This is a genomic window from Streptomyces sp. NBC_00576, assembly GCF_036345175.1.
Taxonomy (GTDB): domain Bacteria; phylum Actinomycetota; class Actinomycetes; order Streptomycetales; family Streptomycetaceae; genus Streptomyces.
In genome coordinates this window covers 8447482-8505152 of sequence record NZ_CP107780.1, presented here as the reverse complement: position 1 = coordinate 8505152, position 57671 = coordinate 8447482, and the positions used below count along the sequence as shown (strand labels likewise).

At 69.7% G+C, this 57671-nt stretch carries 44 protein-coding genes, 1 tRNA gene and 1 pseudogene (1 of these 46 running past the window's edge); 22 read left to right on the top strand and 24 right to left on the bottom strand.

Translation table 11 applies throughout. From position 1 onward, the window contains the following. Positions 1 to 2445: the 5' portion of a DNA polymerase I gene (gene polA / locus OG734_RS36985; protein ID WP_330291781.1), read on the bottom strand. 282 nt of this gene lie to the left of the window's left edge; the window shows 2445 of its 2727 coding nt (coding positions 1-2445); its start codon is at positions 2443 to 2445; its stop codon lies beyond the left edge, outside the window. Positions 2446 to 2631: 186 nt separating this feature from the next. Here polA and OG734_RS36980 point away from each other — a divergent pair, with 186 nt between their 5' ends. From OG734_RS36980 to OG734_RS36945, 8 genes are all read left to right on the top strand, one after another. Further along, positions 2632 to 4911: an FdhF/YdeP family oxidoreductase gene (locus OG734_RS36980; RefSeq protein WP_330291780.1), complete on the top strand. Its 2280-nt coding sequence runs from the start codon at positions 2632 to 2634 to the stop codon at positions 4909 to 4911. A 69-nt stretch (positions 4912 to 4980) separates the two neighbouring features. After that, positions 4981 to 5445, top strand: coding sequence for a PaaI family thioesterase (locus OG734_RS36975; protein WP_330291779.1), 465 nt, complete (start codon positions 4981 to 4983; stop codon positions 5443 to 5445). A gap of 182 nt (positions 5446 to 5627) precedes the next feature. After that, entirely contained in the window at positions 5628 to 6314 is a 687-nt protein-coding gene (locus OG734_RS36970; RefSeq protein WP_330291778.1) for a hypothetical protein, read from the top strand. A 236-nt stretch (positions 6315 to 6550) separates the two neighbouring features. Continuing rightward, positions 6551 to 7768, top strand: coding sequence for a branched-chain amino acid ABC transporter substrate-binding protein (locus OG734_RS36965; RefSeq protein ID WP_330291777.1), 1218 nt, complete (start codon positions 6551 to 6553; stop codon positions 7766 to 7768). 111 nt (positions 7769 to 7879) lie between these two features. After that, complete coding sequence (locus OG734_RS36960) at positions 7880 to 8812, top strand: branched-chain amino acid ABC transporter permease (RefSeq protein WP_330291776.1); 933 nt, start codon at positions 7880 to 7882, stop codon at positions 8810 to 8812. A 5-nt stretch (positions 8813 to 8817) separates the two neighbouring features. Continuing rightward, positions 8818 to 10590 carry a branched-chain amino acid ABC transporter permease gene (locus OG734_RS36955; RefSeq protein WP_330291775.1) on the top strand — a complete coding sequence of 591 codons (1773 nt, stop codon included), beginning with the start codon at positions 8818 to 8820 and terminating at the stop codon, positions 10588 to 10590. Beyond that, entirely contained in the window at positions 10587 to 11468 is an 882-nt protein-coding gene (locus tag OG734_RS36950; RefSeq protein WP_330291774.1) for an ABC transporter ATP-binding protein, read from the top strand. Before OG734_RS36955 ends, OG734_RS36950 begins: the two co-directional genes overlap by 4 nt. Next, a complete protein-coding gene (locus OG734_RS36945) occupies positions 11465 to 12181 on the top strand; it encodes an ABC transporter ATP-binding protein (RefSeq protein WP_330291773.1) in 717 nt (238 codons plus the stop codon). Before OG734_RS36950 ends, OG734_RS36945 begins: the two co-directional genes overlap by 4 nt. 100 nt (positions 12182 to 12281) lie before the next feature. Here the strand turns inward: OG734_RS36945 and OG734_RS36940 are convergent, their stop codons facing one another. Then, positions 12282 to 12938 (bottom strand): ANTAR domain-containing response regulator, encoded by a 657-nt coding sequence (locus OG734_RS36940; RefSeq protein ID WP_330291772.1) that lies wholly within the window; start codon positions 12936 to 12938, stop codon positions 12282 to 12284. A 99-nt stretch (positions 12939 to 13037) separates the two neighbouring features. On the opposite strand from OG734_RS36940, the gene OG734_RS36935 reads away from it, so the two are divergent. Further along, a tRNA-Leu gene (locus tag OG734_RS36935) sits at positions 13038 to 13112 on the top strand. 106 nt (positions 13113 to 13218) lie between these two features. Beyond that, positions 13219 to 13983 carry a transcriptional regulator gene (locus OG734_RS36930; RefSeq protein WP_330291771.1) on the top strand — a complete coding sequence of 255 codons (765 nt, stop codon included), beginning with the start codon at positions 13219 to 13221 and terminating at the stop codon, positions 13981 to 13983. A gap of 26 nt (positions 13984 to 14009) precedes the next feature. Here OG734_RS36930 and pyk read toward each other — a convergent pair whose 3' ends face one another. Then, positions 14010 to 15446, bottom strand: a complete 1437-nt coding sequence (gene pyk / locus OG734_RS36925; RefSeq protein WP_330291770.1) for a pyruvate kinase — start codon at positions 15444 to 15446, stop codon at positions 14010 to 14012. Between the two features lie 143 nt (positions 15447 to 15589). Continuing rightward, complete coding sequence (locus OG734_RS36920) at positions 15590 to 16306, bottom strand: SIMPL domain-containing protein (protein WP_330291769.1); 717 nt, start codon at positions 16304 to 16306, stop codon at positions 15590 to 15592. Positions 16307 to 16456: 150 nt separating this feature from the next. On the opposite strand from OG734_RS36920, the gene OG734_RS36915 reads away from it, so the two are divergent. Then, entirely contained in the window at positions 16457 to 18262 is a 1806-nt protein-coding gene (locus OG734_RS36915; RefSeq protein WP_330291768.1) for a bifunctional metallophosphatase/5'-nucleotidase, read from the top strand. A gap of 30 nt (positions 18263 to 18292) precedes the next feature. On the opposite strand, the gene OG734_RS36910 is transcribed toward OG734_RS36915, so the two are convergent. From OG734_RS36910 to OG734_RS36885, 6 genes and pseudogenes are all read right to left on the bottom strand, one after another. Further along, positions 18293 to 19777: a lysine N(6)-hydroxylase/L-ornithine N(5)-oxygenase family protein gene (locus OG734_RS36910; RefSeq protein ID WP_330291767.1), complete on the bottom strand. Its 1485-nt coding sequence runs from the start codon at positions 19775 to 19777 to the stop codon at positions 18293 to 18295. Further along, positions 19777 to 21138, bottom strand: a complete 1362-nt coding sequence (locus OG734_RS36905; RefSeq protein WP_330291766.1) for a pyridoxal phosphate-dependent decarboxylase family protein — start codon at positions 21136 to 21138, stop codon at positions 19777 to 19779. The genes OG734_RS36910 and OG734_RS36905 overlap by 1 nt, the downstream gene beginning before the upstream one ends. Before the next feature lie 158 nt (positions 21139 to 21296). Then, complete coding sequence (pepN, locus tag OG734_RS36900; protein ID WP_330291765.1) at positions 21297 to 23813, bottom strand: aminopeptidase N; 2517 nt, start codon at positions 23811 to 23813, stop codon at positions 21297 to 21299. Between the two features lie 165 nt (positions 23814 to 23978). Then, positions 23979 to 24416, bottom strand: a pseudogene (locus OG734_RS36895) (response regulator); the annotation flags it as partial. 141 nt (positions 24417 to 24557) lie between these two features. Then, complete coding sequence (locus OG734_RS36890) at positions 24558 to 24902, bottom strand: chorismate mutase (RefSeq protein WP_330291763.1); 345 nt, start codon at positions 24900 to 24902, stop codon at positions 24558 to 24560. Positions 24903 to 24989: 87 nt separating this feature from the next. Then, complete coding sequence (locus tag OG734_RS36885) at positions 24990 to 25880, bottom strand: helix-turn-helix transcriptional regulator (RefSeq protein WP_330291762.1); 891 nt, start codon at positions 25878 to 25880, stop codon at positions 24990 to 24992. Between the two features lie 129 nt (positions 25881 to 26009). On the opposite strand from OG734_RS36885, the gene OG734_RS36880 reads away from it, so the two are divergent. Continuing rightward, complete coding sequence (locus OG734_RS36880; protein WP_330291761.1) at positions 26010 to 27779, top strand: glycoside hydrolase family 35 protein; 1770 nt, start codon at positions 26010 to 26012, stop codon at positions 27777 to 27779. Between the two features lie 83 nt (positions 27780 to 27862). On the opposite strand, the gene OG734_RS36875 is transcribed toward OG734_RS36880, so the two are convergent. Beyond that, positions 27863 to 28657, bottom strand: coding sequence for a S1 family peptidase (locus tag OG734_RS36875; protein ID WP_330291760.1), 795 nt, complete (start codon positions 28655 to 28657; stop codon positions 27863 to 27865). Positions 28658 to 28843: 186 nt separating this feature from the next. Here OG734_RS36875 and OG734_RS36870 point away from each other — a divergent pair, with 186 nt between their 5' ends. Beyond that, positions 28844 to 29773, top strand: a complete 930-nt coding sequence (locus tag OG734_RS36870) for a hypothetical protein (RefSeq protein ID WP_330293927.1) — start codon at positions 28844 to 28846, stop codon at positions 29771 to 29773. 75 nt (positions 29774 to 29848) lie between these two features. After that, entirely contained in the window at positions 29849 to 30586 is a 738-nt protein-coding gene (locus tag OG734_RS36865) for an ankyrin repeat domain-containing protein (RefSeq protein ID WP_330291759.1), read from the top strand. Between the two features lie 285 nt (positions 30587 to 30871). Here OG734_RS36865 and OG734_RS36860 read toward each other — a convergent pair whose 3' ends face one another. From OG734_RS36860 to OG734_RS36835, 6 genes are all read right to left on the bottom strand, one after another. Continuing rightward, positions 30872 to 31690: an SDR family oxidoreductase gene (locus tag OG734_RS36860; RefSeq protein WP_443064985.1), complete on the bottom strand. Its 819-nt coding sequence runs from the start codon at positions 31688 to 31690 to the stop codon at positions 30872 to 30874. Beyond that, positions 31687 to 32844, bottom strand: coding sequence for an acetyl-CoA C-acetyltransferase (locus OG734_RS36855; RefSeq protein ID WP_330291758.1), 1158 nt, complete (start codon positions 32842 to 32844; stop codon positions 31687 to 31689). Before OG734_RS36855 ends, OG734_RS36860 begins: the two co-directional genes overlap by 4 nt. A gap of 41 nt (positions 32845 to 32885) precedes the next feature. After that, complete coding sequence (locus OG734_RS36850) at positions 32886 to 33500, bottom strand: TetR/AcrR family transcriptional regulator (protein ID WP_330291757.1); 615 nt, start codon at positions 33498 to 33500, stop codon at positions 32886 to 32888. Positions 33501 to 33531: 31 nt separating this feature from the next. Further along, a complete protein-coding gene (locus OG734_RS36845) occupies positions 33532 to 34317 on the bottom strand; it encodes an SDR family oxidoreductase (RefSeq protein ID WP_330291756.1) in 786 nt (261 codons plus the stop codon). Positions 34318 to 34370: 53 nt separating this feature from the next. Beyond that, positions 34371 to 36047: a cytochrome bc1 complex cytochrome b subunit gene (gene qcrB / locus OG734_RS36840; RefSeq protein ID WP_330291755.1), complete on the bottom strand. Its 1677-nt coding sequence runs from the start codon at positions 36045 to 36047 to the stop codon at positions 34371 to 34373. Positions 36048 to 36122: 75 nt separating this feature from the next. Further along, entirely contained in the window at positions 36123 to 36842 is a 720-nt protein-coding gene (locus tag OG734_RS36835; protein WP_330291754.1) for a vWA domain-containing protein, read from the bottom strand. Between the two features lie 91 nt (positions 36843 to 36933). On the opposite strand from OG734_RS36835, the gene OG734_RS36830 reads away from it, so the two are divergent. Beyond that, on the top strand, positions 36934 to 37773 hold the full coding sequence (locus tag OG734_RS36830; protein WP_330291753.1) for a chitosanase: 840 nt from the start codon (positions 36934 to 36936) through the stop codon (positions 37771 to 37773). 127 nt (positions 37774 to 37900) lie between these two features. On the opposite strand, the gene OG734_RS36825 is transcribed toward OG734_RS36830, so the two are convergent. The 3 genes from OG734_RS36825 to OG734_RS36815 form a co-directional block, all read right to left on the bottom strand. Continuing rightward, positions 37901 to 39361 (bottom strand): glutamate synthase subunit beta, encoded by a 1461-nt coding sequence (locus OG734_RS36825; protein WP_330291752.1) that lies wholly within the window; start codon positions 39359 to 39361, stop codon positions 37901 to 37903. Beyond that, a complete protein-coding gene (gltB, locus tag OG734_RS36820) occupies positions 39354 to 43976 on the bottom strand; it encodes a glutamate synthase large subunit (RefSeq protein ID WP_330291751.1) in 4623 nt (1540 codons plus the stop codon). The genes OG734_RS36825 and gltB overlap by 8 nt, the downstream gene beginning before the upstream one ends. A 363-nt stretch (positions 43977 to 44339) precedes the next feature. Then, positions 44340 to 45071, bottom strand: coding sequence for a VIT1/CCC1 transporter family protein (locus OG734_RS36815; protein WP_330291750.1), 732 nt, complete (start codon positions 45069 to 45071; stop codon positions 44340 to 44342). A 324-nt stretch (positions 45072 to 45395) separates the two neighbouring features. Between OG734_RS36815 and OG734_RS36810 the strand changes: the two genes are divergently transcribed. From OG734_RS36810 to OG734_RS36780, 7 genes are read left to right on the top strand one after another with little or no spacing between them, the layout of a single operon-like run. Further along, positions 45396 to 46502, top strand: a complete 1107-nt coding sequence (locus tag OG734_RS36810; RefSeq protein ID WP_330291749.1) for an ADP-ribosylglycohydrolase family protein — start codon at positions 45396 to 45398, stop codon at positions 46500 to 46502. Beyond that, the gene (locus OG734_RS36805) at positions 46423 to 47769 is read left to right on the top strand and encodes an ADP-ribosylglycohydrolase family protein (protein WP_443064984.1); all 1347 of its coding nucleotides are present in this window, start codon (positions 46423 to 46425) and stop codon (positions 47767 to 47769) included. Before OG734_RS36810 ends, OG734_RS36805 begins: the two co-directional genes overlap by 80 nt. An 8-nt stretch (positions 47770 to 47777) precedes the next feature. Further along, positions 47778 to 48965, top strand: coding sequence for an ADP-ribosylglycohydrolase family protein (locus OG734_RS36800; protein ID WP_330291747.1), 1188 nt, complete (start codon positions 47778 to 47780; stop codon positions 48963 to 48965). Beyond that, complete coding sequence (locus OG734_RS36795) at positions 48953 to 50341, top strand: ADP-ribosylglycohydrolase family protein (protein WP_330291746.1); 1389 nt, start codon at positions 48953 to 48955, stop codon at positions 50339 to 50341. Before OG734_RS36800 ends, OG734_RS36795 begins: the two co-directional genes overlap by 13 nt. Then, on the top strand, positions 50338 to 51234 hold the full coding sequence (gene rbsK, locus OG734_RS36790) for a ribokinase (protein ID WP_330291745.1): 897 nt from the start codon (positions 50338 to 50340) through the stop codon (positions 51232 to 51234). The genes OG734_RS36795 and rbsK overlap by 4 nt, the downstream gene beginning before the upstream one ends. Then, on the top strand, positions 51231 to 52466 hold the full coding sequence (locus tag OG734_RS36785) for a CaiB/BaiF CoA transferase family protein (protein WP_330291744.1): 1236 nt from the start codon (positions 51231 to 51233) through the stop codon (positions 52464 to 52466). Before rbsK ends, OG734_RS36785 begins: the two co-directional genes overlap by 4 nt. Beyond that, positions 52463 to 53290, top strand: a complete 828-nt coding sequence (locus tag OG734_RS36780) for an HpcH/HpaI aldolase/citrate lyase family protein (RefSeq protein ID WP_330291743.1) — start codon at positions 52463 to 52465, stop codon at positions 53288 to 53290. Before OG734_RS36785 ends, OG734_RS36780 begins: the two co-directional genes overlap by 4 nt. Before the next feature lie 62 nt (positions 53291 to 53352). Here the strand turns inward: OG734_RS36780 and lgt are convergent, their stop codons facing one another. The 4 genes from lgt to trpB form a co-directional block, all read right to left on the bottom strand. After that, entirely contained in the window at positions 53353 to 54342 is a 990-nt protein-coding gene (gene lgt / locus OG734_RS36775; protein WP_330291742.1) for a prolipoprotein diacylglyceryl transferase, read from the bottom strand. Between the two features lie 136 nt (positions 54343 to 54478). Then, positions 54479 to 55255, bottom strand: coding sequence for a DsbA family protein (locus tag OG734_RS36770; protein WP_330291741.1), 777 nt, complete (start codon positions 55253 to 55255; stop codon positions 54479 to 54481). Between the two features lie 88 nt (positions 55256 to 55343). Next, positions 55344 to 56162: a tryptophan synthase subunit alpha gene (trpA, locus tag OG734_RS36765; protein ID WP_330291740.1), complete on the bottom strand. Its 819-nt coding sequence runs from the start codon at positions 56160 to 56162 to the stop codon at positions 55344 to 55346. Further along, positions 56159 to 57445, bottom strand: a complete 1287-nt coding sequence (gene trpB / locus OG734_RS36760) for a tryptophan synthase subunit beta (RefSeq protein ID WP_330291739.1) — start codon at positions 57443 to 57445, stop codon at positions 56159 to 56161. The genes trpA and trpB overlap by 4 nt, the downstream gene beginning before the upstream one ends. Between the last annotated feature and the right edge of the window lie 226 nt (positions 57446 to 57671).

The window sequence follows — 57671 nt, the reverse complement described above, 5'->3', positions numbered from 1 at the left end:
ACGGCGCTGGCGGTTGTCGCTGTTCAGGTCGGGGAGGTAGCGGCGGCGGCCGAAGAGTGTCTCCGTGTAGCCCGTCGCCCGCGCCTCGTCGACAGCCCGCCGCAGATAGTCCCGTACGCCGCCGAAGCGTTCGAAGTACGTGTCCATCAGGCCGCGTGCCTCGCCCGCGTCGATGTTCAGCTGCCCGGACAGACCGAAGGCCGACAGGCCGTACGCCAGGCCGTACGACATTGCCTTGATCTTGCGGCGCATCTCCGCGTCCACCGCGGAGCGGTCGACCGCGAACACCTGGGAAGCGACCGTGGTGTGCAGGTCCTCACCCGACGTGAACGCCTCCACCAGGCCCTCGTCCTCCGAGAGATGGGCCATCACCCGGAGTTCGATCTGGCTGTAGTCCGCGGTCATCAGTGACTCGAAGCCCTCGCCGACCACGAACCCGCGACGGATGGCACGGCCCTCGTCCGTACGGACCGGGATGTTCTGGAGGTTGGGGTCCGTGGAGGACAGCCGGCCTGTCGCCGCCACCGTCTGGTTGAACGTCGTGTGGATACGGCCGTCAGCCGCGATCGTCTTGATCAGGCCCTCAACGGTGACGCGCAGCTTCGCCTGCTCGCGATGGCGGAGCATGACGACCGGCAGTTCGTTGTCCGTCTGGTTCGCCAGCCACGCCAGAGCGTCCGCGTCCGTCGTGTAGCCCGTCTTGGTCTTCTTCGTCTTCGGCAGGCCCAGCTCCCCGAAGAGGACCTCCTGGAGCTGCTTGGGCGAGCCGAGGTTGAACTCGTGACCGACCGCCGCGTGCGCCTCCTTCACCGCCTGCTGCACCGCACCCGCGAACATCTGCTCCATGGCCTCCAGGTGGGCCCGGTCCGCCGCGATGCCGTGCCGCTCCATGCGGGCCAGCAGCGCCGACGTCGGCAGTTCCATGTCCCGCAGCAGCTCCGCCGCGCCGACTTCCTGGAGGCGCTCGCCGAACGCCTCGCCCAGGTCGACGATCGTGCGGGCCTGCACCATCAGGGAGTCGGCCTCCGCGCCCTCGTCCGTACCGAAGGCCAGCTGGCCGTCCGCCGTCGCCGCGGGCGCCAGTTCACGGCCGAGGTACTCCAGGGACAGCGCGTCCAGGTCGAAGGAACGCCGGCCCGGCTTGACCAGGTACGCGGCCAGCGCCGTGTCCATGCTCACCCCGGCCACGGTCCAGCCGTGCTCCGCGAAGACCCGCATCGCGCCCTTGGCACCGTGGAACACCTTGGGCCGGTCCGCGTCTGCCAGCCAGGCCGCGAACGCGTTCTCGTCGGCCTCGTCCAGCTCCGCCGGGTCGAACCAGGCCGCCGCTCCCCCGGGCGCGGCGAGCGCGATCTCGGCGACCGAGCCACTGCCCAGCGCCCAGGTGTCGACCGTCGCGACGCCGAGGACAGTCGTGCCGTGCTCGGTGAGCCAGGGCGCCAGCTCCCCCGCGCCGAGCACCGTCCCGTCCACCTCGACACCGCCCTCGGGCACCGGTCCGGCCTCGGCCACCTCGGCGCCCGGGTCGACGGCCAGCAGCCGCTCGCGCAGCGAGGGGTTGCGGATCTCCAGGGTGTCGAGGACCACCGCCACCGCCGTACGGTCGTACGCCGCCCGCTCCAAGTCCATGACCGTCTTCGGGAGTTCGACGTCCCGGACCATCTCCGTGAGCCGGCGGTTGAGCTTGACGGCGTCCAGATGGTCGCGCAGGTTCTGCCCGACCTTGCCCTTGACCTCCTCGACCCGCTCGACCAGGTCCGCGAACGAGCCGAACTGGTTGATCCACTTCGCCGCCGTCTTCTCACCGACCCCCGGAATGCCCGGGAGGTTGTCGGACGGGTCGCCGCGCAGCGCCGCGAAGTCCGGGTACTGGGCCGGCGTCAACCCGTACTTCTCGAAGACCTTCTCCGGGGTGAACCGGGTCAGCTCGGAGACGCCCTTCGTCGGATACAGCACCGTCGTGTTCTCGGTGACCAGCTGGAAGGAGTCCCGGTCGCCGGTGACGATCAGCACCTCGAAGCCCTCGGCCTCGGCCTGCGTGGTCAGCGTGGCGATGACGTCGTCGGCCTCGAAACCGTCGACCGCGAACCGCTCCGCATGCATCGCGTCGAGCAACTCGCCGATCAGCTCGACCTGCCCCTTGAACTCGTCCGGCGTCTTCGACCGGTTCGCCTTGTATTCCGTGAACTCCTCGGAACGCCAGGTCTTGCGGGACACGTCGAACGCCACCGCGAAGTGCGTGGGCGCCTCGTCGCGCAGCGTGTTGGCGAGCATCGACGCGAAGCCGTAGATCGCGTTCGTCGGCTGACCCGTCGCGGTCGTGAAGTTCTCCGCGGGCAGCGCGAAGAACGCGCGGTACGCCAGCGAATGCCCGTCCATGAGCATCAGCCGGGGGCGGCCCGTGCCGGAGGTCTTCTCGGTCTTCTTCGCTGCTGTTTCTGCCACGACCCCGATCCTGCCACGTGCCACTGACAACGCGGTCCGCCCGGGCCATCCAGCCGCCCCAGGACCCAGTACACCGTTGTCCCTACCCCGTGCGAGGATCGAACAGGTGGTACACGCGCAGGGTGGACCATGCGCGCACCCACCACGCGCAAGCGGAGAGACACGTGCAAGCGAAGGGGCTCAGCCATGGCCAGCAAGCCGCCGAAGAGTGATCCGGTCCAGGACGCGCCGCAGGTCGCCGACCCCAAGCATGCCGCGGCCGGCCTGCCCGCCATCGGCCACACCCTGCGCATCGCCCAGCAGCAGATGGGCGTCCGCCGCACCGCACTCACCCTCCTGCGCGTCAACCAGAAGGACGGCTTCGACTGTCCGGGCTGCGCCTGGCCCGAGCCCGAGCACCGGCACGCAGCGGAGTTCTGCGAGAACGGCGCAAAAGCGGTTGCCGAGGAAGCCACCCTGCGCCGCGTCACCCCGGAGTTCTTCACCGCGCACACCGTGACCGACCTGGCCGGCCGCAGCGGCTACTGGCTGGGCCAGCAGGGCCGTCTCACCCACCCCATGTATCTGCCCGAGGGCGCCGACCGCTACGAACCGGTCTCCTGGGACCGCGCCTTCGACATCGTCGCCGAGGAGATCAAGGCCCTCGGCTCGCCGGACGAGGCCCTCTTCTACACCTCGGGCCGCACCAGCAACGAGGCGGCCTTCCTCTACCAGCTGTTCGCCCGCGAACTGGGCACGAACAACCTCCCCGACTGTTCCAACATGTGCCACGAGTCGTCGGGTTCCGCGCTCTCCGAGACCATCGGCATCGGCAAGGGCAGCGTCCTCCTGGAGGACCTCTACAAGGCCGATCTGATCATCGTCGCCGGCCAGAACCCCGGCACCAACCACCCTCGGATGCTCTCCGCCCTCGAGAAGGCGAAGGCGAACGGCGCGCGGATCATCAGCGTCAACCCGCTGCCCGAGGCCGGCCTCGAACGCTTCAAGAACCCGCAGACCCCCCAGGGCATGCTCAAGGGCGCCGCCCTCACCGACCTGTTCCTGCAGATCCGCATCGGTGGCGACCAGGCCCTCTTCCGTCTCCTCAACAAGCTCATCCTGGACACCCAGGGCGCGGTCGACGAGTCCTTCGTCCGCGAACACACCCACGGCTACGAGGAATTCGTCGAGGCGGCCCGCGCCGCCGACTGGGACGAGACCCTCACCGCGACGGGCCTCACGCGCGCGGAGATCGAAAAAGCCCTCGGCATGGTCCTGGCCTCCGAGCGCACCATCGTGTGCTGGGCGATGGGGCTGACCCAGCACAAGCACTCCGTGCCCACCATCCGCGAAGTGGTCAACTTCCTTCTCCTGCGCGGAAACATAGGCCGCCCCGGCGCCGGCGTCTGCCCGGTGCGCGGCCACTCGAACGTGCAGGGCGACCGCACCATGGGCATCTTCGAACGCCCCGCACCCGCCTTCCTGGACGCCCTGGAGAAGGAGTTCGGCTTCGCCCCGCCGCGCGAACACGGCTACGACGTCGTACGGGCCATCCGTGCCCTGCGCGACGGCGAGGCGAAGGTCTTCTTCGCCATGGGCGGCAACTTCGTCTCCGCCTCCCCCGACACCGAGGTCACCGAGGCGGCCATGCGCCGCGCCCGCCTCACCGTGCACGTGTCGACGAAGCTGAACCGCTCGCACGCCGTCACGGGCGCGCGTGCCCTCATCCTGCCGACACTCGGCCGCACCGAGCGCGACCTCCAGGGCAGCGGCGAGCAGTTCGTGACGGTCGAGGACTCCATGGGCATGGTGCACGCCTCCCGGGGCCGCCTGGACCCGGCGAGCACACATCTCCTCTCCGAGCCGGCCATCGTCTGCCGACTGGCCCGGCGCGTGCTGGGCGAGGACTCCCGCACCCCCTGGGAGGACTTCGAGAAGGACTACGCCACGGTCCGCGACCGCATCGCACGCGTGATCCCGGGCTTCGAGAACTTCAACGCGCGCGTCGCCGACCCGGCCGGCTTCACCCTCCCGCACGCCCCGCGCGACGAGCGCCGCTTCCCGACGGCCACCGGCAAGGCGAACTTCACCGCGGCGCCCGTCGAGTTCCCGAAGCTCCCCGAAGGCCGCCTGCTGCTGCAGACCCTGCGCTCGCACGACCAGTACAACACCACGATCTACGGTCTGGACGACCGCTACCGGGGCATCAAGAACGGCCGCCGCGTCGTGCTGGTGAACCCGGAGGACGCGCGGACCCTCGGGCTCGCCGACGGGTCGTACGTCGACCTCGTGAGCGAGTGGAAGGACGGCGTCGAGCGCCGGGCGCCCGGGTTCCGGATCGTTTTCTACCCGACGGCCCGGGGATGCGCGGCGGCCTACTACCCGGAGACCAACGTCCTGGTCCCGCTGGACGCCACCGCCGACACCAGTAACACCCCGGCCAGCAAATCCGTGGTCGTGCGTCTGGAACAATCGGCTACCGACTGAGCGTTTGCTCAGTGGATGGACGTAGGCGTGCGGACGCTGTAGCGATCACGACGAACGGAGCCGGGCCCCATGGGTGAGCAGCAGCATGTGAAGTTCCCGCAAGAGGTCATAGACGAGTACACGGCACTGGGTATCGACGTGATGGCCATGTTCTCCGCGGGACACCTGGGGAACCGGATGGGCGTCCAGATCGTCGAGGCGTCGGCCGACCGCGTCGTCGGCACGATGCCCGTCGAGGGCAACACACAGCCGTACGGGCTGCTGCACGGGGGCGCGTCCGCGGTGCTGGCCGAGACGCTCGGGTCGGTCGGGGCCATGCTGCACGGAGGCAGCTCGAAGATCGCCGTGGGTGTGGACCTGAACTGCACCCACCATCGCGGGGCCCGCTCCGGCCTGGTCACCGGCGTGGCCACGCCGGTGCACCGGGGGCGGTCGACGGCGACGTACGAGGTCGTGATCACGGACGAGGCCGACAAGCGCGTGTGCACGGCACGGCTGACGTGCCTGCTGCGGGACGCGCCTGCGGCGGGCTGAGGGCGTTCCCCTCGCCCCCGCCGCCCCTACCCGCCCCATCTCGTCCCTGGGGGCTGCGCCCCCAGACCCCCGCTCCGGCCCTGAACGGGTTGTCCTCAACACCGGACGGGCCGGACGGGAGGTCGGCGCCCCGTTGTCCGCCCCTCACCCCCCCACTACCGTTCCCCCATGAGGCTGCGACCATGACCGGCATCGGCCCCGTCGAGCCCGTCAACTCGTCGGATGCGCAAGACACTTACGAAGTCATCGGTGCCGACACACCACGCTTCACGGACCGCTGGCAGGCCCTGCCGACACGCGTTCGCAGAGCCGTTCTCGGCACCGCCGCGCTCGCCGCCGCGACAGCCGCAGTCATCGCCCTCCTGCCCCCGAACCCCTCCTCCCCCACCAACACCACCCTCACCCCCATGCCCTGGCCCGCGAACGTCACCACGTTCCGGTACACAGGACTCGCCGCGACCTTCGACTCCACGCCCGCCAACGGCCTGTTCCGGTTCGCGGTGACCGTGCACAGCGGGCCACCCGTCACCCTGCGCGTCACCGGCACCGGCTTCGACGGTCTCACCGCCCGCATCTCTCCCGCGCAGACCTCCACAATCAACGCCGGGACCACCCGCCGGATCACCGTCCAGATATCCGTGGTCGACTGCGCGGACCTCCCCCTTGACGCGGATCTCCCGTTTCTTGACGTAACGCTGCGTAACACACGCGCAATACAACATCAGAGTTTCACATTCGGCGGCGCCTACCCCGACGACCTCACACAGCTCCTCCACGCGGCCTGCCACCCCTTGCCCCCGCGGCCAAGCACAAGGCCACAGGCAGAGGCAACCGGACACGCAGATTCTCAAAATATGGACAGAAAGTAATTCCGGCCAAACTGGCCGAGATCAACCTTCGCCAAGGATCACCAACCGGCACGTCATAACAAGAAAGTCACAAGCAAGCCCTCCCATATGCTCCCACCCACCGAGGGGCTTAGAGTCACGGCCAGTCACCGCGCCGCCGGGCGCGTCTACAGCACGACCTGCCCCACCCCCCAGTACGGCCCGGCGAGACACACGGCAGCCCAGCAGGGCCGCTGCGCCAGGGAGAGGATTTAATCGTGCGTCAGCGTTCTTTGGTCGTACTCACCTCCATGCTCACCACCGGAGCACTCGCACTGACCGCCTGCGGTTCGCGCGACGAGAGCGGAGGCGACAGCGACAAGAAGACCGAGATCATCATCGGCGTCGACGCCCCGCTGACCGGCGCGAACTCCGCCACGGGCCTCGGCATCCAGGGTGGCGTGCAGATCGCCGTCGACGACGCCAACAAGAACAACACCGTTCCCGGCGTGACCTTCAAGGTCCAGGCGCTCGACGACAAGGCCATCCCGGCCCAGGGCCAGTCGAACGCCACCGCGCTCGTCAGCAACGACAAGGTCCTCGGCGTCGTCGGCCCGCTGAACTCCGGCGTCGCCACCCAGATGCAGCAGGTCTTCGCCACCGCCAACCTGGTCGAGATCTCGCCCTCCAACACTGCGCCCGAGCTCACCCAGGGCAAGAACTGGCAGACGGCGAAGTCGCGCCCCTTCAAGACGTACTTCCGCACCGCCACCACCGACGCCCTCCAGGGCGGCTTCGCCGCCGACTACGCGTACACCACGCTCAAGAAGCGCAACGTCTTCGTCGTCGACGACAAGCAGACCTACGGCGCGGGCCTGGCCAAGCTCTTCAAGGCCGGCTTCACCGGATCCGGCGGCAAGGTGGCCGGCGAGGACCACGTCAACACCGGCGACACGGACTTCTCGGCCCTCGTCACCAAGATCAAGAACTCCAAGGCCGACCTCGTCTACTACGGCGGCCAGTACGACGAGTCCGAGAAGCTCACCAAGCAGCTCAAGGACGGCGGCGCCAAGATCCCGCTCTTCGGCGGTGACGGTATGTTCACCCCGACCTACATCGAGTCCGCCGGCAAGACCTCCGAGGGTGACCTCGTCACCTCCGTCGGCGCACCCGTCGACTCCCTGCCCGCCGCCGCGGACTTCATCAAGAAGTACAAGGCCTCCGGCCTCAAGGGCGACTACGGCACCTACGGTGGCTACTCCTACGACGCCGCGACCGCCATCATCAAGGCGATCGGCAACGTCGTGAAGGACGGCAAGGTCCCGGACGACGCCCGCGCCCAGATCGTCGCCGAGGTACAGAAGACCAAGTTCGACGGCATCGCCGGCCCCGTGGCCTTCGACGAGTACGGTGACACCACCAACAAGCAGCTCACCGTCTACCAGGTCGTCTCCGGCGCATGGAAGGCCGTCAAGAGCGGCACGTTCAACGGCTGATCTCCACCGCCGCTAGCACCACCCACGGGCCGCGCGGCCACGACCACACGTCACCGCGCGGCCCGCTTCACGCCCTGCTCCACTCCCCACCACCCACATGGAGGCCATGCGGTGAACACTCTGCCGCAGCAGCTGGCCAACGGGCTGTTCCTCGGCTCGATGTACGGGCTGATCGCCATCGGATACACGATGGTGTACGGCATCGTCCAGCTCATCAACTTCGCCCATGGCGAGATCTTCATGACCGGCGGCTTCGGCGCACTCACGGTCTATCTCTTCGTCCTGCCCGACGACACATCCATGTGGCTAGCCCTACCAGCCATGCTCATCGGCGGCGGACTCGTCTCCGTCCTCATCGCGGTCGGCGCCGAACGCTTCGCCTACCGACCACTACGCGGAGCGCCACGCCTCGCACCACTCATCACCGCCATCGGCCTCTCCCTCGCCCTCCAGCAGGCCGTCTTCAACTGGTACCCCGACGCCAAGACCGACCGTAACTTCCCCCAGCTGGACTTCGGCCCCTGGCACCTCGGCTCCATCAGCGTCAGCAGCGGCTCCGTATTCGTCATAGTCGCCGCCCCCCTGTGCATGGCAGCCCTCGCCCTCTTCGTCAACCTCTCCCGCACCGGCCGCGCCATGCAGGCCACCGCGCAGGACCCCGACACCGCCCAGCTCATGGGCATCGACACCAACCGCATCATCGTGATCGCCTTCGCCATCGGCGGGTTCTTCGCCGCAGTCGCCGCAGTCGCCTACGGCCTGCGCTACGGCTCGGTCAAGTACGACATGGGCTTCCAGATGGGACTCAAGGCCTTCACCGCCGCCGTCCTCGGCGGCATCGGCAACATCTACGGCGCCATGATCGGCGGCCTCGTACTCGGCCTCGCCGAAACCATGGCCACCTCCTACATCGACGGCATCCCCGGCATGCAGCAGCTCGGAGGTGGCGGCTGGGCATCCGTCTGGGCCTTCGTCCTCCTCATCCTCGTACTGCTGTTCAGGCCACAAGGCCTGGTCGGCGAACGCGTCGCGGACAGGGCGTGAGAACCATGGCAACCACCGACAAGACCACGGCCACGCCCCGCGGCCTCATCGCACTCCCCCAGAGCACCGCCCGCGCTCTCATCGCCATCGGCGCCGTCGGCACCATCGCCAGCACCTTCATGTCGTGGACCTACACGTCCGAATTCCCCGGGGACCTCACCTACTACGGCTCCCCGGCCGGACTCCAGATCCTCGCCCTCGTCGCCGGCATCCTCACCCTCCTGTACGCGCTCACCTGCTGGAACGTACGCGGCCTCAACTGGCTCAACCCGGCAGGCGCCACCGCGCCCGTCGCCCTCGCCGCCGCCTCCGCCTTCGCCGTCAGCTGGTTCACCACCATTGCGATCGCCGTCGACCTCAAGGGCCTCGTAGCCCTCGACCCCGGCGCCTACGTCGCCGCGATCTCCTCACTGGTGGCCCTGCTCGGCGCCCTCGCGCTCCCCCGGCCCGGCGACACGTTCAAGAGCTACCTCACCAAGCCCGAGAACATCCCCGCGGCGAGCAGCCTCCCCGGCTGGGTCGAACGCCTCGTGATCTCCGCCGCCACCGCCCTCGCGCTGGTCGTCTTCGCCTACGGCATCGGCGTCGACCCGGAGGCCAGCGAAACGTTCCTCGGCTACCTGCTGCTGGTCGTCTTCGGCGCCTGGGCACTGCTCACCGCCGGCCTCTTCGACCGCATCTCGGAACTCAACGCCCGCCACAAGGGATTCGCCACCTCCATGGCATTCCTCGCCGCGGCGCTCTTCCCCTTCGTCGAGAACGACGAGCACAACGCCAACATCGGCGTGAACATCCTCGTCGTCGCCACCGTCGCCCTCGGCCTCAACATCGTCGTCGGCCTCACCGGACTTCTCGACCTCGGATACGTCGCCTTCCTCGGCGTCGGCGCCTACGCCGCGGCCCTGGTCTCCGGCTCCGAGTTCTCCCGGTTCTCCGGCGTCCAGTTCCCCTTCTGGGCCGCCATGCTCACCGGCATGCTCGCCTCACTCGTCTTCGGCGTCCTCATCGGCGCCCCCACCCTGCGACTGCGCGGCGACTACCTCGCGATCGTCACCCTGGGCTTCGGAGAAATCTTCCGCATCACCGTCAACAACCTCGACGGCACCTCCGGCCCGAACGTCACCAACGGCCCCAACGGCATCTCGATGATCCCCGACCTGGAGATCTTCGGCTTCAACTTCGGGACCTCACACGACATCGGCTCGATCACCCTCGGCCGGTTCGCGAACTACTTCCTGCTGATGCTGATCATCACCGCGATCGTCGTGGTCGTCTTCAACAGGGCAGCGGACTCCCGCATCGGCCGCTCCTGGATCGCCATCCGCGAAGACGAGACCGCCGCCACCGCCATGGGCATCAACGGCTTCCGCGTCAAGCTCATCGCCTTCGCACTCGGCGCGTCCCTCGCCGGCCTCGCCGGCACGGTCAGCGCCCACGTCGGCTACAGCGTCAACCCCGCCCCCTACCAGTTCGCCGGCTCCGTCCCGCCGAACTCCGCCTTCCTGCTCGCCGCAGTAGTCCTCGGCGGCATGGGCACCGTCAACGGCCCCATCCTCGGCGCCACACTCCTCTACCTCCTCCCCGAGAAGCTCGGCTTCCTCAAGGAGTACCAGCTCTTCGCCTTCGGCATCGCACTCGTGGTCCTCATGCGCTTCCGGCCCGAAGGCATCATCGCCAACCGGCGCCGCCAGCTCGAATTCCACGAGACAGACCAACTCGACACCCCAGAAACCGGCCTCCCCGACACCACCGTCGGCGTCACCAAGGCAGGGGCGTGACCCGCATGACCACCACCACGGCCACCAGCCCCGTCCTCGAAGCCACCGGCGTCACCATGCGCTTCGGCGGCCTCACCGCCGTACGCAACGTCGACCTCACCGTCAACAGCGGCGAGATCGTCGGCCTCATCGGCCCCAACGGCGCAGGCAAGACCACCTTCTTCAACTGCCTGACAGGCCTGTACGTCCCCACCGAAGGCAAGGTCTCCTACAAGGGCACGGTCCTCCCGCCCAAGCCCCACCTCGTGACCAGCGCCGGCATCGCCCGCACCTTCCAGAACATCAGGCTCTTCGCCAACATGACCGTCCTGGAAAACGTCCTCGTAGGCCGCCACACCAGAACCAAGGAAGGCCTCTGGTCGGCCATCCTCCGCGGCCCCGGCTTCCGCAAAGCCGAAGCCACCTCCCGCGAACGCGCCATGGAACTCCTCGAGTTCATCGGCCTCGCCCACAAGGCCGACCACCTCTCCCGCAACCTCCCCTACGGCGAACAGCGCAAGCTCGAAATCGCCCGGGCCATGGCAAGCGAACCCGGCCTCCTCCTCCTGGACGAGCCCACCGCCGGCATGAACCCCCAGGAGACACGGGCCACCGAAGACCTCGTCTTCGCCATCCGCGACCGAGGCATGGCCGTCCTCGTCATCGAGCACGACATGCGCTTCATCTTCAACCTGAGCGACCGCGTCGCCTGTCTCGTCCAAGGTGAAAAGATCGTCGAAGGCACCTCGGAAGTCGTCCAGAACGACGACCGCGTCATCGCCGCCTACCTCGGCACACCCTTCGAAGGCGCCCCCGGCGCCGAAGAGATCGCCGAAGTCGAAGCGGCCGAAGCCGCCGGAGCGCCGAGCAACACCAGCACGGAAGGACCCGCCAAGTGACCGCGCTGCTAGAGGTCGAAGACCTCAAGGTCGCCTACGGCAAGATCGAAGCCGTCAAGGGCATCTCCTTCACCGTCGAAGCCGGCCAGATCGTCACCCTCATCGGTACCAACGGCGCCGGCAAGACCACCACCCTGCGCACCCTCTCCGGGCTCCTCAAGCCCAGCAGCGGCCGCGTCCTCTTCGACGGCAAGCCGATCACCGGCGTCCCCGCCCACAAGATCGTCGCCCTCGGCCTCGCCCACTCACCCGAGGGACGCCACATCTTCCCCCGGCTGACGATCACCGAAAACCTCCAGCTCGGAGCGTTCCTACGCACCGACAAGGCAGGCATCGAGAAGGACATCCAGCGCGCCTACGACCTCTTCCCCATCCTCGGGGAACGCAGGAAGCAGGCCGCGGGAACCCTCTCCGGCGGCGAACAGCAGATGCTCGCCATGGGGCGCGCCCTGATGTCCCAGCCCAAACTGCTCATGCTCGACGAGCCCTCCATGGGTCTCTCCCCGATCATGATGCAGAAGATCATGGCCACCATCGCCGAACTCAAGGCATCCGGCACGACCATCCTCCTCGTCGAGCAGAACGCCCAGGCGGCGCTCTCCCTCGCCGACCAGGGACACGTCATGGAAGTCGGCAACATCGTGCTCTCCGGCACCGGCCAGCACCTGCTGCACGACGACTCGGTCAGAAAGGCGTACCTCGGCGAGGACTGAGTCCTTCGACGACGGTATGCACGAGGAGGCCCGCACCCCCTGTTCTCAGGGGGTGCGGGCCTCCTCGTGTGCGGTACTCGTACGCCCGTCTGTGGCTGCGTCAGCCCTTGGCGGCCTTCTTCTCCTCGGCGTCCGCGATGACCGCCTCCGCGACCTGCTGCATCGACATACGCCGGTCCATCGACGTCTTCTGGATCCACCGGAACGCGGCGGGCTCGGACAGCCCGTACTCCGTCTGCAGGACCGACTTGGCACGGTCGACCAGCTTGCGGGTCTCCAGACGCTGAGTGAGATCCTCGATCTCCTTCTCCAGCGTCCGCAGCTCGTTGAAGCGCGAGACGGCCATCTCGATCGCCGGCACGACATCGCTCTTGCTGAACGGCTTCACCAGGTACGCCATGGCCCCGGCGTCCCTGGCCCGCTCGACGAGGTCGCGCTGCGAGAACGCGGTCAGCATCAGCACCGGAGCGATGGACTCCTCGGCGATCTTCTCGGCCGCCGAGATGCCGTCGAGCTTGGGCATCTTCACATCGAGGATGACGAGGTCGGGCCGGTGCAGCCGGGCCAGCTCCACGGCCTCCTCACCGTCACCGGCCTCGCCGACGACGGAGTAGCCCTCCTCTTCGAGCATCTCCTTGAGATCGAGCCGGATGAGCGCCTCGTCCTCGGCAATGACGACACGGGTCGTCAGCGGAGGCACGTGCGACTTGTCGTCGTCGGGCGCGTCTGCGGGCTGGGGCGACTCGGGGGCGGTCACGGGGGCTCCTTGATCAGGGCAGGGGTGCTGCTCCCAAGAGCGTACCTAGCTGCGGTAAGGTGGGTGCCCGAGGGGTCGCACTCCCTCTTCCTTTCTAAGGCCCCAGTACTCCAACCGGTTAGAGAGGCCGCTCTCAAACAGCGGACAGTGTGGGTTCGAATCCCACCTGGGGCACTTTTCCTTGAATTCCAAGGTTTCCCTCAAGAAGCGGATGTTCCCGTTCTGGTGAACATCCGCTTTTTGCTGCGCGTCGCCGCGATCACTCCCACAGGCTGTCCGCATGTACGACATTGGCACTCGCAAGCGAGCTCTGGTGCTGGTGGGTCAGGGACGCAGCCTGAACTCCGTCAGCAAGGAGACGGGGATATCCCGGGCCGCGATCCGCTCCTGGCAGACGCGAATGGACCCGTTACCGCGTATGCAGGTGAGCCCGTGCGTCCGATGTCGGCCTGTCCCGAGCCACCCCGAAGACACAGCCGCCTATTCCTACCTGCTTGGCCTGTACCTCGGCGACGGGTGTATCAGCGCCCATCCGCGCACGGGGCACTACCTGCGCATCGCGTGCGCGGACGCGTGGCCCGGTCTGATCGACGCGTGCGAAGCGGCCGTACAGACGCTCAACCCGGGAAAGCGCGCGTACCGAGTCCAAGCCCAGGGCTACGTTTCCGTGGTCGGCTACAGCGCCCACTGGCCCTGCTTCTTCCCACAGCACGGACCCGGCAAGAAGCACGAGCGCCGGATCGTTCTCGACGACTGGCAGCAGGCAATCGTCGACTCGCACCCATGGGAGTTCATCCGGGGACTCGTCCACTCCGACGGCTGCCGAATCACCAACTGGACCGAGAAGGTCATCGCCGGTGAACGCAAGCGCTACGAGTATCCGCGCTACTTCTTCACGAACCTCTCGGCCGACATCAGGCGGCTCTACACCGACACCCTCGACAAAGTCGGGGTCGATTGGAAACAACCGAACGCCCAGAACATCTCCGTCGCCCGCAAAGCCTCCGTAGCCCTGATGGACGCCCACGTGGGCCCGAAGCACTGACCCGCGAAGGGCCCTTCAGTGGACGCCTACTTGGGGCTGTCGTCCTCGCCGATGTGGTGCACGCGCACCAGGTTGGTGGACCCGGAAACCCCGGGCGGCGAGCCGGCCGTGATCACCACCACGTCGCCTTTCTGGCACCGCCCGTATTTCAACAACAACTCGTCCACCTGGTCGACCATCGCGTCCGTCGACTCGACATGCGGGCCGAGGAACGTCTCCACTCCCCATGTCAGCGTCAGTTGGGACCGGGTCGCCGGGTCCGGGGTGAAGGCCAGGAGCGGGATCGGGGACCGGTACCGGGACAGGCGCTTCACCGTGTCGCCGGACTGGGTGAACGCCACCAGGAACTTCGCGCCGAGGAAGTCGCCCATCTCGGCCGCCGCACGGGCCACCGCTCCGCCCTGGGTGCGGGGCTTGTTGCGTTCCGTGAGGGGAGGGAGGCCCTTGGCCAGGATGTCCTCCTCGGCCGCCTCCACGATCTTCGCCATCGTACGGACCGTCTCGATCGCGTACTTGCCCACACTCGTCTCGCCGGACAGCATCACCGCGTCCGTGCCGTCGATGACCGCGTTCGCGACATCCGACGCTTCAGCCCTGGTCGGGCGGGAGTTCTCGATCATCGAGTCGAGCATCTGGGTGGCGACGATGACCGGCTTGGCGTTGCGCTTCGCCAGTTTGATCGCGCGCTTCTGGACGATGGGGACCTGTTCCAGGGGCATCTCGACACCGAGGTCGCCGCGGGCGACCATGATGCCGTCGAAGGCGGCGACGATGTCGTCGATCGCGTCGACGGCCTGGGGCTTCTCGACCTTGGCGATGACGGGGAGGCGGCGGTGTTCCTCGTCCATGATGCGGTGGACGTCGTCGATGTCGCGGCCGCTGCGGACGAAGGAGAGGGCGACGACGTCGAACCCGGTGCGCAGCGCCCAGCGCAGGTCTGTTTCGTCCTTGTCGGAGAGGGCGGGGACGGAGACCGCTACGCCGGGGAGGTTGAGGCCTTTGTGGTCGGAGATGACTCCGCCTTCGACGACTTCGGTGTGGACGCGGGGTCCGTCGACGGCGGTGACTTCGAGGCAGACTTTGCCGTCGTCGACGAGGATGCGTTCGCCGGGGGTGACGTCGGTGGCGAGGCCTGCGTAGGTGGTTGTGCAGATGTGCTGGGTGCCTTCGATGCCTTCTTCGACGGTGATGGTGAAGGTGTCGCCGCGTTCAAGGAGTACGGGGCCTTCGGTGAAGCGGCCGAGTCGGATCTTCGGGCCTTGAAGGTCGGCGAGGAGGCCGATGCTGCGGCCGGTTTCGTCGGCGGCCTTGCGGACGTGCTGGTAGCGCACCTCGTGTTCGGCGTGGGTGCCGTGGCTGAGGTTGAAGCGGGCTACGTCCATTCCGGCGTCGACCAGTGCCTTGATCTGGTCGTACGAGTCGGTGGCGGGGCCCAGGGTACAGACGATCTTTGCTCGGCGCATACTTCGAGCGTAGGCCTTACCGGTGGGTAGGGAATTGGCGCCGCATGACTACTCAACAACCGTTGCGTGAAGGGTTGTTGACAACCGTTTAAGTGTGCGCGGCGTCGCTCTGATGAGCATTTGAGCGGCCTGTTCGCCCTTGTTCACAGCCGCGGCGGCACCATGGTGAAGCGGGCGTTCACCTGTGCGTAGACCTGTTGGCGCTGCGGTTCCAGGTCGAGTGGTGCCGCCTCGTCCGCGACCGCTGCGCCGGCGAAGGCCGCGCGGTGCAGGGAGCGTGACTGGGCCTCGTACCCCATGGGCTGTGTGGCCTCGGCGCCCACGTCCGCCAGTTCCACCAGGGCCGCCAAGGTGGTGCCCAGGGCTTCCGCGTACTCGCGAGCCCGTTGCACCGCTTCCCGCACTGCCTGTCGGCGGGCGTCGCGGTGGGCCGGGGAATCGGGGCGCAGGGCCCACCAGGGGCCGTCGACCCCGGTGAGGTCCAGGTCGGCGAGTTTGCTGGTCAGTTCGCCGAGGGCGGTGAAGTCGGTGAGTTCGGCGGTGAGGTGGACGCGGCCGTGGTAGGCGCGGACGCGTTCTCCGCGGCCGTGTTTGGTGAGTTCCGGGGCGATGGAGAAGGCTCCTGTGTCGAGGCGTTCCACGGCGTCGCCGTATGTTTTCACCAGGTCGAGGACGGTGGTGTTGCGGCGGGTGAGGTCGGCCAGTGCCGAGCGGCGGTCCGTGCCCCTTGCGCCGACCGTGATGCCAATGCGGGCGATCTCGGGGTCGACTTCGAGGTGGGCTTCGCCGCGGACGGCGATGCGGGGGGCGTCGGGGGTGCCGTAGGGGACGGCGGTGGGGTGCTCCGGGGTGGAGGTCATACGTCCCACTCTGACACTCGTAGGGCGGTTGCGGATCGCGTTGTGGAGTCCGCCGGTCACCAGATCGAAACCTTCGGGGGCTGTTGCCGTCGGTCATGCTCGGGTCAGAATCTACGCGCGTCGTTGACCATTCCCCGAGGAGCCCGAAACATGCCGTTGAACCGCCGGAAGTTCCTGACGAAGTCCGCTGTGACCGGGGCGGGGGTGGCGCTGACCGGTGCTGTCGCGGCTCCGGTGGCGCAGGCCGCGGAGGCGAAGAAGCCCGTGAAGCCTGGGAAGCGGTACTCCCTGACCGTGATGGGCACGACCGACCTGCACGGGCACATTTTCAACTGGGACTACTTCAAGAACGCGGAGTACACCGACGCGAAGGGCAACGCGCAAGGGCTGGCCCGTATCTCGACGCTGGTGGAGCAGGTGCGTAGGGAGAAGGGGCGTTGCAACACGCTGCTGCTCGACGCGGGCGACACGATTCAGGGCACCCCGCTGACGTACTACTACGCGAAGGTGGACCCGATCACCGCCAAGGGTGGTCCGGTGCATCCGATGGCGCAGGCGATGAACGCCATCGGGTACGACGCTGTGGCGCTCGGCAACCACGAGTTCAACTACGGCATCGAGACGCTGCGCAAGTTCGAGTCGCAGTGCCGTTTCCCGCTGCTGGGTGCGAACGCGCTGGACGCGAAGACGTTGAAGCCCGCTTTCCCTCCGTACTTCATGAAGACGTTCCGGGTGAAGGGTGCTCCGCCGGTCAAGGTGGCTGTGCTGGGGCTGACGAACCCGGGTATCGCGATCTGGGACAAGGCGTATGTGCAGGGGAAGCTGACGTTCCCGGGTCTGGAGGAGCAGGCGGCGAAGTGGGTGCCGAAGCTGCGTTCGATGGGCGCCGATGTTGTTGTGGTGTCGGCGCACTCGGGGTCGTCGGGGACTTCTTCGTACGGTGACCAGCTGCCGTACGTCGAGAACTCGGCGGCGCTCGTGGCGCAGCAGGTGCCGGGCATCGACGCGATTCTGGTGGGGCACGCGCACACGGAGATCGCCGAGCTGAAGGTCACCAACACGGCGACCGGGAAGACGGTGGTGCTGTCGGAGCCGCTGGCGTACGCGGAGCGGTTGTCGTTGTTCGATGTCGAGCTGGTTTTCGAGAAGGGCAAGTGGGCTGTCGAGTCGGTCTCGGCGACTGTGCGTGACTCGAAGACGGTCGCGGACGATCCGAGGATCACGAAGCTGCTGAAGGACGAGCACGATGTGGTCGTGGCGTACGTCAATCAGGTGGTCGGTACGGCGACGGACACGTTGACGACGGTGGAGGCGCGTTACAAGGACGCTCCGATCATCGACCTGATCACGAAGGTCCAGGAGGACGTCGTGAAGGCGGCGCTGGTGGGGACGTCGTATGCGTCGCTGCCGGTGATCGCGCAGGCGTCGCCGTTCTCGCGGACGTCGGAGATCCCGGCCGGCGAGGTGACGATCCGGGATCTGTCGAGTCTGTATGTGTACGACAACACGCTGGTCGCGAAGTTGCTGACGGGTGCGCAGGTGCGGGCGTACCTGGAGTACTCGGCGCAGTATTTCGTGCAGACGGCGGCGGGCGCGGTGGTCGATGTGGAGAAGTTGACCAACGCGGGGAGTCGGCCTGACTACAACTACGACTATGTGTCGGGGGTGACGTACGACATCGACATCGCGCAGGCGGTCGGTTCGCGGATCAAGAACCTCAGCTACAACGGTGTGGCGCTGGATGACACCCAGCAGTTCGTGTTCGCGGTGAACAACTACCGTGCCAACGGTGGTGGGGCGTTCCCGCATGTGGCGTCGGCGCAGGAGTTGTGGTCGGAGTCGACGGAGATCCGGACGCGGATCTCCGAGTGGGTGACGGCGAAGGGTGTGCTGGATCCGAAGGAGTTCGCGTCGGTGGACTGGAAGTTGACGCGGGACGGTACGCCGGTTTTCTAGTCACCGGTCTGCGGTAGGCGGCGGGTTGCGTCAGATTCCGTCGACGAGGGGGGTCAGCACATGGTGCTGGCCCTTTTCTCGTTCCTGGCTCTGCCGGGGGGTGGGGACCGCGGGCAGTGGTTGTTCGAGGCCGAAGGTGGTGAAGGCGGTTCTCGTGGGCTGGGGGTAGGGGGTGTTGCCGGTGAGGGAGTTGAGGATGGCGGCGCTGCGCCAGGCGACGAGTCCGAGGTCGGGGGTGCCGACGCCGTGGGTGTGGAGTTCGGCGTTCTGGACGTAGACGTGGCTGCCTGATCCGGTGATGGCGGGGTCGAGGACGAGTCTGAACTGTTCGTCGATGCGGGGGCGTTCGGCGTTGTCGCGGCGGAGGTAGGGGTCGAGGCCGGCGAGGATGCGGTCGAGGGGGCGGTCGCGGTAGCCGGTGGCGAGGACGACGGCGTCGGTGGTGAGGCGGGAGCGGGTGCCCTGCTGGGTGTGTTCGAGGTGGAGTTCGATTTTGGTGGTGGCGACGCGGCCGGCGGTGCGGACGTGGACGCCGGGGGTGAGGACGGTTTCGGGCCAGCCGCCGTGGAGGGTGCGGTGGTAGAGCTCGTCGTGGATGGCGGCGATGGTGTCGGCGCTGATGCCTTTGTGGAGTTGCCATTGGGCGGCGACGAGGCGGTCGCGTACGGGTTCGGTGAGGGCGTGGAAGTAGCGGGTGTGGTCGGGGGTGAAGTGTTCGAGGCCGAGTTTGGAGTACTCCATGGGGGCGAAGGCTTCGGTGCGTCCCAGCCAGTGGATTTTCTCGCGGCCGGCGGGGCGGTGGCGGAGGAGGTCGAGGAAGATCTCGGCGCCGGTCTGTCCTGAGCCGATGACGGTGATGTGTTCGGCGGTGAGGAGCCGGTCGCGGTGGGCGAGGTAGTCGGCTGCGTGCAGGACGGGCACGGTGGGGGCTTCGACGAGTGGTTTGAGGGGTTCGGGGATGTGGGGTTCGCTGCCGATGCCGAGGACGACGTTCTTCGTGTAGGTCCGGCCGAGTGCTTCGGCTTCTCCGTCGGCGTCGAGTTGGGTGAAGTCGACTTCGAACACGTCTCGTTCGGGGTTCCAGCGGACGGCGTCGACCTGGTGTCCGAAGTGGAGTCGGGGGAGGTTCTGGCTGACCCAGCGGCAGTAGGCGTCGTATTCGGCGCGTTGCATGTGGAAGCGCTCGGCGAAGTAGAACGGGAAGAGCCGGTCGCGGCTTTTGAGGTAGCTGAGGAAGGACCAGGGGCTGGCGGGGTCGGCGAGGGTGACCAGGTCGGCGAGGAAGGGGACTTGGACGGTGGAGCCGTCGATGAGGAGTCCGGGGTGCCAGTCGAAGCGGGGGTGTTGTTCGTAGAAGACGGTGTCGAGTTCGGGGAGGGGCTGGGCGAGCGCGGCGAGGGAGAGGTTGCAGGGGCCGATGCCGATGCCGACGAGGTCGTGGGGGGCGTTCGGGTCGGGGCGGGCGGGGGTGGCGGCTGGGCTGTCGGCGGGCGTGGGGGGTGTGGGGGGTGTCATCAGGAGGTGTTTCCTTCCACCAGCTTCAGGAGTGCGGCCAGGTCGTCCGGCCGGGTGTGGGGGTTGAGGAGGGTGACCTTGAGCCAGAGGCGGCCGTCGAGGTGGGCGCGGCCGAGGACGGCGCGGCCGTCGTGGAGGAGTTTTCGGCGTATGTCGGCGACGGCGTCGTCGGTCGCTTCGCCGGGTCGGAAGAGCACGGTGCTGATGGTGGGTGGGGCGTGGAGTTCGAAGCCGGGGTGGGTCTGGACGAGGCGGGCGAACTCGTGGGCGTGGGCGCAGACCTGGTCGACGAGGGCGCCGAGTCCTTCGCGGCCGAGGGTTTTGAGGGTGGCGGCGATTTTGAGGATGTCGGGTCGTCGGGTGGTGCGCAGGGAGCGGCCGAGGAGGTCGGGGAGGCCTGCTTCGGTGTCGTCGTCGGCGTTGAGGTAGTCGGCGTGGTGGGCGAGTGCGGTGAGGTCGTGGGGGTTTTTTACGGTGAGGAGGCCCGCGGCGACGGGTTGCCAGCCGAGTTTGTGCAGGTCGAGGGTGACGGTGTCGGCGTGTTCGAGGCCGGTCAGTTTGGGGCGGTGGCGTTCGCTGAAGAGGAGTCCGCCTCCGTAGGCGGCGTCGATGTGGAGCCGGGCGCCGTGAGCTGCACAGAGGGCGGCGATCTGGGGCAGCGGGTCGATGAGTCCGGCGTCGGTGGTGCCGGCGGTGGCGGCGACGAGGAGTGAGCCGCGGGGGCCGGGCAGTTCCGTCAGTGCCTCGTCGAGGGCGGCGGGGTCGAGGGTGCCGGCGGGGGCGGGGACTGTGACGGGTTCGGGGAGTCCGAGGAGCCAGGCGGCGCGGGGCAGGGAGTGGTGGGCGTTGGCGCCGTGTACGAGGCGGACGCCTGGGTGTGTCTCGCGGGCGAGGAGCAGGGCGAGTTGGTTGGATTCGGTGCCGCCGGTGGTGACGAGGGCGTCAGCGGCGCCGGTCTCGGCGGCGAGCGTGCGGGTGACGAGGGTTTCCAGTTCGGAGGCGGCCGGGGCCTGGTCCCAGGAGTCGAGGGAGGGGTTGAGGACGCTGGCGGCGAGGTCGGCGGCGGTGGCGACGGCGAGGGGCGGGCAGTGGAGGTGGGCTGCGCAGTGGGGGTGGGCGGGGTCGGCGGCGCCTTCGGCGAGGGCGCGTACGAGGTCGTAGAGGGCGTTGGGGTCGCCCTTGTCGGGCAGTACGTCACCGACTGCGTCGCGTATGCGCTGGGCGACGGTTTCGGGGCCGCCGGCGGGGAGGGGGCCGCCGCGCGCGTGTCCGCCGTCCGCGAGCGCGTCGAGGACCGTGTCGAGCAACGGCCGCAGGGCGTCGGGGCCTTCGGCGCCTGAGGCGAGGGGCGGCGTGCGCATGGTGGTCCTCCCGGGGCGCGTGGCTGGGGAGTTCCAGCTTGGACGGGGCGGGGGCGACGCGCCCGGGAAGACCAACGATCGGAACCCGAAAGGGGGTACGGGGGTTGCCGTCGGGAGGTGTGTGGGGCATGGGGTGGGCCCCCATGCCCCACCGGGCGTTACGCCTGTTCCCGGGCTCCTTCCCGGACGCGCAGTGCGCGTGCCAGGTCGTCGAGTTGGTCGGCGAGTTTGCGGCGCAGGGACGGTATCGGGGCGGCGTCGCGCAGGCACTTCTCGCCGAGGCGGAGGGTCTCGGGGGTGACTGCGTGGGCGGGGAAGGCCCAGCGGCCGGCGGCGTCGGCGATGGCGGGGCCTCGGTGGGTGGCGACGGCGACGGCGTCGGTCCAGTACCGCTTGACGTACTCCTCGGTGAGGTCGGTCTGTTCGGGCTGCCAGAAGCCCTGGGCGGTGGCGACGAAGAGGTAGTTGGAGAGCGCGTCCGAGGTGAACATCTGTTCCCAGGCCCGGAGTTTGGACTCGGGGTCGGGCAGGGCGGCGCGGCAGCGGGCGGCGCCTTCCTGGCCGGAGGCGCTGGGGTCGCGGGCGAGTTCCGCGTCGATCTCCGTCTCGTCGGTGGCGCCGAGTACGGCGAGCCGGGCCAGGACGCGCCAGCGCAGTTCGGGGTCGAGTTCGGGGCCGCCGGGGACGGTGCCGTCGGCGAGCCAGGCGGCGATGGTGTCGGGGTGGGCGGCGACGGCGATGAAGTGGCGTACGGCGATGAGGCGCAGGCCGGGGTGGTCACCGTCCTCGGTGCGGCGGATGAGGTCGCGGCACAGGGAGGCGAGGGTGGCGAGGGCGGCGGGCCGTTCCTGCGGGGGCAGGTAGCGGTCGGCGACGACGGTCGACGCGAAGGTGAGGACGCCTTGGACGAGGGCGAGGTCCGTTTCGCGCGGGAGGTGGGCGCGGACGGTCTCCAGATAGTCCGCGGGCGGGAACTGGCCGTCGCGTACGGCGTCCCGCAGGGCGTTCCAGACGACCGCGCGGGTGAGCGGGTCCGGGAGGCCGGAGAGGGCGGTGCGGACGGTTTTGAAGGATTCGGGGTCGAAGCGGACCTTGGCGTAGGTCAGGTCGCCGTCGTTGACGAGGAGCAGGGCGGGGCGCTTGCCGATGGGGTGCGGGGCGTCCTGCGGGATGTCGAGGTCGAGGCGTTCGCGGAGGGTGAGGGTGCCGTCGCCGGCGACGTCGTGGTCGTAGAGGCCTATGGCGACGCGGTGGGGGCGGCTGCCGTCGTGGCGGACGGTGAGGGTGTGGCCGCCGGCGTCGCCGTTGGTGAGGCGGGGGGTGAGGGTGTCGACGCCGGTGGTGCGCAGCCAGGCGTCGGCCCAGGCGTGGACGTCGCGCTCGGTGGCGGCGGCGAGGGAGTCGATGAAGTCGGCGAGGGTGGCGTTGCCGAAGCGGTGGCGGGCGAAGTGGGTGTTGATGCCGGCGAGGAAGTCCTTCTCGCCGAGCCAGGCGACGAGTTGGCGCAGGGCGGAGGCGCCCTTGGCGTAGGAGATGCCGTCGAAGTTGACGAGGGCGGCGGCGGTGTCGTCGACGGCTTCGGGGGCGACGGGATGGGTGGAGGGGCGTTGGTCGGCGTCGTAGCCCCAGGCTTTGCGGGAGACGCCGAAGTCGGTCCAGGTGTCGGTGAAGCGGGTGGCTTCGGTGAGGGTCTGGTAGCCCATGTACTCGGCGAAGGACTCGTTGAGCCAGATGTCGTCCCACCATTGGAGGGTGACGAGGTCGCCGAACCACATGTGGGCCATTTCGTGGGCGATGACCATGGCGCGGGTCTGGCGTTCGGTGTCGGTGACGGCGGAGCGGTAGACGAACTCGTCGCGGAAGGTGACGAGGCCGGGGTTCTCCATGGCGCCGAAGTTGAATTCGGGGACGAACGCCTGGTCGTAGGAGTCGAAGGGGTAGGGCTCCTCGAACTTCTCGTGGTAGCGGTCGAAGCACGCGCGCGTGATGTCGAGGAGTTCGTCGGCGTCGGTGTCGAGGTGGGGGGCGAGGGAGCGGCGGCAGTGGAGGCCGAAGGGGAGGCCGCGGTGTTCGCTGCGGACGGAGTGCCAGGGGCCGGCGGCGACGGCGACGAGGTAGGTGGAGATGCGGGGGGTGGGGGCGGCCTGCCAGAGTCCGTCTGCGGTTTCGGTGGTGATGCCGTTGGCGAGGACGGTCCAGCCCTCGGGGGCGCGCACGGTGAACTCGAAGACGGCCTTGAGGTCGGGCTGGTTGAAGTTGGCGAAGACGGCTGCCGCGTCCTCCAGGGACATCTGGGTGTAGAGGTAGGTCTCGTCGTCGGCGGGGTCGGTGAAGCGGTGCATGCCCTCGCCGGTGCGGGAGTAGCGCATCGCGGCGTCCACGCGCAGTTCGTGTTCGCCCTCGGCGAGGCCCGTCAGGGGCAGTCGGCCGTCGCTGAGGCTGCTGGGGTCCAGGGGGTGGCCGTCGAGGGTGGCGGAGCGCAGCTCGGCGGGCCTGACCTCGACGAATGTGTCCGCGCCGGTGTGGCCCGCCGTCACCGCGAAGCGGATCACGGTGCGGGAGTCGAAGGTGTCGTCCCCGGTGGTGAGGTCGAGTTCGACCGTGTACCGGTGGACGTCCAGGAGGGTGGCACGGGCTTGCGCTTCGTCGCGCGTCAGTACGGACATGGAGGACATGCTGCCTGATGCCGCTGACAGGGCACAGGGGCGGATCGGTACACGTGGTTCGTCCGTGCGTGCGCCCCTGCCTCCGGTCCGGCCTGTGAGGCCGTTTGTGGGCGGTTTGTGGGCCGTTCGCGGTGCCTAGGTGCGGTCCTCCTCCAGGGTGCGGGTGAGTACGTCGTGATCCTTGACGAGGGCGCGGAGTTCCCGCACCTCCTGTTCGAGGGCCAGGTGGCGGCGGTGGGCGTCGTAGAGGTAGCGGACCTTGGTGCGCAGGGTCCAGGGGTCGATGGGTTTCATGACGAGGTCGGCGACGCCGAGGCGGAACGCGGTGGAGGTGAGTTCGGCGTCGGGGCCGAAGCCGGTGAGCAGGACGACGGGGATGTGCTGGGTCTGTTCGAGGCGGCGCATATAGCGCACGACGTCGAGGCCGCTGACGCCAGGCATGCGGACGTCGAGCAGGAGGAGGCCGACCTGGCCGCGCAGTACCTGTTTGAGCGCCTCGTCGCCGCTGGTGGCGCGGGCGAGCAGGTAGCCGAGCGGGGCCAGGGCGCTCTCCAGGGCGTACAGGGTGTCCTCGTGGTCGTCGACGATGAGGATCTTGGCATCCGACGGCATGGCCCGACGTCCCCTCCCGGGTGGGCAACCAGCAGGTAACCCGTGGTGCTGACGCGCAGTGCTCGTCGGCTGACTACGAGTGCACAAGGAGTGCACAGCGCAGCATGCCTCCACGGGTGCCCGGCTGTCACGCCCCGGGGGTCAATTCACCGGCGGTTTCCCGCCGTTCAGGGCGTCGTCGGCAATGCGCTCGTGGTGTCTGATCACCTCGGCGATGATGAAGTTGAGGAGCTTCTCGGCGAACGCGGGGTCGAGGTTGGCGCTTTCGGCGAGTCGGCGCAGACGGGCGATCTGCTGGGCCTCGCGGTTCGGGTCGGCGGGAGGCAGTTGGTGTGCGGCTTTGAGGTGGCCGACCTGCTGGGTGCACTTGAAGCGCTCCGCGAGCATGTGGACGACGGCGGCGTCGATGTTGTCGATGCTCTCGCGCAGCCGGCCGAGTTCCGCGCGGATCGCGGGGTCGACTTCACGGTTGTTGCTGGTGGTCATGGGCGTCCACATTACGTGGCGCGCATTGGACGGGCTCGTGGGGCGTCGGGTTTTCGCGGGGTGGGTGAGGTAGGCGGGATCTCGGTGTTACGTCGTGTGCGGGTGTTCGATCATCGGCGGGTCGGCGGGGTCGGGGACGCGGTCGCTCCAGCCGCCGGGGACGGTGCGTCCCTGTTGGGCGCGGAAGTGGACGGGGGCCATGCCGACGCGGCGGGTGAAGAGGCGGGAGAAGTACGCGGGGTCGTCGTAGCCGACGCGGCGGGCGACGGCGGCGACGGGCAGTTCGGTGGCGGCGAGGAGTTCCTTGGCGCGGCCCAGCCGGACGCCGAGGAGGTAGTCCTTGGGGCTGCATCCGGCGCCCCGTCGTACCGCGGTGCGCAGTTCGGCGGGGGTCATGCCGTGCCGGGCCGCGTGTTCGGCGACGGTCAGGGGCCGGCAGGCGTCGCGGGCGAGGGCGGCGAGGACCTGGTCGCCGTCGGGTGCGAGGTCGGCGCGGGTGCGGCGCAGGGCGACGAGCAGTTCGTGTACGGCGGCGGCCGTCTCGACCTCCAGGATGGGGTTGTCGCGGCGTGCGGCGCGGGCCATGCGCCCGATCACCGCCCGGGCGGGGCCGGCGTCGGTGAGGGGTACGAGGGGTCGCTCGGGTTCGATGTAGCCGAGTTCGGCGTACGTGGCGGTGGCGGGTCCGGTGAAGTCGACGAACGCCTCGTCCCAGCCGGTGTCGGGGTCGGGCCCGTAGTGGTGGGCCGCGCCGGGGGTGAGCCAGATCAGGGTGGGCGCGGTGACGGGCCGGCGGTGTCCGTCGGCGCCCTGGAACCAGCCGCGGCCGCCGCTGACGACGACGGCCACGTGGTGGTCGAGGACGCGCGGTCCGACGGTGGGCAGGGCGCCGTGCTGGAGGCCGACACCGAGGCAGACGAGGCCGAGCCGGTGGTGGGCGGGCGCGGGGCTGAAGAAGCGCATCCAGGTGCGGTACATCCGCGTTCCTCCCGCCTGTGCCGTGGTCGTCTCCTCCGCCGACGGTAGAGAGCCGCCGACAGCCCGGTCCAACTGGCGCTGATCTTTGTCCATGGACGCTGTCGGCCGCCAGGGGTGAGGGTGGGGCACATGAGCGAGTTCACGGTGGGGGACACGGACTTTCTGCTGGACGGACGCCCGGTGCGGCTGCTGTCCGGGGCGCTGCACTACTTCCGGGTGCACGAGGAGCAGTGGGCGCACCGGCTGGCGATGCTGCGGGCGATGGGCCTCAACTGCGTGGAGACGTACGTTCCGTGGAACCTGCACGAGCCGCGTCCCGGTGACTTCCGCGATGTCGGGCAGGTGGGCCGGTTCCTGGACGCGGCGCGGGAGGCGGGGCTGTGGGCGATCGTGCGGCCGGGCCCGTACATCTGCGCGGAATGGGAGAACGGCGGCCTCCCGCACTGGCTGACGGGGCACACGCGCACGCGTGACGCCCGTTTTCTGGGTCCCGTGGAGCGCTGGTTGAGCCGTCTCCTCCCGGAGATCGTGTCGCGGCAGATCGACCGGGGCGGCCCGGTGCTGATGGTGCAGGTCGAGAACGAGTACGGCAGCTATGGCTCCGACCGGGAGTACCTGGACCGGCTGGCCGGGCTGCTGCGGGCGGGGGGTGTGAGCGTTCCGTTGTTCACGTCGGACGGTCCGGAGGACCACATGCTGACGGGCGGCTCGCTGCCGGGCGTCCTGGCGACGGTGAATTTCGGTGCCCACGCGCGCGTGGCCTTCGAGACGCTGCGTCGGCACCGGCCGACGGGCCCGCTGATGTGCATGGAGTTCTGGTGCGGCTGGTTCGACCACTGGGGCGCCGAGCACGTCGTACGGGATCCCGAGGACGCGGCGCGGGCCCTGGGCGAGATCCTGGAGTGCGGGGCGTCGGTCAACGTCTATGTGGCGCACGGCGGTACGAGCTTCGCGGGCTGGGCAGGCGCGAACCGGGCCGGTGGTTCGGCTCTCGGGGAGGTCCACGAGGGCGCTCTGGAGCCGGACGTGACGTCGTACGACTACGACGCCCCGATCGACGAACAGGGGCGCCCCACGGAGAAGTTCTGGCGCTTCCGGGAGGTCCTCGCCGGGTACGCGGACACCCCGCCGCCCGAACCGCCGCCCGCCCCCTCCCCCTTGGCCGCCCCGGCCACTGCGCTCCTCACCGACTGGGCGCCGCTGAGCGCCGTACTCGACACCTTGGGTGGTCCCGAGACGGAGCATCCGGTGCCGCCCACGTTCGAGGAACTGGACGTGGACCGCGGTCTCGTGCGCTACACGGTGACCGTTCCGGGACCCCGGCGGCCGTATCCGCTGTCGGTGCGCGGGCTGCGGGATCTGGCGGTGGTGTACGTCGACGGGGTGCGGGCCGGGGTGCTCGGCGAGGGGGACGTGCGGCTCGCGGAGCCGGTCGGGGGGCACGCGCGCGTGGAGCTGTGGGTGGAGTCCCTGGGGAGGGTCAACTACGGGCCGCGCGTCGGCGAGCCGAAGGGCATCACCGGGGGCGTGCTGCACGAGCGGCAGTTTCTGCACGGGGTGCGGGCACGCGGGCTGCGGCTGGACGCGTTCGAGGAGGCTGCCGTACGGGCGGTGCCCTTCGCGGGGCTGCCCTCTGAGGACGCCCCGGGGCTGTACCGGGGGGCCGTGACGGTGCTCGGGGCGGGGGACGCCCTGCTCGAACTGCCGGGGTGGACGCGCGGGTTCGTGTGGGTCAACGGGTTCGGGCTGGGGCGCTACTGGTGCGTGGGGCCGCAGCGCTCGCTGTATGTGCCGGGGCCGGTGCTGCGGGAGGGCGTGAACGAGGTGTGGGTGCTGGAGCTGGAGGGCGCCGGGCGGACGGGGCCGGTACTGAACCCCGTCGAGCCCGGCGGCAACTGACGTGCCCGCGCCCATGCATGCGCGCGTGCGTGCAGGTTTCCGGATTCCGGCGAGGCCGTGGGGCCCCGCCGGATTCGGAAGCCTTACAGGGCGGACGCCGCCCGGGCTATGTCCTTCGCGAAGGTGGACACCTGGGAGTAGACGCCGGGTACGCCGGGCCGGGCGCAGCCGTAGCCCCAGCTGACGATGCCGACCTGGATCCAGGCACCCGTGTCGTCCTTGCGGAACATGGGGCCCCCGGAGTCGCCCTGGCAGGTGTCGACGCCGCCCGCCAGGTAGCCGGCGCACAGTTCGTCGCCGGGCACGAGCTGATTGCCGTAGCGCAGTTTGCAGGCCGCGTCGCTGACGTAGGGGACGGTGGCCTTCTGGAGCTTGGTGGTGCCGGTGCCGCCGTTCTCCTTGGTGTCGCCCCAACCCGCGATGGTGAACGTGCCGCGGTTGTACTGGGTGGTCGTGGCGATCTTCAGTGTGGGCTTGTTGATCGGCCGGGCGAGCTTGATGAGCGCCCAGTCCTTGCCGTTGCCGTCGTAGCCCGGGGCCTGGCGGACCTTGGTCGACTTGACCTTGATCGCCCCCGAGGCGTTCAGGTCGGCGACCCCGGCGGTGACGGTGATGCCCGTGTTGGCGCCGGAACCGTCCACGCAGTGGGCGGCGGTCAGGACGACGTCCTTCTTGTAGAGCGCGCCTCCACAGCCCATCGAGAGGTGCACCAGCCACGGGAACTCGTTCTGCGCGGCGGGCGTTCCTCCTATGACGGGCGCTGGCGCGGCCTGGGCGGCGAGCGGCTGGAGGCTCGCGATCGCGAGGGCCGCGGCACCGACTGCCGCGGCCCGCTTGACCAGGGAGAGACCTCTTCCGGCTGACGAGGTATGGGTCAACGTACGTCCCTTCGGGTGTGGGGTGTGTGATGACAAAGAACACAAGTATGAAGATCGATGCGGGTGCGGGACAAGGGCGGATCTCACGTGCCCCTGGCGGAACCGGACGGCAGGAAATCCGCTCTCACTGACAGCACTCCGGTACGTATCGTGGAGAAGAGTTCAGGGCGTCTTGGGGGTATGGACGTGGCGAACGGCGGACCGGTCGAGCACGGCTACCCACACCTGGAGACGGTGCGGGCCGCGATCAACGCGCTCTACAAGAGGCTGTCGTACGACACCGTTCACACCTTCGCGACCAGCGTGGCCCCCGTCGACGTGGCCTTCTGCGACACCGACGACCTGTATCCGGGCGTGCAGCGCGTGGCCCACGAGATCGTGCGCCACTACCGGCTCCCCGACGCGCGCATGATCGTCGGTTTCCGCGAGATGACCCACGCGGCGAACGTCGAACTGGCGGCTGGGCCCGAGTACTTCATCGAGTTGAACGACCGTTTCCGTACCCATCGCAGGGACATCGGCGCGGCCCTCGCGCACGAGGTGATGCACGTCTATCTGCACCGCCTGGACCTGTCGTTCCCGGGAACGCGGGACAACGAGATCCTCACGGACACGGCGGCGGCGTATCTGGGCGCGGGCTGGCTGCTCCTGGACGCCTTCCGTGAGGACGCGACCTCCTCGCAGAAGCTCGGCTATCTCACCCCGGAGGAGTTCGGGTACGTCCTGGCCAAGCGTGCGCTGGTCTTCGACGAGGACCCGGCGATCTGGTTCACCAGCCCGCAGGCGTACACGGCGTACACGGCGGGCATGGAACTGGCCCGCCGCGACACACGCCAGCCCCCGCTGACGGCGGCCGGCTGGGCGGGGCGCCGGCGCTACGCCCGTGACCGCCGCCATGCCCAGGACCCGCACGCGCCGGGTGCCGCGCAGCCGGGCATCGTCCCGTACAGCTTCACGCCCGATGCCCCCGGTGGCCCTGATGTCCCCGATGGGCACGGGCGGCTGCGGGTCTCGTTTCCCTGTCCGACCTGTCACCAGCGCATCAGGGTGCCGGTGCGGGGGCGCGTGCGGGCGCGGTGCGGGGTGTGCCGGACGGTGCTGGAGTGCGACACGTGACATCGGGGAAGCGTGGGGCATTTCACCCCGAAACCCTTTGCCTCACGGGCACTTCGGGAGCGATGGTCGGAAGGTATGAACGGGCAAGAACCTCCGAACGGCAGTGAGCGCGATCTCTTCACCGCGGTGTACGAAGGTGACGAGGACGCGGTCGTACGGCTGCTGCGCCTCGGTGTGAGCCCGGAAGCGGTGGACGAGGACGGCCAGACCGCCCTGTATGTGGCGGCGGTGAGCGACGCGCCCGGCATCGTACGGCTGCTGCTGTCCGCCGGTGCCGCGCCCGACCGGCTGAGCGCGGGCTCGGACCTCCCTCTGTGCGGGGCGGCCTGCGGCGGGCATGCGGAGGTTGTTCGCGCGCTGCTGGCTTCGGGGGCCGTTCCCGACGCCGTGGAGGCGTTCGGTTTCACGGCCCTGACCTGGGCCCTGCGATGTGGTCACGCGGCGGTGTCCGAGGCCCTCCTGACAGCGGGCGCGGACCCGAACCGCCCCGGCCCTACCGGCGAACCCCCACTGGTCACGGCCGCCCGCCGGGGCTCCCCCGCCTGCGTACGGTCCCTGCTGGCGCACGGCGCCGGGTCCAGGGGGGAGGCGCTGACGGAGGCCCGCCGGTGGACTCGGCTGGACGTGGCGTCGGAGCTTCGGGCGGGGTTGGGGCGCGCGCACGGCTTCGGCGGCGAGTACGTGACGCGGCGCTGGGCGGAGGGGGTGGCCGTGGAGCTTGTGCGGGACGGGAACGTGGTGGCGGGCGTCGATCAGGGGACCGGGCATGCGGAGATCGTGGCGGTGTTGGAGGGGGCGCTGGGGTTGGGGTGAGGGGTGGCTGCGCCGGTGTTGCGAGGTTGGGCCAGTGCAGCCCGGGCCGTGTTTCCCGCCGCCCCAGGACCAGGTATCCAAGCTCGTCCGGCGTTCGACAGCCGAGGTCGATGCCGCCCAGGCCTTGTTTCCCACCGACCCACATCCTCGGTGCCGGGCGGCATTTCCAGCCCGTCCGGCGTTTGAGGACAAGGCCCGTTCAGGGCCGGAGCAGGGGTCTGGGGGCGGCAGCCCCCAGGAACGGGATGGGACGGGTAGGGGCGGCGGGGGCGAGAAAACCCGCCCTCACCCCCCACCCCTGTTCGCCGTCGCCGCGTCCAGAAACGCCGGCCGTTCCCCCCCGCCATGCACCAGCAGACTCGCCCCGCTGATGTACGCCGCGGCATCGGAGGCGAGGAACACCGCGGCAGCACCGATGTCGGACGGGTCGGCGAGGCGGCCCGCCGGGACCGTACGGGCTACGGCGTCGACGCCGTCGGTGCCGCCGTAGTGCAGGTGGGACAGCTCGGTGCGGACCATGCCGACGACGAGGGTGTTGACCCGGACATCGGGCGCCCATTCGACAGCCATCGACCGGGCGAGATGCTCCAGCCCGGCCTTGGCGGCACCGTACGCGGCGGTCCCGGGCGAGGGACGACTCCCGCTGACGCTGCCGATCATCACAACGGATCCCCGAGCCCGTTTCAGGTGCTCGTACGCGGCGAGGGAGACCGTGAGCGGCGTGATCAGGTTCAGCTCGATCACACGAACATGCCGCTCGACATCAGCACCCCCGTCTCCGCCCCCAGCACCCGCACCCGCACCCCCCAACGCCCGATAAGGACTGCCCCCCACATTGTTGACGAGGACATCGAGGCGAGGCAGCCCCCCGACGAAGTCGTACACGGCAGTCCGGTCCCGCAGATCGACAGCCCTGAACTCCACGCCGGGCAGCGGGACTTCAGGCGGCCGGCGAGCGCAGACCAGCACCTCTGCGCCCGCCTCGACGAGGGCCCGGGCGACGCCCGCGCCGACTCCACGTGTGCCGCCGGTGACAAGGGCGACACGACCGCCCAGACGACGGTTCTCCGTACCGTTCGCTGTGCCGTTCACCGTGCTGCTCAAAGCCGTTCGATGATCGTCACGTTCGCCTGTCCCCCGCCCTCGCACATCGTCTGGAGCCCGAACCGCCCGCCCGTGCGCTCCAGTTCGTGCAGAAGGGTCGTCATCAGCTTGACGCCGGTCGCGCCCAGGGGGTGCCCCAGGGCTATCGCGCCGCCGTTGACGTTGACCCTGGCCGGATCGGCACCGGTCTCCTTCAGCCAGGCGAGGACGACCGGGGCGAAGGCCTCGTTGATCTCGACGAGGTCGATGTCGTCGATGGACAGGCCGGTCTTCTTGAGGGCGTGTGCGGTGGCCGGGATCGGCGCCGTCAGCATCCGGATCGGGTCCTCGCCCCGTACGGACAGATGGTGGACGCGGGCCCGGGGCCGCAGCCCGTGTTCGCGTACCGCCCGCTCGGAGGCGAGCAGCATCGCGGCGGCGCCGTCGGAGACCTGGGAGGAGACGGCGGCGGTGATGGTGCCGCCGTCGATGACGGGCTTCAGGCCGGCCATCTTCGCCAGGGAGGTGTCCCGGCGCGGGCCCTCGTCGACGCTCACCGTCTCGTAGGCGACCGTCTCGCGGGCGAAGCGGCCCTCGTCGATGGCCAGGACCGCGCGTTCGTGCGAGCGCAGCGCGTACTCCTCCTGGTCCTGCCTGCTGATGCCCCACTTGGCGGCGATCATCTCGGCGCCGGCGAACTGGTTCACCGGCCGCTCCCCGTACCGGGCCCGCCAGCCCGCGCTGCCCGCGAACGGGCCCTCCGTGAGCCCCAGGGGCAGGGCCGCCTGGCGGGAGGCGAAGGCGATCGGGATCATCGACATGTTCTGGACGCCACCCGCGACGACCAGGTCCTGCGTGCCGGACAGCACGGCCTGCGCGGCGAAGTGGACGGCCTGCTGCGAGGATCCGCACTGCCGGTCGACGGTCACCCCCGGCACTTCCTCGGGCAGCCCGGCGGCCAGCCAGCTGGTGCGGGCGATGTCACCGGCCTGCGGCCCCACCGTGTCCAGGCACCCGAAGACGACGTCCTCCACGGCGGCCGGGTCGAGCCCGGCCCGCGACATGAGCGCGGTCAGCGCGTGCGCGCCCAGGTCCGCCGGATGGACACCGCTCAGACCACCTCCGCGCCGCCCCACGGGCGTACGGACCGCTTCGACGATGTAGGCCTCGGCCATGGCAACTCCCTCATATCCCTCGTATCCCTCACAGGAAAGGGCTATTCACGTACGGCGATCCCGTCCAGCACCATCGACAGGTACTGGCGGGCGATCTCCTCCGGACTGTGCTGTCCACCGGGCCGGTACCAGGACGCGGCGACCCACACGGTGTCGCGCACGAAGCGGTAGGTGAGGCGGATGTCGAGGTCGGCGCGGAAGACCTCGGCGGCGACTCCGCGTTCCAGCGTGGACAGCCACGCCTTCTCGAATCTGCGCTGCGACTCGGCGAGGAACGCGAACCGTTCCTGTGTGACGAGCTGCTTGGACTCCTTCTGGTAGATCGCGACGGCGGCACGGTGCCGGTCGATCTCCCGGAACGACTCGATGACCAGCGCTTCCAGCGTCTCGCGCGGCCCGGACTCGGCGTCCAGGACGGTGTCGTAGCCGTCCCACAGCTCGTCGAGGAACGTGCGCAGGATCTCCTCCAGCATCGATTCCTTGGAGTCGAAGTGGTAGTAGAGGCTGCCCGCGAGCATGCCGGCGTGGTCCGCGATCTTGCGTACGGTGGTGGCGTTGTAGCCCTGTTCGGCGAACACTTCGGCGGCGGTGTCGAGGAGTTCACGGCGGCGGGCGGGCACGGCGGTCACCTGGGGCTTCTTCTTCGTAGGAGGCACTCGTCCATTGTGGTCCCAGACATGTGCCGGCCTAGGGGTGCTGGCTGCTGACGGAGACGACCTCTCCGGTCAGGTACGAGGAGTAGCCGGACGCCAGGAACACGATCACGTTGGCCACCTCCCAGGGCTCGGCGTACCGCCCGAAGGCCTCACGGGCCGTCAGTTCGGCCAGGAGTTCCGGGGTTGTCACCTTCACGAGGTGGGGATGCATGGCGAGGCTCGGCGACACCGCGTTGACCCGGACCCCGTATTCGGCCGCCTCGATGGCCGCGCTCCGGGTAAGCGCCATGACGCCCGCCTTGGCGGCGGCGTAGTGCGCCTGACCGGCCTGAGCCCGCCACCCGACGACGGACGCGTTGTTGACGACGACGCCTCCCGACCCGCTCTCGCGAAAGGCCCGCAACGCGGCCCGTACGCACCGGAACGTGCCGTTGAGCGTCACGTCCAGGACCTTCGACCACTGTTCGTCCGTCATGTCGGCGAGGGCCGAAGTGCCCCCGAGACCCGCGTTGTTGACGACAATGTCGAGGCGCCCGTGCACGCGTACGGCCGTGTCGAAGAGGGCCCGCACCTGGCGTTCGTCGGTGACGTCGCAGGGCAGTGAGTCGACGCCCTCGAACTCCCCGGCCAGTTCCCCCTCGTACTCCTTGAGCCGCCGCGCGTGCGCGTCGCTGATCAGCACGCGCGCGCCCTCCTCCAGGAACCGGCGGGCGGTGGCCCCGCCGATCCCCGCACCCGCGGCTGCCGTGATGACGGCGGTACGCCCCTTCAGCAGCCCGTGTCCGGGTACGTACGCCGGACTCTCGACGTCTCCCATGGGACCACAGTACCTACCAAACACTTGTTAGGGAAGGTCGGCGGGAGGCGGACTCAGTGGTGGTGATCGCCGCCGGTCAGTTCCCGGTGCTCCTCCGCTGTCGGCTTGGGAATCCGGGTGTCGGGGCCGAACATGGACCGGGCCAGCCGGGCCCGCAGCCGCTGCCCGGGGGTGACCCGGCGGCGGACGCCATTGGTGTCGACGAGCGGGCCGATCTCGTACGGCGGGGCCTGTTCGTGCTGGGTGAGGGTGAACAGCGCCTCCTGCGGGAGCCGTTCGTGGACTTCGACGTACTCGCCGTGCGGAAGCCGCTTGATGGTGCCCGTCTCCCTGCCGTGCAGCACCTTGTCGCGGTCGCTGCGCTGGAGCCCCAGGCAGATCCGCTTCGTCACGACGAAGGCGACCACCGGCACCACGAAGAATCCGACCCGCACGAACCAGGTGATCGTGTTGATCGACAGATGCAGATGCGTGGCCACGATGTCGTTGCCGCCGCCGATCAGCAGCACCCCGTACAGGCTCAGCCAGGCCACGCCGAGTCCCGTACGGACAGGGACGTTTCGTGGTCGGTCGAGAATATGGTGCTCGCGTTTGTCGCCGGTGATCCAGCCCTCGATGAACGGGTACACGCCGATGGCCGCCATGATGAGCGGGAAGAGGGAGAAGGGGATGAAGACGCCCAGCGCCAGGGTGTGGCCCCAGGCGTTGATCTCCCATCCCGGCATCACCCGGATCAGTCCCTCGGAGAAGCCGAGGTACCAGTCCGGCTGGGCGCCGGTGGTGACAAGGTCCGCGCGGTAGGGGCCGAACGCCCAGACGGGGTTGATGCTGGCGATGGCGCCCATGACGGCCAGCACGCCGAAGGTGAGGAAGAAGAAGCCGCCCGCCTTGGCCATGTAGACCGGCAGGAAGGGCATACCGACGACCGTTTTCTCGTCCCGGCCGGGCCCTGGGTACTGCGTGTGCTTGTGGTAGAAGACCAGGATCAGATGGGCGACGACCAGCCCCAGCATGATTCCCGGCAGCAGCAGCACATGGATCGGGAAGAGCCGCGAGATGATGTCGTGGCCCGGGAACTCCCCGCCGAAGAGGAACATGGAGAGGTACGTCCCCACGACCGGGACGGACAGGATCGCGCCGTCGGCGAAGCGGAGGCCGGTGCCGGAGAGCAGGTCGTCGGGGAGCGAGTAGCCGGTCAGGCCGGTGATGATGCCGAGGAACAACAGGGTCCAGCCGAACACCCAGTTGAGCTCGCGCGGCTTGCGGAACGCGCCGGTGAAGAACACCCGCATCATGTGGATGAGCATCCCGGCGACAAAGACGAGCGCCGCCCAGTGGTGGATCTGCCGGATCAGCAGTCCGCCGCGTACGTCGAAGCTGATGTCGAGCGTGGACTCGTACGCCCTGGTCATGATGACGCCGTTGAGCGGCGTGTACGTGCCGTTGTAGACGACCTCGACGCCGCTCGGTTCGAAAAAGAGGGTGAGGTAGACGCCGGTGAGGATCAGGATGAGGAAGCTGTAGAGGCAGATCTCGCCGAGCATGAAGGACCAGTGGTCCGGGAAGACCTTGCGCATGTTGGCCTTGGCGAGGGCGTAGAGGCCCAGTCGTCCGTCGGCCCAGTCGGCCAGCTTCTCGCCCCTGGCGGCCTCACCCCGGCGCACGGAATCCCGCGTATCAGCGGAACTCCCTTTGCCCGCCGCCCCGTTCACCGATCGTGCGCCGTCCATCCGCGCCGCCTCCCCCTCGGATCACCCTCAGGGTGGCACGACGGCTCAGCGATGCCAACGGGGCGTACGCCGGTGTCAGCCGACGATTCCCTCCGCCCGGGCGGCGACCAGCCACTTGGGGAACTCGCCCACCAGACGGTCGTACAACTCGTCGTCGGACACTGCGCGCGGGTCCGAACCGGCGTGGAAGAACCCGGCGTTGTCGACGACCCGCCGCCCCGGCACCGCCAACTCGTCGAGCTTGCGCAGGAAGTCGAACTGTTTGCTGCCGGCGTCCCCGAAGCCGATGAACTGCCAGAACAGCGGCAGCCGCGCCGACTTGCACACGTACCGTTCGGCGGCGGGTCTGCTGGTCGGACCGCCGTCGGTCTGGAAGACGACGAGGGCGGGGTCGGTCGCCCCGCTGTCGAGGTAGTGCTCGATGACCGCGTCCATGGCCAGGTGGTAATTGGTTCTGCCCATGTGACCCAGGCCGGTCACGATCCGCTCGATGTGGCCCTGGTGGTTGTCGAGCGCGATGTCCGTCGCCGCATCGATGTCGGTGGAGAAGAAGAAGACCGGAACTGTCCCGTCGTCGTCCAGATGTGCCGAGAGCCCCAGCACCCGGTCGGCCAGCGCCTGCACGCTGCCGTCCTTGAAATAGGGCCTCATGGAACCGGAGTGGTCGACCACCAGATAAACAGCAGCCCGCTGGCCGTTGAGCCCGTGCCGTTCAACAGCCGCCCCGGCGCTCTTGTAGAGGCTGACCAGGGCGGGAGCGCTCTCCTGCACCTTGGTGAGACTGATCGCGGCCATGCGTGGCTCCCCTACCGAAATACGCCGGACTGATGCAAGTCCTGAGGGTATGTCACCCGGACGAGCGACAGCCCCACGTACCCTGTGCCCCATGAAACGAACCGGCGTTCTCCTCCTCGCCGTGGTGCCGTTGCTCGCGACAACGGCATGTCTGTCCGTCGCGTCGGACGACTCCCGCGGCCCCGACGCCAAACGTGTGAAGGCCGGCTCGCTGGACGCGGAGACCACGCTCGCCGACCCGGCGAAGAAGGAGCTGGCCCAGCAGATCGTGGCGAGCGCCGAGAACGGGACGCTCGACTGGCGCAGTGCGTACGGCTATGTCGAGGACATCGGCGACGGACAGGGCTACACGGCCGGCATCATCGGCTTCTGCACGGGCACCCACGACCTGCTCGCCCTCGTCGAGGACTACACGAAGGACCACCCGGACAACGCCCTCGCGCCCTACCTTCCCGCGCTGCGCAAGGTCGACGGCACGGACTCGCACGAGGGTCTCGATCCAGGGTTCCCTGCGGCCTGGAAGCAGGAATCGAAGGTCGCCGCCTTCCGCAAGGCGCAGGACGAGAAGCGGGACGGCGGCTACTTCGAACCGGCTCTGCGTCTCGCCGTCCGCGACGGGCTGGGACTGCTGGGCCAGTTCGTCTACTACGACGCGATGGTCTACCACGGCCCGGGCAGCGACCGGTTCAGCACGGACGGCATCCGCGCCGCCGCCCTGAAGGAGGCCGACAGCCCGGCGGAGGGCGGCGCCGAGAAGGCGTACCTGGACGCGTTCCTCGACGCCCGCCGCAAGGCGATGCTGGACAAGAGGCCGGGCGTGAACACCAGCCGCGTGGACACGGCCCAACGGCGCTTCCTCGACGAGGGGAACCTCGAACTCCGTACACCGCTGGAGTGGAAGGTGTACGGGGACACGTACAAGGTGCCGTAAGTCCTGGCCTGTCTGTCCGGCTCCGAACGCGCCGCGGCGCCCGCCAATGTCCGGTCGGGGACTGTGGCGAGCGCCGTGGTTTGTTCGTTCCGTACGCCGTTGTACGGGACGTCTTCGGGTGGGCCCGTCAGACCATCAGGGAACGGTCCGTCGGGCGGATCGGGGCCGGAAGGTCGCTCGCGCCCGTGAGGAAGCGGTCGACTCCGCGGGCCGCCGAGCGGCCCTCGGCGATGGCCCAGACGATGAGGGACTGGCCGCGGCCGGCGTCACCGGCGACGTACACGCCCGGGACGTTGGTCTGGAAGTCGGCGTCGCGGGCGATGTTGCCGCGCTCGTCGAGGTCCAGGCCGAACTGGTCGACGAGGCCGTTGTCGCGGTCGGTGCCCGTGAAGCCCATGGCGAGGGTGACCAGCTGGGCGGGGATCTTGCGCTCCGTGCCCGGCTTCTGGGTCAGCTTGCCGTCGATGAACTCGACCTCGGTGAGGTGCAGCCACTGCACGTTGCCGTGCTCGTCGCCCTCGAAGTGGGTCGTCGAGACGGAGTAGACGCGCTCGCCGCCCTCCTCGTGCGCCGAGGTGACCTTGTAGAGCATGGGGAAGGTCGGCCAGGGCTGCCCCGGGTTCCGGTCCTCGCCCGGGCGGGGCATGATCTCCAGCTGGGTGACGGAGGCCGCGCCCTGGCGGTGGGCGGTGCCCACGCAGTCCGCGCCCGTGTCGCCGCCGCCGATGACCACGACGTGCTTGCCCTCGGCGGTGACCGGCGGGGCCACGAAGTCGCCCTCCTGCACCTTGTTCGCCAGGGGCAGGTACTCCATCGCCTGGTAGACGCCCTTGAGCTCGCGCCCGGGGACGGGGAGATCACGGGCGGTCGTCGCGCCGGCGGCGATCACGATCGCGTCGTACCGCTTGCGCAGGTCCGTCGCCTTGAGGTCGCGGCCGATCTCGATACCGGTACGGAAGCGGGTGCCCTCCGCGCGCATCTGCTCGATACGGCGGTTGATGTGCCGCTTCTCCATCTTGAACTCGGGGATGCCGTAGCGCAGGAGGCCGCCGATGCGGTCCGCGCGCTCGTACACCGCGACCGTGTGACCGGCCCGCGTCAGCTGCTGGGCGGCGGCGAGACCGGCGGGACCCGAGCCGATGACCGCGACCGTCTTGCCGGAGAGGCGCTCCGGGGCCTGGGGGGCGACGTCGCCCGTCTCCCAGGCCTTGTCGATGATCGAGACCTCGACGTTCTTGATGGTGACCGCGGGCTGGTTGATGCCCAGCACGCACGCCGACTCGCAGGGAGCCGGGCACAGGCGTCCGGTGAACTCCGGGAAGTTGTTGGTGGCGTGCAGGCGCTCGGACGCCGACGTCCAGTCCTCGCGGTAGGCGTAGTCGTTCCACTCGGGGATCAGGTTCCCCAGCGGACAGCCGTTGTGGCAGAAGGGGATACCGCAGTCCATGCAGCGGCCGGCCTGCTTGCTGATGATCGGCAGCAGGGAGCCGGGAACGTAGACCTCGTTCCAGTCCTTGAGACGGACGTCCACCGGACGGGACTTGGCGACCTCGCGGCCGTGGGTGAGAAAGCCCTTGGGATCAGCCATTGGTCGCCGCCTCCATCATCTTCTCGGTGATCTCGGACTCGGTGAGTCCGGCTCGCTCGGCGGCGTCCTTGGCGGCGAGCACTGCCTTGTACGTACTGGGGATGATCTTGCTGAATCGCTCCACCGCGACATCCCACTCGGCCAGCAGCTTCTCGGCGACCGTGGAGGCGCTCTCCTCCTGGTGCCGGCGCACGACATCGTGCAGCCACTGCTTGTCGGAGTCGTCGAGGGCCTCGACGGCGTCCGCGTTGCCCACGTTGACGTTGTCGCGGTTCAGGTCGATGACGTACGCGATGCCGCCCGACATACCGGCCGCGAAGTTGCGGCCCGTCTCGCCGAGGACGACCGCGCGACCGCCGGTCATGTACTCGCAGCCGTGGTCGCCCACACCCTCGGACACCACCGTGGCACCGGAGTTGCGGACACAGAACCGCTCGCCCGTACGACCGCGCAGGAACAGCTCGCCGCCGGTCGCGCCGTACGCGATGGTGTTGCCCGCGATCGTCGAGAACTCGGCGAGGTGGTCGGCGCCCCGGTCGGGACGGACGATCACCCGGCCGCCGGAGAGGCCCTTGCCGACGTAGTCGTTGGCGTCGCCTTCGAGGCGCAGCGTGACACCGCGCGGCAGGAAGGCGCCGAAGGACTGGCCGGCGCTGCCGGTGAAGGTGATGTCGATGGTGTCGTCGGGCAGACCGGCCCCGCCGAACTTCTTCGTCACCTCGTGGCCGAGCATCGTGCCGACCGTACGGTTGATGTTGCGGATGGCGACCTGGGCGCGGACCGGCTGGGCGTCGGTCGCGCTGTTCGCGGCGAGGGCGTCGGCGGCGAGCTTGATCAGCTCGTTGTCGAGCGCCTTCTCCAGGCCGTGGTCCTGCTCGATGACCTGGTGGAGCGGGGTGCCCTCGGGCAGTTCGGGCACGTAGAAGAGCGGGGTCAGGTCGAGGCCCTGCGCCTTCCAGTGGGTGACCGCCCGCTCCACGTCGAGGGACTCGGCGTGGCCGACGGCCTCCTCGATGGTGCGGAAGCCCAGCTCGGCGAGGATCTCGCGGACCTCTTCGGCGATGAACTGGAAGAAGTTCACGACGTACTCGGCCTTGCCGGCGAACCGGTCGCGGAGCACCGGGTTCTGGGTGGCGATGCCGACCGGGCAGGTGTCGAGGTGGCAGACGCGCATCATGACGCAGCCGGAGACGACGAGCGGCGCGGTCGCGAAACCGAACTCCTCGGCGCCGAGCAGCGCGGCGATGACGACGTCACGGCCGGTCTTCAGCTGGCCGTCGGTCTGGACGACGATCCGGTCGCGCAGGCCGTTGAGGAGCAGCGTCTGCTGGGTCTCGGCGAGGCCGAGCTCCCAGGGACCGCCGGCGTGCTTGAGGGACGTCAGCGGGGACGCGCCCGTTCCGCCGTCGTGGCCGGAGATGAGGACGACGTCCGCGTGCGCCTTCGAGACACCCGCGGCCACGGTCCCGACGCCGACCTCCGAGACCAGCTTCACGTGAATCCGCGCCTGCGGGTTCGCGTTCTTCAGGTCGTGGATCAGCTGGGCCAGGTCCTCGATGGAGTAGATGTCGTGGTGCGGCGGCGGCGAGATCAGGCCGACACCGGGGGTGCTGTGCCGGGTCTTGGCGACCCACGGGTACACCTTGTGGCCGGGCAGCTGACCGCCCTCGCCGGGCTTGGCACCCTGGGCCATCTTGATCTGGATGTCGTCCGCGTTGACCAGGTACTCGCTGGTCACACCGAAGCGGCCGGAGGCGACCTGCTTGATGCTGGAGCGGCGCGCCGGGTCGTACAGCCGGTCCGCGTCCTCGCCGCCCTCACCGGTGTTGGACTTGGCGCCCAGCTGGTTCATGGCGATGGCGAGGGTCTCGTGCGCCTCCAGGGAGATGGAGCCGTACGACATGGCGCCGGTGGAGAACCGCTTGACGATCTCGCTGACCGGCTCGACCTCGTCGATGGAGATCGACGGGCGGTCGCTCTTGAAGCCGAACAGCCCGCGCAGGGTCATCAGCCGCTCGGACTGCTCGTTCACGCGGTCCGTGTACTTCTTGAAGATGTCGTAGCGGCGGGTGCGCGTGGAGTGCTGGAGGCGGAAGACCGTCTCCGGGTCGAACAGGTGCGGCTCACCCTCGCGGCGCCACTGGTACTCGCCGCCTATGTCGAGAGCGCGGTGCGCCGGGGCGATACCGGAGGCGGGGTACGCCTTGGCGTGCCGGGCGGCGACCTCCTTGGCGATGACGTCGATGCCGACGCCGCCGATCTTGGTGGCCGTCCCGTTGAAGTACTTCTGGACGAACGCCGTGTCGAGACCGACGGCCTCGAAGACCTGGGCGCCGCGGTAGGAGGCGACGGTCGAGATGCCCATCTTCGACATGACCTTGAGGACGCCCTTGCCGAGCGCGTAGATCAGGTTGCGGATGGCCTGCTCGGGCTCGCTGCCGGGCAGGAAGGTGCCGGCGCGGACCAGGTCCTCGACGGACTCCATCGCCAGGTACGGGTTCACCGCGGCGGCGCCGAAGCCTATGAGCAGGGCGACGTGGTGGACCTCGCGGACGTCACCGGCCTCGACCAGCAGGCCCACCTGGGTGCGCTGCTTGGTGCGGATGAGGTGGTGGTGGACGGCGGAGGTGAGCAGCAGCGACGGGATCGGGGCGTGCTCGGCGTCCGAGTGGCGGTCCGACAGGACGATGAGGCGGGCGCCGTTGTCGATGGCCGCGTCGGCCTCGGCGCAGATCTCGTCGATGCGGGCGGCGAGGGAGTCGCCGCCGCCGCTGACCCGGTAGAGGCCGGAGAGTGTCGCGGCCTTCATGCCGGGCATGTCGCCGTCGGCGTTGATGTGGATGAGCTTGGCCAGCTCGTCGTTGTCGATCACCGGGAAGGGCAGGGTGACGCTGCGACAGGAGGCGGCGGTCGGCTCCAGCAGGTTGCTGGCGGGGCCGAGGGAGGAGCGCAGGCTGGTGACCAGTTCCTCGCGGATGGCGTCCAGCGGCGGGTTGGTGACCTGCGCGAACAGCTGGGTGAAGTAGTCGAAGAGCAGTCGCGGACGCTCGCTCAGCGCGGCGATCGGCGAGTCGGTGCCCATGGAACCGAGCGGCTCGCCGCCGGTCTTGGCCATCGGCGCGATGATGACGCGCAGCTCTTCCTCGGTGTAGCCGAAGGTCTGCTGGCGGCGGGTGACCGAGGCGTGGGTGTGCACGATGTGCTCGCGCTCGGGCAGGTCGGAGAGCTCGATCTCGCCGGCCTCCAGCCACTCCGCGTAGGGCTGCTCGGCGGCGAGGCCGGCCTTGATCTCGTCGTCCTCGATGATGCGGTGCTCGGCGGTGTCGACGAGGAACATCTTGCCGGGCTGGAGGCGGCCCTTGCGGACGACCCTCGCGGGGTCGATGTCGAGGACGCCGACCTCGGAGCCGAGGACGACGAGGCCGTCGTCGGTGACCCAGTAGCGGCCGGGGCGCAGTCCGTTGCGGTCGAGGACCGCGCCGACCTGGACGCCGTCGGTGAAGGTGACACAGGCCGGGCCGTCCCAGGGCTCCATCATCGTGGAGTGGAACTGGTAGAAGGCGCGCTGGGCCGGATCCATCGTGGCGTGGTTCTCCCACGCCTCCGGGATCATCATCAGCACGGAGTGCGGCAGCGAACGCCCACCGAGGTGGAGCAGCTCCAGCACCTCGTCGAAGGACGCGGAGTCGGAGGCGTCCGGCGTGCAGATCGGGAAGACGCGGTCGAGGCCCTTGTCTCCGAAGAGGTCGGAGACGAGCTGCGACTCGCGGGCCGCCATCCAGTTCCGGTTGCCCTTGACCGTGTTGATCTCGCCGTTGTGCGCGACGAAGCGGTACGGGTGGGCGAGCGGCCACGACGGGAAGGTGTTCGTGGAGAAGCGCGAGTGGACGAGCGCGACGGCCGACGCGAAGCGGCGGTCGGACAGGTCCGGGAAGAAGGGCTCCAGCTGGCCGGTGGTCAGCATGCCCTTGTAGACGATGGTCCGCGCGGAGAGCGAGGGGAAGTAGACGCCGACCTCACGCTCGGCACGCTTGCGCAGCGCGAAGGCCTTGCGGTCGAGGTCGATGCCCTTGGCGGGCACCGCGGCGCTGTCCGCGACGAAGATCTGCCGGAAGGCGGGCATCGTCGAGCGGGCGGTGGCGCCGAGGAGTCCGGGGGCGACCGGGACCTCGCGCCAGCCGAGGACGGTCAGGCCCTCTTCGGCGGCGATCGTGTCGATGCGTGAGACGGCCTCGGCGATCGTCGGCACGGCGTCCGTCGCCGTCTCCTCCGGGAGGAAGGCGATGCCCACCGCGTACGAGCCGGCCTCGGGCAGCTCGAATCCGGTCACCTCGCGGAAGAAGGCGTCCGGGACCTGCGAGAGAATGCCGGCGCCGTCGCCGGAATCGGGCTCGGAGCCGGTGGCACCGCGGTGCTCCAGGTTACGAAGAACCGTGAGCGCCTGCTCGACCAGCGCATGGCTCGCCTCGCCGGTGAGGGTGGCCACGAAGCCGACGCCACAGGCGTCGTGCTCGTTGCGGGGGTCGTACATACCCTGCGCAGCAGGGCGAGCATCCATGAAGGACCACTTCTGGCCAATCTCAGAATGCTGGGACGGCTGGCGCGGCGTACGCATCGGCTCTCCCGTCGTCGTCGTGTGGCATATGCATTAAGCCGAGGGACGACGTTGGCCCTCTTGGAGTGCAAAATTTCGTGCAGGTTACATGATGGGGCGATTCTCGGGAACCGGATACCGCGTACCAACATGCGGACACCGCGGTGCGCGGCATGGTGACCGCGCTGCGGTGGAAGTAATGGGGGTCGAAGCGGACAGATCGATGTCCCTCAACCCATGGCAAGGAGAGCGTCGTCGCCCTCCCCGCGGGTGCGCCGCAGGCTTCATTGCCCACAGCGCTTACGGCTCATGCCCCGTGGTTAAGCGTTCGAAACCAGCGAGTAACGGCTACTTATGCGGCCCAACGCATAAGTGCACGATCACCTATCCTACGGCCGCACCGAACAGGTTGCCCAGGGCGTAGGTCACACCGGCCGCCGCTCCGCCCAGCGCGAGCTGCCGCAGCCCGCTGAACCACCAGGTCCGAGCGGTCACCCGGGCCACCACGGCACCACATCCGAAGAGCCCGACGAGCGCGACCAGCACGGCGGGCCACAGCGCGGTCGCCCCCAGAAGGTACGGGAGTACGGGCAGCAACGCGCCCAGCGCGAACGCCCCGAAGGACGACACCGCGGCGACGGCGGGTGAGGGCAGGTCGCCGGGGTCGATGCCCAGTTCCTCGCGGGCGTGTATCTCCAGCGCCTGCTCGGGGTCGCGCGAGAGCTGCCGGGCCACTTCACGGGCAAGCTTCGGCTCGACGCCCCGGGACTCGTAGAGCGCGGCGAGCTCACGCTCCTCGTCCATGGGGTGCTTTCTCAACTCCCGTCGCTCGACGGCGAGTTCGGCTTCGACGAGTTCACGCTGCGAGGCGACCGAGGTGTACTCGCCGGCGGCCATGGAGAAGGCGCCTGCGGCAAGACCGGCGAGCCCGGTGATGACGACGGTCTGATGCGAAACGGCTCCGCCGGCCACACCGGTCATCAGGGCGAGGTTGGAGACGAGGCCGTCCATCGCACCGAAAACGGCCGGCCGCAGCCACCCACCACTGACGTCCCGGTGGGTGTGATTGTCGCGGTGCGCCACATGCAGCGCCGCCTCGGTCTCGATGATGGCCATACCGTCCCCCAACTCGCTTCGGGCGTTGCTTCTGAAAGCTTTCCAACCGGACCAGGATGGACAGGACCGGATCGAAGTTAGACTGATTCCACTTTTCGACAACACTAAAAATACGCCCCGGATTCCCTTCCCGCCAGCAAGGAAAGGCTGCCCTCACCTGCATGTTCATCACGATCGCTCATCCGTAGGTGTACTCGCACAAATGTCGACCGGGTGATGCTGGGGCGCCTGAGGCTCGCCTGAACCGCTCCGGTGGGACAGTTCCGCAAAGGGTTCCGCTCCCCGAGAGGGAGCCCCCGGAACCCTCCGGAGGAGAGGCCGCGTATGGCATCGATCGCCTGCATTCCCTCGGTCCCGGCGCCCCAAGACGCCGCCGTACTCCGCGACAGAGCACGCGGCGCCCTGCTCGGTCTGGCCGTGGGGGACGCGCTCGGCGCCCCCGCCGAGAACATGAAGCCCTCGGAGATCCGCGCCCGCTGGGGCCGCATCACCGGATACGTGGCCGAAAACCCCGCCGGCACGGACGACACGGAGTACGCGATCTTCTCGGGCCTCCTCCTCGCCCGGCACGGCTCGGCCCTCACCCCGGCCCATGTGGAGGCGGCCTGGCACCACTGGATCGCCGACCTCGACGAGGGGCCCTTCCGGGGCGCGGGTTTCAGCGAGCGAGGCACCCTGGAGAACCTGCGCAGGGGCCTGGCCGCCCCCATCTCGGCCCAGCACCGCCACGCGTGGAGCGACGGCCTGGCGATGCGCGCAGCACCGTTCGGCGTCTTCGCGGCGGGCCGCCCGGCCGAGGCCGCCCGTCTGGTCGCGATCGACGGCTCGGTGAGCCACGACGGCGAGGGCATCTACGGCGGCCAGGCGGTGGCGGCGGGCGTGGCCGCGGCGATGGCGGGCGCGCCGACCATCGCCGTGGTGGCCTCCGCGCTGGCGGTGATCCCCGACGACTCCTGGACGGCGCGCTCCCTGCGCCGGGCGGTGGCGGTCGCCCACCGGGGCGAACGCGCGGTCCGCTCCGCGGTGGTGATCGGCGGCTACCCCTGGACCGACCTGGCCCCCGAGGCCGTCGCCCTCGCCTTCGGCGCGTATGCGGCGGCCGACGGCGACTTCACGGAATCGGTACTGACAGCCGTCAACATGGGCCGCGACGCGGACACGACAGCAGCGGTGGCGGGCGCCCTGGCCGGTGCGACCCGCGGCGCCTCGGCGATCCCGCCCGACTGGGCGGAGGCGATCGGCCCGGCCCGCGGCACCTGCCTCCCCTCCATGGCGGGCCACCACATCCTCGACATCGCGGAACTGCTGACACCGGGCGAGGGCGGCAAGTGGGGCGCGAAGCCCGTCGCACGTGATCCCGCGACGGACCAGACGGCGTACATCCTCGCCGCGGACGACGACACGGCTACGGAAACCGAGGTACGACCGTGAGCCCGCGCTTTCAGCCCCTCCGGCGTTTGAGGAGCGGGGGTCCGGGGGCAGCGCCCCCGATGGGGGTCCCCCCTCTGGGGGAGGGACGGGTAGGGGCGGCGGGGGCGAAACACACCACCCACCCCCGAGCCGAAGCCAAGGTCCGCCCATGACCAGCCGCCGCATCGAGAGCCTGCTGCTCGGTCTCGCCGCCGGGGACGCCGCCGGATGGCCCGCCGCCCGGCACCGCGCCGCCCGCATGCCCGACTGGACCCGCCGCCTCACCCGCGAGCTGGACACCTTCGCCGAGCAGAACGCGACCACCACCCTCCCCGTACCGATCGCCCTCAACCAGCCCCCGGAACCGCTCCGGCTCGGCCCCTCCGACGACGCCGAGTGGGCGGCGTTCACGGCCGAGGCCCTGCTGCGGGCCGGGGACGACACCGTGCTGGGCGACCTGAGCCGGGAGCGCCGGGCCCGGGCCGCCATCGACCTGTCCTGGAACGCGGTCGCCAGCGAGGTGGCAGCCGCCGCCGAACGCGCACCCGAGGTCGAGTCGGCGGTACTGCCGCTGCGCGCCCGAATCTCCGTACGGGCCGGCCTCGGCAACCTCGCCGCCGGTCTGCGCCCGCCCGCCACCGGCCACGACAACCCGCACTACTTCGACGACGCGGCCTGCGTACGGGCCTGTGTGCTGGCGGTGGCCCACCCGGGCGACCGCCGACTCGCCGCCGAACTGGCCGAGTTCGACGCCCGCTACACCCAGGACGGCGACGGCGTGCACGGCGCCCGCGCGATGGCGGCGGCACTCTCACTGGCGCTGGTCGGCGAGGAGGTGGACGCCTGCGTGACGGCCGCGCTGGCGGAACTCCCGGAGTCCACCGAGATCGGCCGCAACTCCCGCCACGCGCTGAAGCTCGCGCGGGACGCAGACAGCGCGTTCGCCCTGGTCCCGCTCCTGGAACACCAGATCGTGGACCACGTCTACAGCTACGGCATCGCCGCCGCCGAGACGGTCCCGGTCGCACTGGCGCTGGCCACCGCCGCGCACGGCCGGATCGCCGAAGCAGTCCCCGCCGCGGCCTGTCTGTCGCGGGTCGCGGACTCGGCACCCGCGCTCGCGGGCGCCCTCACCGGCGCGCTGGGCGGCGGCGCCGCGATCCCGGCGGCCTGGCGGGACGCCTGCCGCACCCTCTCCGGCTGCGCCCTCCCCAGGCTTACCGGCACCGACCTCGTGGAACTCGCCGAACTGCTGGAAGCCACGCAACGGGTCACCTCAGGAGGATGATTCGCGACATGACACCTAATCAGCAACAAAGAGGCCAAGAAGGCCAAGTGGCGGGCCTGGAAGAGCGGATCACCGGTGCCCTGGTCGGTGCGGCCGTCGGCGACGCCCTCGGCGGCCCCGTCGAGGGCTATACCCCCGAGCAGATCCTCGAACGCCACGCGGGCCGCGTCCACGGCATCGTCGGCCCCTGGAGCGGCGACGCCTGGCGCACCGCCCGCCCGATCGCCCCGTACCACAAGGGCGACGGCCACGTCACCGACGACACCTTGATGACCCATGCGCTGGTACGGGTGTACGCCCAGGTCCGCGACCATCTGGACGCGTACGCGGCCGCCGACCACCTGGTCCCGGACCTGATGACGAACCCGCGCTGGATCCCGGAACTGGAGGCCGAGGCACTCCCCCTGCAGCGCATCTTCCTGGCGGAGAAGTGGCTGGTGGCCCGGCTCCACTACGGCCACATCGACCCGCGCGAGGCAGGCGTGGGCAACATCGTCAACTGCGGTGCGGCGATGTACATGGCCCCGGTCGGCCTGGTCAACGCGGCCAACCCGGCGGGCGCGTACGCCGAGGCCCTCGACCTCGCGGGCGCCCACCAGTCCTCGTACGGCAGAGAGGCGGCGGCGGTCTTCGCGGCGGCGGTGGCGGCCGCGTGCACCCCGGACGCGACCCCCGATTCGGTGATCGGAACCTGCCTCTCCCTGGCGAAGGACGGCACCCGGGCGGCGATCGAGACGGTGTGCGAAGTGGCCTCCCGCTACACGGACTTCGAGTCGGCGCTGCGGCCACTGCGGGAGGCGGTGACTCCGTACGACACGGTCGGCGCGGACTACCGCAGCCCGTCGCTGGGCGCCCGTCGGCCGTCCCGTCTCCACGCGATCGAGGAACTCCCGGTGGCGCTCGGCATGTTGGTGGTGTCGGGCGGCAACTACCGGAATGCGGCGCTGGGTTCGGTGAACTACGGCCGCGACTGCGACTCGATCGCCACGATGGCCGGGGCGCTCGCCGGCGCGCTGGGTTCCGAGGTGCCGTCCGACTGGTCGAAGACGGTCGCGGAGGCGAGCCGCCTGGACCTGTGGGAACCCGCCCGGACACTGACCGAGGTGACCCGGGAGATCTTCGAACGGGACGTCCAACAACGTCGCTCCCACGAAAGGGCGTTCGCCCAGCTCAGGAGCGCGGGATGCTCCGACTGACCTGGGTCCAGCCGGAGGACCTGATCGGCCACGAGCTGCGCCAGGCAACCCAGGACGGCCGCGAGCCCGGCAGAATCGCCGCCCGCTGGCGAGCGGCGGGCGGATCGGAGGCCCCACTGCGGGCGGGCGCCTCATCCGGTCCGGTCTCCCGCTACCTGAGGCAACTGGCCGAGGACCTACTGGACGAACTGGCGGACCTGCCAAGCAGATTGGCAGACGACGAGCCGACAAACCTGGCCCGGATCCGGGCCCTGTGCCCTGACTGGCCCGCCCAGCCCACACAGCCCGCCCCCACCCCGAGGCCAGCACTCCGCGCCCGCCTGGAAGCCGCCTGGCTGGGCAGAGCAGCCGGCTGCCTCCTGGGCAAACCGGTGGAGAAACTCCCCCTCACCGCCATCCGCCAACTCGCCCAATCCACCGGCAACTGGCCCCTGAACACCTGGTTCACCGCAAGAGGAGTCCCCGAGGAACTGGCGACGGCACACCCCTGGAACCGCCGATCGGCAGCAACATCCCTCGCCGAGAACATCGACGGCATGCCCGAGGACGACGACCTCAACTACCCCCTCCTCAACCTTCTCCTGCTCCAACGCCACGGCCCCCTCTTCACCACCACCGACGTGGCACAACTCTGGCTGGACGAACTCCCCGCGGGCCGCACCTTCACGGCCGAACGCATCGCCTACCGAAACCTCCTCTCCGGCCTCGAACCCCCGCTCACCGCCCGCCACCGCAACCCGTTCCGCGAATGGATCGGCGCCCTGATCCGCGCCGACGTCCACGGCTGGACCAACCCCGGCGACCCGGCCGGCGCCGCCGAACAGACGTACCGCGACGCCACCCTCACCCACACCGCCAACGGCGTCTACGCGGCGATGTTCACGGCGGCCACCATCGCCCAGGCCGCCACGGGCACCCACGACATCCACACCTGTCTGCGCACCGGCCTGACGGTCGTCCCGCCCCGCTCCCGCCTGGCCAGAGCCGTCCACCACGGCATCCAACTGGCCGAATCGCAGCGCGACTTCACCGCCGTCGTCGACGAACTCCACGCCACCCACGCGGCCGTCCACCACTGGGTCCACGCCATCCCCAACACGGCCCTGATCGCCGCTGCCCTCACCCACGCCGACGGCGACTTCACCGGCTCCATCTGCCGTGTCGTGTCCGGCGGCCTGGACACCGACTCCAACGGCGCGACCGCCGGAAGCATCGCCGGGCTCCTCGCCGGCTCCCCCGGTGCCCTCCCCGACCGCTGGACCAGCCCCCTGAAGAACCGACTCGCCACCTCCGTCGCGGACTTCAACGGCACCGGCTTCGACACCCTCGCCCGACTGACCCACTCCCTCACCCGCGTGGAGGCAGCCCACCCATGACCCATATCGCCGTGCTGGGCAGCACGAACATGGACCTCGTCGCGTACGTCAGCAAGGCCCCGCAGCGCGGGGAGACGGTAACGGGACGGGAGTTCCGTACGATCCCCGGCGGCAAAGGCGCCAACCAGGCCGTGGCAGCGGCCCGCGCGGGCGCCGACGTCTCGATGATCGGCGCGGTGGGCAACGACGCGTACGGCACCGGGCTCCGTTCCGTACTGGAGCAGTCGGGCGTCGGCACCGACCATCTCCGCACCGCCGAGGGCGCCTCCGGCACCGCACACATCGTCGTGGACGACGAGGGCGGCAACGCGATCGTCGTCGTCCCCGCGGCCAACGGCACCGTCACCGGTCTCGCCCCTGGCGACGAGAGCCTGATCGCCACCGCCGACGCGCTGCTGCTCCAGCTGGAGATCCCGCTCACTGCGGTCGTCGAGGGCGCCCGGGCCGCTCACCGCCACGGCGTCCGCACGATCCTCACCCCGGCCCCCGTCCAACCACTCCCACCCGAACTCCTCGCCGCCACCGACCTGTTGGTGCCGAACGAGCACGAGGCGGCGGCCCTGACAGGCCTGACCGACCCGCACAAGGCGGCCATCGCACTCCTCGACCAGGTGCCGGAGGTCGTCGTCACGCTGGGCGCGGCCGGCTGCCTCTACGCGTCCCGGGACCTCGCCGAACCGGTCACCGTCCCCGCGCCGCCCGTCACCGCCGTGGACTCGACCGGCGCCGGCGACACCTTCGTCGGCTCCCTCGCGGTGGCCCTGGCCGAGGGCCGCCCGATGCCGGACGCCCTGGCCTGGGCCGCGGCGGCGGGCGCACTCTCCGTACAGCGGCCGGGCGCGTCGGCGTCGATGCCGTACCGCTCCGAGATCGAGGCCCGGTACACATCATGAACACACCGGAGACGACCGCACCCGCACCCGGTAGGACCGCCACCGCCGCGGCCCCCCTCACCGGCCTCCGCGTCCTCGACCTGGCCACCCTCTTCGCCGGGCCGCTCGCCGCCACCATGCTCGGCGACTTCGGCGCCGAGGTGATCAAGATCGAGCACCCGACGAAGCCGGACCCCTCCCGGGGCCACGGCCCGTCCAAGGACGGCATCGGTCTCTGGTGGAAGGTGCTGGGCCGCAACAAGCGCACGATGACCCTCGACCTCTCCCGGCCCGGCGGCCGGACCACCCTCCTGCGCCTCGCCGCCACCGCCGACGTCGTCATCGAGAACTTCCGCCCGGGCACCCTGGAGAAATGGGACCTGGGCTGGCCGGAGCTGTCCGCCGCCAACCCACGCCTGGTCCTCGCCCGGGTCACCGCCTTCGGCCAGTTCGGCCCGTACGCGCACCGCCCCGGCTTCGGCACCCTCGCCGAGGCGATGAGCGGCTTCGCGGCGATCACCGGCGAACCTGACGCGCCCCCGACACTCCCGCCCTTCGGCCTCGCCGACTCGATCGCGGGCCTGGCGACGGCGTACGCGGTCATGACGGCACTGTCCGCCCGCGACCGCACCGGCGAGGGGCAGGTCGTCGACATGGCGATCATCGAGCCGATCCTCAGCGTCCTGGGCCCCCAGCCGCTCTGGTACGACCAGTTGGGCCACGTCCAGCCGCGCATGGGCAACCGATCGCAGAACAACGCCCCCCGCAACACCTACCGCACGGCCGACGGCACCTGGGTCGCCGTGTCGACCTCGGCCCAGTCGATCGCCGAGCGGGTGATGCGCCTGGTCGGACGCCCGGAGCTGATCGACGAGCCCTGGTTCGCCACCGGCGCCGAACGCGCCCGTCACGCGGACGTCCTCGACGAGGCGGTCGGCGGGTGGATCGCCCGCCACTCCCACTCCGATGTCATCGCGGCCTTCGAGAAGGCGGAGGCGGCGGTGGCCCCGATCCAGGACGTACGGGAGGTGATGACCGACCCGCAGTACCAGGCCCTCGACACCATCACCACGATCGACGACCCCGAACTCGGCCCGATCCGTATGCAGAACGTCCTCTTCCGCCTCTCCGCGACCCCCGGCGCGATCCGCTGGGCGGGCCGCCCGCACGGCGCGGACACCACGGCAGTCCTCACCGAACTGGGCCTGACCGGTCCCGCCATCGACGCCCTGCGAACCGAGGGAGCCCTGTGACAGCCATCCCCCTGACCTGGCTGTACGTCCCCGGCGACCGCCCCGAGGTGGTGTCCAAGGCCCTCGTCTGCGGCGCCGACGTGGTCGTCGTCGACCTGGAGGACGCGGTCGCCCCGGACCGCAAGGAGTACGCCCGCACAGCCACCGCCGAACGCCTCACCGACCCGCAGCCGGTCCCGGTCCACGTCCGGATCAACGCCCTGGACGGCCCTCTCGCCACCCCCGACCTCCAGTCCCTCGAAGGCCTCCCCGGCCTCTCGGGCCTACGGCTCCCAAAGGTGACTGCGCCGCAGGAGGTGGTGCGGGTGGCCACGCGCGGGACAGCACCCGGGATCGGGCTCCACGCCCTGCTCGAAACCGCCCTCGGCATCGAACACGCCTTCGCCATCGCGACCGCCCACACCGCCCTGCAGGGCATCGCGCTCGGCGAGGCCGACCTCCGGGCCGATCTGGGGGTACGGGAAGACGCTGGCCTCGACTGGTGCCGCTCCCGGGTCGTCGTGGCCGCGCGGGCGGCCGGACTCGCCCCGCCGCCCCAGTCGGTCCACCCGGACACCCTGGACCTCGACACCCTGGCCGCGTCCTGCGCCCGCGGCCGCGCCCTGGGCTTCCTGGGCCGGGCGGCCATCCACCCCCGGCAGCTCCCGGTGATCGAACGCGCTTACCTCCCCACCCCGGAGGAGATCGAGGAGGCCGAGCAGATCGTCAAGGCCGCGGCGACGGACGAGGGCGCCCAGGCCCTCCCAAACGGCCGTTTCATCGACGCGGCGGTGGTCGCGACGGCCCGCAGAACCCTGTCCCTGGCCGACCGCGACCGCCCCTGACCCGCGCAACAAAGGAGGGCGCCCCGACCTCCGGGGCGCCCTCGTCGTCGTACGGCCGACACTCAACTCTTCGTGGTCGGCTCCGCCTCAGCCTTGTCCTCTGTCTTGTCCTCGGCCGTGTTCTTGTCCTCGGAGTCGGCCTTGCCGTCGGTATCGCTCCCGGCCTCGGCCTTCACCTCCGACTCCGTATCGCCTTCGGTGCCGTCTTCCGATGCCGCCGAACCGTCGGGGACGTCCGCACCCGGCTCGACGACTTCCTCCCGGCCCGGCCGCTTCTTCGCCGAGAGCACGAAGTAGACCACCGCGAGGATGAACACGAAGATCGCGGTCCAGTTGTTCAGCCGCATGCCCAGGATGTGATGGGCGTCGTCGACGCGCAGGTACTCGATCCAGAAGCGGCCTACGCAGTAGGTCGCGACGTACAGCGCGAACGCCCGTCCGTGCCCCAGCGTGAAGCGGCGGTCCGCCCAGATGACCAGCAGCGCGACACCGACACACCACAGGGACTCGTACAGGAACGTCGGGTGGTAGTAGCCCGGGACCCGGCCGTCGGTCGAGGAGGTGATGTGCAGCGCCCAGGGGACGGTGGTCTCCCGCCCGTACAGCTCCTGGTTGAACCAGTTGCCCCACCGCCCGCACGCCTGCGCGAGGGCGATACCGGGGGCGAGAGCGTCGGCCCACGCGGGCAGCGGGATTCCGCGGCGGCGACAGCCGATCCACGCGCCCAGCCCGCCGAGGGCGATCGCGCCCCAGATACCGAGGCCACCCTCCCAGATCTTGAAGGCGTCCACCCAGTCGCGGCCCTCGCTGAAGTACAGCTCGTAGTCCGTGATCACGTGGTAGAGGCGGCCACCGACCAGACCGAAGGGCACGGCCCAGACCGCGATGTCGGCCACCGTGCCGGGTCGGCCACCGCGGGCGAGCCAGCGCTTGTTGCCGAGCCAGACCGCGACGAAGACACCGATGATGATGCAGAACGCGTAGCCGCGCAGCGGAATGGGTCCAAGGTGCAGCACCCCGCGCGACGGACTGGGAATGTAGGCGATTTCCATGGCAGTCCCGACGCTACCTTGACGGACGCGGCGGATGTGAGCCGCCCCGGGCAACGGCTCCATAACGGGCGGCGCCTCCGGTTCCGCTCACGACAGTGAACCGGAGGCACCCTGGAAGCCCTGGAACACCCGGGCCCTATGCTTTGTCGGCGGCCTCGACCAGCTGTTTCAGCTTCGCCGGAGTCATCGTCCGGTCCTGGTAGATGTTCTTCCCGTTGAGCAGCACGGTCGGCGTGCCGCCGAAGCCGCCGCTCTGGAAGGCCTGGTTCGACTTCACCACCCAGCTGTTGTGCGTGCCGTTTTCGACACACGTCCGGAACGTGGGTGTGTCGAGTCCGTCGACCTTCGCCGCCAGTTCGATGAGCTTGCTGTCCTTCGCGAAGGCGTCGTCGGCCTCCTGCGGCTGGTTCTCGTACAGCACGTCGTGGTAGGCGGTGAACCTGCCGGTGTCCTGGGCGCAGGCGGCGGCGTTGGCCGCGTGCCGGGAACCGCTGCCACCCATGTTGCCGTCGATGATCGTCGCCAGGTGGTACTGCACCTTCAGCTTGCCCGCGGCCGTCAACTCATGAATGGCCGAGCGGTAGTTGGTCTCGAACGACTGGCAGGCCGGACAACGGAAGTCCTCCCACACCGTGAGCGTCGACTTGGCGCTCTCCTCGCCCACGGGGATCGCGAGACTGTCCTTGCCCTGCGCGCCCGAGGGGGCCACCACCGAACCGGCGGTGTCGCTCTTGCTGTCCTTGCCGGAGTTCGCGGCGACGACGCCGATCACCGCCGCAAGTCCCAGCACGCAGACGACACTGGCGCCCACGATCAACGCCCGCCGCCGCTTCTCCGCGGACTTCTGTTTCTCACGCTCGACCGCCAGCCGCTCGCGGGCGGTGCGCTTTCCGTCACGATTCTTCTCGCTCACACCCGCAGAACGAACCGGGGAGACGCATTGCGTCTCCCCGGCCCCAGGTCCACCCGTTCGGGCTACCTGTGCGAAATGTCCCGCCTGTTTACGCCGTGCCGCGCACGCCCTTCGCGAGGTCGGCGGCGAGTTCCCGCACGGCCTCGACACCGGCCGCGTGGTCCGGCGCGTCGAGCATCCGCTTGACGAAGGCCGAGCCGACGATCACCCCGTCGGCGAAGCCGGCGACCTCGGCGGCCTGGGCGGCGTTGGAGACCCCGAGCCCCACACAGACGGGCAGGTCGGTGCCGGCGCCGCGAGTGCGCCGAACCAGGTCCTCCGCCTGCGCGCCGACCGACGCCCGGGTCCCCGTGACGCCCATGAGAGAGGCGGCGTACACGAACCCGCTGCCCGCCGCCGTGATCTCGGCGAGCCGCGCGTCCCTGCTGCTGGGCGCGACGACGAACACGGTGGCGAGGCCGTGCTTCTCCGCGTGCTCCCTCCACAGCGCCGACTCCTGCACGGGCAGGTCGGGCAGGATGCACCCGGCGCCGCCCGCTGCCGCGAGCTCGGCGGTGAACCGTTCGACGCCGTAGCGGTCGATCGGGTTCCAGTACGTCATGACGAGCACCGGCTTCCCGGTGGCCTCGTACGCCTCCCGGACCGTGCGCATCACGTCCGCGATCTTGACGCCGCCGCGCAGGGCGATGTCGTCGGCGGTCTGGATGACGGGCCCGTCGAGCACCGGATCGCTGTGCGGCAGCCCGACCTCGACGATGTCGGCGCCGCCGTCGAACACGGCCTTGATGGCGTCGATCCCGCCGTCGACGGTCGGGAACCCGGCGGGGAGGTACGCGATGAGCGCGGACCGGCCCTCGGCCTTGGCACCGGCGAGAGTGTCGCCCAACAGCTGGATGTTGCCGCTCACTTGGCGTCCCCCTCGATCTCGGCGATCTCGCTGTCCGCGTCGGCCGCGACAGAGGCATCGGTGTCGTACAGGTTGAAATACCGGGCGGCGGTGTCCATGTCCTTGTCGCCGCGCCCGGAGAGGTTGATGACGATCAGCCCGTCCTTGCCCAGCTCCTTGCCGACCTCCAGCGCCCCGGCCAGCGCGTGCGCGCTCTCGATGGCCGGAATGATGCCCTCGGTACGGGACAGCAGGCGCAGCGCCTGCATGGCGGCGTCGTCGGTGACCGCGCGGTACTCGGCGCGACCGGTGTCCTTGAGGTAGGAGTGCTCGGGCCCGATGCCCGGGTAGTCGAGTCCGGCGGAGATGGAGTAGGGCTCCGTGATCTGCCCCTCCTCGTCCTGCAGGACGTACGACCGTGAGCCGTGCAGGATGCCGGGCTCACCGGCGGTGAGGGTGGCGGCGTGCTCGCCGGTCTCGACACCGTGGCCGGCGGGCTCGCACCCGATGAGCCGGACGTCGGCGTCGGGGATGAAGGCGTGGAAGAGACCGATGGCGTTGGACCCGCCGCCGACACAGGCGACGGCGGCGTCGGGCAGCCGCCCGGCCTGCTCCAGGAGCTGCCTCCGGGCCTCGACGCCGATCACCCGATGGAAGTCACGCACCATGGCCGGGAAGGGATGAGGCCCGGCCACGGTCCCGAACAGGTAGTGCGTCCGGTCGACGTTGGCGACCCAGTCGCGGAACGCCTCGTTGATCGCGTCCTTCAACGTACGGCTGCCGGACTTCACGGCGATGACCTCGGCACCGAGCATGCGCATCCGGGCGACGTTGAGGGCCTGGCGCTGGGTGTCGATCTCACCCATGTAGATGGTGCACTCGAGCCCGAACAGGGCACAGGCGGTCGCGGTGGCGACCCCGTGCTGACCGGCACCGGTCTCGGCGATGACGCGGGTCTTGCCCATCCTCTTGGTGAGGAGGGCCTGCCCGAGCACGTTGTTGATCTTGTGGGACCCGGTGTGGTTCAGGTCCTCCCGCTTGAGGAAGACGCGGGCGCCACCGGCGTGCTCGGCGAACCGGCGGACCTCGGTGAGGGAACTGGGCCGCCCGGTGTAGTGGACGAGCAGATCGTCGAGCTCACGGGCGAACTCCGGGTCGGACTTCGCCTTGTCGTACTCGACGGCGACCTCGTCCACAGCGGCGACGAGCGCCTCCGGGATGAACTTGCCGCCAAAGGCACCGAAGTACCCGTCGACGTTGGGTACTTGACCCTCAGGGTCAGGAATGAAGAACTCACTGGACATACGGCTACCTCGCAGGGGCGAAGCCCCGGGGTCGATCGGACAAGGGTCACGTCTGTGGCGTGCAGCGCGACGAGGGGCCGACAGGGGGTGCCATGGAAGCTCCGCCTGCCCAGAACGCGCCCTCTAGGGGCGCGGGGAACTGCGCGACCAGCCACAACGGGCCCGCAGCCAAAGAACTACCCCTCGCGAAGCGCTCAGCGCAGGGCGCAGCCCAGATCAGACGAGC

What these genes read in the sequence shown, in the direction of transcription:
- OG734_RS36980 (WP_330291780.1), top strand. Translation starts at nt 2,632, where the DNA reads ATGGCCAGCAAGCCGCCGAAGAGTGATCCGGTCCAGGACGCGCCGCAG.
- OG734_RS36975 (WP_330291779.1), top strand. Translation starts at nt 4,981, where the DNA reads ATGGGTGAGCAGCAGCATGTGAAGTTCCCGCAAGAGGTCATAGACGAG.
- OG734_RS36970 (WP_330291778.1), top strand. Translation starts at nt 5,628, where the DNA reads ATGACCGGCATCGGCCCCGTCGAGCCCGTCAACTCGTCGGATGCGCAA.
- OG734_RS36955 (WP_330291775.1), top strand. Translation starts at nt 8,818, where the DNA reads ATGGCAACCACCGACAAGACCACGGCCACGCCCCGCGGCCTCATCGCA.
- OG734_RS36930 (WP_330291771.1), top strand. Translation starts at nt 13,219, where the DNA reads ATGTACGACATTGGCACTCGCAAGCGAGCTCTGGTGCTGGTGGGTCAG.
- pyk (WP_330291770.1), bottom strand. Translation starts at nt 15,446, where the DNA reads ATGCGCCGAGCAAAGATCGTCTGTACCCTGGGCCCCGCCACCGACTCG.
- OG734_RS36920 (WP_330291769.1), bottom strand. Translation starts at nt 16,306, where the DNA reads ATGACCTCCACCCCGGAGCACCCCACCGCCGTCCCCTACGGCACCCCC.
- OG734_RS36915 (WP_330291768.1), top strand. Translation starts at nt 16,457, where the DNA reads ATGCCGTTGAACCGCCGGAAGTTCCTGACGAAGTCCGCTGTGACCGGG.
- OG734_RS36910 (WP_330291767.1), bottom strand. Translation starts at nt 19,777, where the DNA reads ATGACACCCCCCACACCCCCCACGCCCGCCGACAGCCCAGCCGCCACC.
- OG734_RS36905 (WP_330291766.1), bottom strand. Translation starts at nt 21,138, where the DNA reads ATGCGCACGCCGCCCCTCGCCTCAGGCGCCGAAGGCCCCGACGCCCTG.
- pepN (WP_330291765.1), bottom strand. Translation starts at nt 23,813, where the DNA reads ATGTCCTCCATGTCCGTACTGACGCGCGACGAAGCGCAAGCCCGTGCC.
- OG734_RS36890 (WP_330291763.1), bottom strand. Translation starts at nt 24,902, where the DNA reads ATGACCACCAGCAACAACCGTGAAGTCGACCCCGCGATCCGCGCGGAA.
- OG734_RS36885 (WP_330291762.1), bottom strand. Translation starts at nt 25,880, where the DNA reads ATGTACCGCACCTGGATGCGCTTCTTCAGCCCCGCGCCCGCCCACCAC.
- OG734_RS36880 (WP_330291761.1), top strand. Translation starts at nt 26,010, where the DNA reads ATGAGCGAGTTCACGGTGGGGGACACGGACTTTCTGCTGGACGGACGC.
- OG734_RS36865 (WP_330291759.1), top strand. Translation starts at nt 29,849, where the DNA reads ATGAACGGGCAAGAACCTCCGAACGGCAGTGAGCGCGATCTCTTCACC.
- OG734_RS36855 (WP_330291758.1), bottom strand. Translation starts at nt 32,844, where the DNA reads ATGGCCGAGGCCTACATCGTCGAAGCGGTCCGTACGCCCGTGGGGCGG.
- OG734_RS36845 (WP_330291756.1), bottom strand. Translation starts at nt 34,317, where the DNA reads ATGGGAGACGTCGAGAGTCCGGCGTACGTACCCGGACACGGGCTGCTG.
- qcrB (WP_330291755.1), bottom strand. Translation starts at nt 36,047, where the DNA reads ATGGACGGCGCACGATCGGTGAACGGGGCGGCGGGCAAAGGGAGTTCC.
- OG734_RS36835 (WP_330291754.1), bottom strand. Translation starts at nt 36,842, where the DNA reads ATGGCCGCGATCAGTCTCACCAAGGTGCAGGAGAGCGCTCCCGCCCTG.
- OG734_RS36830 (WP_330291753.1), top strand. Translation starts at nt 36,934, where the DNA reads ATGAAACGAACCGGCGTTCTCCTCCTCGCCGTGGTGCCGTTGCTCGCG.
- OG734_RS36825 (WP_330291752.1), bottom strand. Translation starts at nt 39,361, where the DNA reads ATGGCTGATCCCAAGGGCTTTCTCACCCACGGCCGCGAGGTCGCCAAG.
- gltB (WP_330291751.1), bottom strand. Translation starts at nt 43,976, where the DNA reads ATGCGTACGCCGCGCCAGCCGTCCCAGCATTCTGAGATTGGCCAGAAG.
- OG734_RS36815 (WP_330291750.1), bottom strand. Translation starts at nt 45,071, where the DNA reads ATGGCCATCATCGAGACCGAGGCGGCGCTGCATGTGGCGCACCGCGAC.
- OG734_RS36810 (WP_330291749.1), top strand. Translation starts at nt 45,396, where the DNA reads ATGGCATCGATCGCCTGCATTCCCTCGGTCCCGGCGCCCCAAGACGCC.
- OG734_RS36800 (WP_330291747.1), top strand. Translation starts at nt 47,778, where the DNA reads ATGACACCTAATCAGCAACAAAGAGGCCAAGAAGGCCAAGTGGCGGGC.
- OG734_RS36795 (WP_330291746.1), top strand. Translation starts at nt 48,953, where the DNA reads ATGCTCCGACTGACCTGGGTCCAGCCGGAGGACCTGATCGGCCACGAG.
- rbsK (WP_330291745.1), top strand. Translation starts at nt 50,338, where the DNA reads ATGACCCATATCGCCGTGCTGGGCAGCACGAACATGGACCTCGTCGCG.
- OG734_RS36785 (WP_330291744.1), top strand. Translation starts at nt 51,231, where the DNA reads ATGAACACACCGGAGACGACCGCACCCGCACCCGGTAGGACCGCCACC.
- lgt (WP_330291742.1), bottom strand. Translation starts at nt 54,342, where the DNA reads ATGGAAATCGCCTACATTCCCAGTCCGTCGCGCGGGGTGCTGCACCTT.
- trpB (WP_330291739.1), bottom strand. Translation starts at nt 57,445, where the DNA reads ATGTCCAGTGAGTTCTTCATTCCTGACCCTGAGGGTCAAGTACCCAAC.